53 protein-coding genes (1 of these 53 running past the window's edge) are annotated in these 56,132 nt (G+C 62.0%); 26 read left to right on the top strand and 27 right to left on the bottom strand.

Annotated features, from left to right (window positions below; genetic code table 11):
* Positions 1-371, top strand: partial view of a HupE/UreJ family protein gene (locus tag QA637_RS22970; protein ID WP_283067108.1) — the 3' portion only. Its footprint begins 226 nt before the window's first position; only the last 371 of its 597 coding nucleotides appear in the window; its start codon lies off the left edge, out of view; its stop codon occupies positions 369-371.
* A gap of 215 nt (positions 372-586) precedes the next feature.
* Here QA637_RS22970 and QA637_RS22965 read toward each other — a convergent pair whose 3' ends face one another.
* The 7 genes from QA637_RS22965 to QA637_RS22935 form a co-directional block, all read right to left on the bottom strand.
* Positions 587-886, bottom strand: coding sequence for a hypothetical protein (locus tag QA637_RS22965; RefSeq protein WP_283067106.1), 300 nt, complete (start codon positions 884-886; stop codon positions 587-589).
* A 96-nt stretch (positions 887-982) separates the two neighbouring features.
* Positions 983-1,918 (bottom strand): ABC transporter substrate-binding protein, encoded by a 936-nt coding sequence (locus QA637_RS22960; RefSeq protein ID WP_153437247.1) that lies wholly within the window; start codon positions 1,916-1,918, stop codon positions 983-985.
* Positions 1,919-2,159: 241 nt separating this feature from the next.
* A complete protein-coding gene (locus QA637_RS22955) occupies positions 2,160-3,125 on the bottom strand; it encodes a LysR family transcriptional regulator (protein ID WP_283067104.1) in 966 nt (321 codons plus the stop codon).
* A gap of 21 nt (positions 3,126-3,146) precedes the next feature.
* The gene (locus QA637_RS22950) at positions 3,147-4,148 is read right to left on the bottom strand and encodes an FAD-binding oxidoreductase (RefSeq protein ID WP_283067102.1); all 1,002 of its coding nucleotides are present in this window, start codon (positions 4,146-4,148) and stop codon (positions 3,147-3,149) included.
* Between the two features lie 2 nt (positions 4,149-4,150).
* Positions 4,151-4,990 (bottom strand): IclR family transcriptional regulator, encoded by an 840-nt coding sequence (locus QA637_RS22945; RefSeq protein ID WP_153437250.1) that lies wholly within the window; start codon positions 4,988-4,990, stop codon positions 4,151-4,153.
* An 83-nt stretch (positions 4,991-5,073) separates the two neighbouring features.
* Positions 5,074-5,595: a hypothetical protein gene (locus tag QA637_RS22940; RefSeq protein ID WP_283067099.1), complete on the bottom strand. Its 522-nt coding sequence runs from the start codon at positions 5,593-5,595 to the stop codon at positions 5,074-5,076.
* Positions 5,596-5,666: 71 nt separating this feature from the next.
* A complete protein-coding gene (locus QA637_RS22935) occupies positions 5,667-6,953 on the bottom strand; it encodes an aromatic ring-hydroxylating dioxygenase subunit alpha (protein ID WP_283067097.1) in 1,287 nt (428 codons plus the stop codon).
* Positions 6,954-7,174: 221 nt separating this feature from the next.
* On the opposite strand from QA637_RS22935, the gene QA637_RS22930 reads away from it, so the two are divergent.
* The 5 genes from QA637_RS22930 (at position 7,175) to QA637_RS22910 (ending at position 12,390) form a co-directional block, all read left to right on the top strand.
* Entirely contained in the window at positions 7,175-7,492 is a 318-nt protein-coding gene (locus tag QA637_RS22930; RefSeq protein ID WP_225109150.1) for a non-heme iron oxygenase ferredoxin subunit, read from the top strand.
* A gap of 97 nt (positions 7,493-7,589) precedes the next feature.
* On the top strand, positions 7,590-8,360 hold the full coding sequence (locus QA637_RS22925) for a class II aldolase/adducin family protein (protein ID WP_283067092.1): 771 nt from the start codon (positions 7,590-7,592) through the stop codon (positions 8,358-8,360).
* Between the two features lie 314 nt (positions 8,361-8,674).
* The gene (locus QA637_RS22920; RefSeq protein ID WP_283067090.1) at positions 8,675-9,424 is read left to right on the top strand and encodes an IclR family transcriptional regulator; all 750 of its coding nucleotides are present in this window, start codon (positions 8,675-8,677) and stop codon (positions 9,422-9,424) included.
* 207 nt (positions 9,425-9,631) lie between these two features.
* Positions 9,632-10,870 carry a cupin domain-containing protein gene (locus QA637_RS22915; RefSeq protein ID WP_283067088.1) on the top strand — a complete coding sequence of 413 codons (1,239 nt, stop codon included), beginning with the start codon at positions 9,632-9,634 and terminating at the stop codon, positions 10,868-10,870.
* An 11-nt stretch (positions 10,871-10,881) separates the two neighbouring features.
* Positions 10,882-12,390 (top strand): ethanolamine ammonia-lyase reactivating factor EutA, encoded by a 1,509-nt coding sequence (locus QA637_RS22910; protein ID WP_283067086.1) that lies wholly within the window; start codon positions 10,882-10,884, stop codon positions 12,388-12,390.
* Positions 12,391-12,454: 64 nt separating this feature from the next.
* Here QA637_RS22910 and QA637_RS22905 read toward each other — a convergent pair whose 3' ends face one another.
* Positions 12,455-14,068, bottom strand: a complete 1,614-nt coding sequence (locus tag QA637_RS22905; protein WP_283067084.1) for an FAD-dependent monooxygenase — start codon at positions 14,066-14,068, stop codon at positions 12,455-12,457.
* A gap of 253 nt (positions 14,069-14,321) precedes the next feature.
* Between QA637_RS22905 and QA637_RS22900 the strand changes: the two genes are divergently transcribed.
* The 6 genes from QA637_RS22900 to QA637_RS22875 all read left to right on the top strand — a co-directional run bounded on the left by QA637_RS22900 (position 14,322) and on the right by QA637_RS22875 (position 21,683).
* On the top strand, positions 14,322-15,311 hold the full coding sequence (locus tag QA637_RS22900; RefSeq protein WP_283067082.1) for an ABC transporter substrate-binding protein: 990 nt from the start codon (positions 14,322-14,324) through the stop codon (positions 15,309-15,311).
* Between the two features lie 85 nt (positions 15,312-15,396).
* On the top strand, positions 15,397-16,089 hold the full coding sequence (locus QA637_RS22895) for a class II aldolase/adducin family protein (RefSeq protein WP_153437260.1): 693 nt from the start codon (positions 15,397-15,399) through the stop codon (positions 16,087-16,089).
* A 40-nt stretch (positions 16,090-16,129) separates the two neighbouring features.
* A complete protein-coding gene (locus tag QA637_RS22890; protein ID WP_283067080.1) occupies positions 16,130-17,146 on the top strand; it encodes an amidohydrolase family protein in 1,017 nt (338 codons plus the stop codon).
* 248 nt (positions 17,147-17,394) lie between these two features.
* The gene (locus QA637_RS22885) at positions 17,395-18,477 is read left to right on the top strand and encodes a substrate-binding domain-containing protein (protein WP_153437262.1); all 1,083 of its coding nucleotides are present in this window, start codon (positions 17,395-17,397) and stop codon (positions 18,475-18,477) included.
* A 178-nt stretch (positions 18,478-18,655) separates the two neighbouring features.
* Entirely contained in the window at positions 18,656-20,908 is a 2,253-nt protein-coding gene (locus QA637_RS22880; protein WP_153437263.1) for an ABC transporter permease, read from the top strand.
* A complete protein-coding gene (locus tag QA637_RS22875) occupies positions 20,901-21,683 on the top strand; it encodes an ATP-binding cassette domain-containing protein (RefSeq protein WP_153437264.1) in 783 nt (260 codons plus the stop codon). Before QA637_RS22880 ends, QA637_RS22875 begins: the two co-directional genes overlap by 8 nt.
* A gap of 13 nt (positions 21,684-21,696) precedes the next feature.
* Here the strand turns inward: QA637_RS22875 and QA637_RS22870 are convergent, their stop codons facing one another.
* From QA637_RS22870 to QA637_RS22840, 7 genes are all read right to left on the bottom strand, one after another.
* Positions 21,697-22,701, bottom strand: a complete 1,005-nt coding sequence (locus QA637_RS22870; RefSeq protein ID WP_283067077.1) for a ScyD/ScyE family protein — start codon at positions 22,699-22,701, stop codon at positions 21,697-21,699.
* A complete protein-coding gene (locus QA637_RS22865; RefSeq protein WP_283067307.1) occupies positions 22,680-23,441 on the bottom strand; it encodes a formylglycine-generating enzyme family protein in 762 nt (253 codons plus the stop codon). The genes QA637_RS22870 and QA637_RS22865 overlap by 22 nt, the downstream gene beginning before the upstream one ends.
* Positions 23,434-24,495, bottom strand: coding sequence for an ABC transporter ATP-binding protein (locus QA637_RS22860; RefSeq protein WP_283067075.1), 1,062 nt, complete (start codon positions 24,493-24,495; stop codon positions 23,434-23,436). The genes QA637_RS22865 and QA637_RS22860 overlap by 8 nt, the downstream gene beginning before the upstream one ends.
* 3 nt (positions 24,496-24,498) lie before the next feature.
* The gene (locus QA637_RS22855; RefSeq protein WP_153437267.1) at positions 24,499-25,365 is read right to left on the bottom strand and encodes a carbohydrate ABC transporter permease; all 867 of its coding nucleotides are present in this window, start codon (positions 25,363-25,365) and stop codon (positions 24,499-24,501) included.
* Between the two features lie 5 nt (positions 25,366-25,370).
* Entirely contained in the window at positions 25,371-26,294 is a 924-nt protein-coding gene (locus QA637_RS22850; RefSeq protein ID WP_153437268.1) for a carbohydrate ABC transporter permease, read from the bottom strand.
* A gap of 80 nt (positions 26,295-26,374) precedes the next feature.
* The gene (locus QA637_RS22845) at positions 26,375-27,634 is read right to left on the bottom strand and encodes an ABC transporter substrate-binding protein (RefSeq protein WP_153437269.1); all 1,260 of its coding nucleotides are present in this window, start codon (positions 27,632-27,634) and stop codon (positions 26,375-26,377) included.
* 223 nt (positions 27,635-27,857) lie between these two features.
* Entirely contained in the window at positions 27,858-28,793 is a 936-nt protein-coding gene (locus tag QA637_RS22840) for a LysR family transcriptional regulator (RefSeq protein ID WP_153437270.1), read from the bottom strand.
* A gap of 111 nt (positions 28,794-28,904) precedes the next feature.
* Here QA637_RS22840 and QA637_RS22835 point away from each other — a divergent pair, with 111 nt between their 5' ends.
* From QA637_RS22835 to QA637_RS22820, 4 genes are read left to right on the top strand one after another with little or no spacing between them, the layout of a single operon-like run.
* Positions 28,905-29,987 (top strand): 4-oxalomesaconate tautomerase, encoded by a 1,083-nt coding sequence (locus QA637_RS22835; RefSeq protein ID WP_153437271.1) that lies wholly within the window; start codon positions 28,905-28,907, stop codon positions 29,985-29,987.
* Positions 29,988-30,034: 47 nt separating this feature from the next.
* Positions 30,035-31,036: an ABC transporter substrate-binding protein gene (locus QA637_RS22830; RefSeq protein ID WP_283067071.1), complete on the top strand. Its 1,002-nt coding sequence runs from the start codon at positions 30,035-30,037 to the stop codon at positions 31,034-31,036.
* 13 nt (positions 31,037-31,049) lie between these two features.
* Positions 31,050-31,880: an ABC transporter ATP-binding protein gene (locus QA637_RS22825; protein ID WP_428843162.1), complete on the top strand. Its 831-nt coding sequence runs from the start codon at positions 31,050-31,052 to the stop codon at positions 31,878-31,880.
* On the top strand, positions 31,864-32,637 hold the full coding sequence (locus QA637_RS22820) for an ABC transporter permease (RefSeq protein WP_283067070.1): 774 nt from the start codon (positions 31,864-31,866) through the stop codon (positions 32,635-32,637). Before QA637_RS22825 ends, QA637_RS22820 begins: the two co-directional genes overlap by 17 nt.
* A gap of 94 nt (positions 32,638-32,731) precedes the next feature.
* Here QA637_RS22820 and QA637_RS22815 read toward each other — a convergent pair whose 3' ends face one another.
* A complete protein-coding gene (locus QA637_RS22815) occupies positions 32,732-33,616 on the bottom strand; it encodes a DUF930 domain-containing protein (RefSeq protein WP_283067069.1) in 885 nt (294 codons plus the stop codon).
* Between the two features lie 320 nt (positions 33,617-33,936).
* On the opposite strand from QA637_RS22815, the gene QA637_RS22810 reads away from it, so the two are divergent.
* The 8 genes from QA637_RS22810 to QA637_RS22775 all read left to right on the top strand — a co-directional run bounded on the left by QA637_RS22810 (position 33,937) and on the right by QA637_RS22775 (position 42,849).
* A complete protein-coding gene (locus QA637_RS22810) occupies positions 33,937-34,854 on the top strand; it encodes an aldo/keto reductase (RefSeq protein ID WP_153437276.1) in 918 nt (305 codons plus the stop codon).
* Positions 34,855-34,901: 47 nt separating this feature from the next.
* Positions 34,902-35,582 carry a DUF6064 family protein gene (locus QA637_RS22805; protein WP_283067067.1) on the top strand — a complete coding sequence of 227 codons (681 nt, stop codon included), beginning with the start codon at positions 34,902-34,904 and terminating at the stop codon, positions 35,580-35,582.
* 111 nt (positions 35,583-35,693) lie between these two features.
* Positions 35,694-36,671, top strand: coding sequence for a LacI family DNA-binding transcriptional regulator (locus QA637_RS22800; protein ID WP_346283786.1), 978 nt, complete (start codon positions 35,694-35,696; stop codon positions 36,669-36,671).
* Positions 36,672-36,710: 39 nt separating this feature from the next.
* On the top strand, positions 36,711-37,949 hold the full coding sequence (locus tag QA637_RS22795) for an ABC transporter substrate-binding protein (protein WP_283067063.1): 1,239 nt from the start codon (positions 36,711-36,713) through the stop codon (positions 37,947-37,949).
* A gap of 66 nt (positions 37,950-38,015) precedes the next feature.
* Positions 38,016-38,933 carry a carbohydrate ABC transporter permease gene (locus QA637_RS22790; protein ID WP_153437280.1) on the top strand — a complete coding sequence of 306 codons (918 nt, stop codon included), beginning with the start codon at positions 38,016-38,018 and terminating at the stop codon, positions 38,931-38,933.
* 23 nt (positions 38,934-38,956) lie between these two features.
* On the top strand, positions 38,957-39,820 hold the full coding sequence (locus QA637_RS22785) for a carbohydrate ABC transporter permease (RefSeq protein ID WP_153437322.1): 864 nt from the start codon (positions 38,957-38,959) through the stop codon (positions 39,818-39,820).
* A gap of 22 nt (positions 39,821-39,842) precedes the next feature.
* Positions 39,843-41,771 (top strand): glycoside hydrolase family 127 protein, encoded by a 1,929-nt coding sequence (locus QA637_RS22780; protein WP_283067061.1) that lies wholly within the window; start codon positions 39,843-39,845, stop codon positions 41,769-41,771.
* A 4-nt stretch (positions 41,772-41,775) separates the two neighbouring features.
* Complete coding sequence (locus QA637_RS22775; protein ID WP_283067059.1) at positions 41,776-42,849, top strand: ABC transporter ATP-binding protein; 1,074 nt, start codon at positions 41,776-41,778, stop codon at positions 42,847-42,849.
* Between the two features lie 51 nt (positions 42,850-42,900).
* Here QA637_RS22775 and QA637_RS22770 read toward each other — a convergent pair whose 3' ends face one another.
* The 9 genes from QA637_RS22770 to QA637_RS22730 all read right to left on the bottom strand — a co-directional run bounded on the left by QA637_RS22770 (position 42,901) and on the right by QA637_RS22730 (position 52,290).
* Positions 42,901-43,794 carry an intradiol ring-cleavage dioxygenase gene (locus QA637_RS22770; protein ID WP_153437283.1) on the bottom strand — a complete coding sequence of 298 codons (894 nt, stop codon included), beginning with the start codon at positions 43,792-43,794 and terminating at the stop codon, positions 42,901-42,903.
* 8 nt (positions 43,795-43,802) lie between these two features.
* Entirely contained in the window at positions 43,803-45,557 is a 1,755-nt protein-coding gene (locus QA637_RS22765) for an FAD-dependent oxidoreductase (RefSeq protein ID WP_283067057.1), read from the bottom strand.
* Complete coding sequence (locus QA637_RS22760) at positions 45,550-46,635, bottom strand: branched-chain amino acid ABC transporter permease (RefSeq protein ID WP_153437285.1); 1,086 nt, start codon at positions 46,633-46,635, stop codon at positions 45,550-45,552. The genes QA637_RS22765 and QA637_RS22760 overlap by 8 nt, the downstream gene beginning before the upstream one ends.
* 9 nt (positions 46,636-46,644) lie before the next feature.
* Positions 46,645-47,508, bottom strand: coding sequence for a branched-chain amino acid ABC transporter permease (locus QA637_RS22755; RefSeq protein WP_283067056.1), 864 nt, complete (start codon positions 47,506-47,508; stop codon positions 46,645-46,647).
* The gene (locus QA637_RS22750) at positions 47,495-48,214 is read right to left on the bottom strand and encodes an ABC transporter ATP-binding protein (RefSeq protein ID WP_153437287.1); all 720 of its coding nucleotides are present in this window, start codon (positions 48,212-48,214) and stop codon (positions 47,495-47,497) included. The genes QA637_RS22755 and QA637_RS22750 overlap by 14 nt, the downstream gene beginning before the upstream one ends.
* Positions 48,214-48,933 (bottom strand): ABC transporter ATP-binding protein, encoded by a 720-nt coding sequence (locus QA637_RS22745; RefSeq protein WP_153437288.1) that lies wholly within the window; start codon positions 48,931-48,933, stop codon positions 48,214-48,216. Before QA637_RS22745 ends, QA637_RS22750 begins: the two co-directional genes overlap by 1 nt.
* A gap of 103 nt (positions 48,934-49,036) precedes the next feature.
* Positions 49,037-50,317 carry an ABC transporter substrate-binding protein gene (locus QA637_RS22740; protein ID WP_283067053.1) on the bottom strand — a complete coding sequence of 427 codons (1,281 nt, stop codon included), beginning with the start codon at positions 50,315-50,317 and terminating at the stop codon, positions 49,037-49,039.
* Positions 50,318-50,356: 39 nt separating this feature from the next.
* Positions 50,357-51,418: a maleylacetate reductase gene (locus QA637_RS22735; RefSeq protein WP_283067051.1), complete on the bottom strand. Its 1,062-nt coding sequence runs from the start codon at positions 51,416-51,418 to the stop codon at positions 50,357-50,359.
* The gene (locus tag QA637_RS22730) at positions 51,415-52,290 is read right to left on the bottom strand and encodes a dioxygenase family protein (protein ID WP_153437291.1); all 876 of its coding nucleotides are present in this window, start codon (positions 52,288-52,290) and stop codon (positions 51,415-51,417) included. The genes QA637_RS22735 and QA637_RS22730 overlap by 4 nt, the downstream gene beginning before the upstream one ends.
* Before the next feature lie 93 nt (positions 52,291-52,383).
* Between QA637_RS22730 and QA637_RS22725 the strand changes: the two genes are divergently transcribed.
* Both QA637_RS22725 and pepT read left to right on the top strand, forming a co-directional pair.
* On the top strand, positions 52,384-53,334 hold the full coding sequence (locus QA637_RS22725) for a LysR family transcriptional regulator (protein ID WP_153437292.1): 951 nt from the start codon (positions 52,384-52,386) through the stop codon (positions 53,332-53,334).
* A gap of 120 nt (positions 53,335-53,454) precedes the next feature.
* Entirely contained in the window at positions 53,455-54,687 is a 1,233-nt protein-coding gene (gene pepT, locus QA637_RS22720; RefSeq protein WP_283067048.1) for a peptidase T, read from the top strand.
* Positions 54,688-54,762: 75 nt separating this feature from the next.
* Here the strand turns inward: pepT and QA637_RS22715 are convergent, their stop codons facing one another.
* Both QA637_RS22715 and QA637_RS22710 read right to left on the bottom strand, forming a co-directional pair.
* A complete protein-coding gene (locus QA637_RS22715) occupies positions 54,763-55,095 on the bottom strand; it encodes a cupin domain-containing protein (RefSeq protein WP_153437294.1) in 333 nt (110 codons plus the stop codon).
* A gap of 10 nt (positions 55,096-55,105) precedes the next feature.
* On the bottom strand, positions 55,106-56,110 hold the full coding sequence (locus QA637_RS22710; protein WP_283067047.1) for a quinone oxidoreductase family protein: 1,005 nt from the start codon (positions 56,108-56,110) through the stop codon (positions 55,106-55,108).
* Positions 56,111-56,132 lie beyond the last annotated feature (22 nt).

The following is a 56,132-nucleotide window of genomic DNA, read 5'->3' as shown; positions in this document are numbered from 1 at the left end:
TGGCCGCAGGTGGCGCCCTGGGAATCGAAGGCATCGCCGTGCCGTTTGTCGAAATCGGCATCGCGGCGTCTGTAATCGTGCTTGGCCTTGCGGTCGCGCTTCGCTGGAACCCGCCGACGGCCGTTGCAATGGGCGTCGTCAGCCTCTTCGCAATCTTCCACGGTCATGCCCACGGCGCGGAAATGCCGATGGATGCTTCGGGCCTTCAATACGCGCTCGGCTTCATGGCTGCGACTGCATTGCTGCATGTCGCCGGCATCGGCTTGGGTTTCGTCCTTGGACGCGTCGGCGTCAAATCCCATGTCGCGACGCAGCTCGGTGGCAGCGCCATGGCCCTCGCCGGCCTAGGCATCATGACCGGCGTCCTCTAAGGACGGCTCCTGCAAAGGCAGGTCCTTATTAAGGCTACAAACAATAAACGGGCTGCTCGCGGAGCGGCCCGTCTTCATGTCTTCGGAACAATGTGTGCGGCGCTAATCGCTGGAATCACTTCCGCGCTGCAGCCGCTCATCTGCAGAGCACGGGCTGGTTCGCGAGCCGGTTCAGAAAGCAGCGCCAGCGATGCGTAGCTCCTCCGGTATTAGCGTTAGCGACGCCTGATGGTGCGGCCGAAGGCAGCATCATCGATACCGAGCGTGTTGAGCGCTGCTGCGGACGGGCGGCGGCGCTCTCTCGTCGCCATCGCGCACTCATGCGCCGCGCTGAACAGGCTCATGCCCTCCATAAACCCGCCGAACATGCTGCGAACCCATTCTGTATTGGCGGGACGACGTGCTGCGAGCGCTGTCATTTCGATCTTTTCTCCGTTGCATACGGATAAAATATAATCCTGCCGTGCAACTATAAGAAGACCAACGCCAACAGCCCTGCCATGCAGCCATTGCATGACAGGGTGGGCGTTTCCCAAGGTTCCCGCTAATGCCTTAAGCGGGTTCAACAAATCTGCGTTTGGCCGGTATCGCCAAACAAGATCCTCTCGGCCCTAGATGACGAAACTCTCCATCGTCTCCGGTGCGAAAATATCCTCCGCGCAAAGCTTCCGCTTCGACAACCCCTGCTCGTAGGAGTAGCGGAGAAACGTCTCAAGCGTCTCCCGATTTTCTTTGAAGCCGTAGCTCCAGTAATCGTCACCCATAAGCCGACGCGCCTCCTCGACATGTGCATTCAGCCAAGGCAGCATGACCTTCAGCGCCGCCGTCTCCTCGAGCTCGCGGTAGACGCGCGCCTGCGCCTCGGCAAAGGCCTTGTAGAGCGATTGCGCGATCCAGCGGTGCGCCTCGTAGACCTCCCGCCGGATGACGATCGTATGCATGATCGGAAAGATGCCGGTCCGCTTGAAATAAGCCCGCTCGATCTCGACGAAGTTCTCGAAGAGGCGCCGGACACGACCGGTCGGCCCCTCATAGGAAGAGGGCTTCCTGGCTGTGTAGAGCGCGTCGATCTCGCCGTCGCGCAACATGGCCGAAAGCGTCTGCGTCGGACCGATGCGGTTGACGCGGATATGGCCCGGCAGGTTGAGCGGGAGCTTTTCCGGCCGGTTCGGCTGCTCTTCCCCACCAGCGTAGTAGGTGACGTCATCGACCTTGACGCCATACTCGTCGGAAAGGATGCCGCGTATCCAGACCGGTGCGGTCATCTGGTACTCGGGCGTCCCGACACGTTTGCCGATTAGATCCTTCGGCTCGCGAATGCCCGAAGCGGCGTTCACGTAGATCGACGAATGCCTGAAATAGCGGGATGGGAAAACCGGAATCGCCACGAACGGACGCGTTTCCGCGAAACAAGACATGACGTAGGAGGAAAGCGACATCTCCGCGATGTCGAATTCCCGATGGCGCAGCATGCGAAAGAAAGTCTCTTCCACCGGCATGTTGAGATAGACGAGATCGATCCCGTCTGGTGCGACCGTTCTGTCCATGAGGGGGCGTGTCCGGTCGTAGTTCCAACAACCGAACGATAAGCGAAGCGACGAAGTCAGAATAGTCTCCCTAGCACTACCGGGGTCAGGAAAGCCTGGTTTGGCCGAGCGCAAGTCCGCGACTTACAAGCAAAAATCCTGGACGGCTCCTCCGCCGTGTCCCGCCTTTTTCACATCTCCAATCTGCGTCGATCATCGAATGCGAGGGCCGAAATGTCCAAGATAAAACCTATTGGCTTGCTCAAAGAGAATCCGCTTGCTCCATCGGAACCAGGCGATCGATCGGGTGCGCGTAAGACCCGACCTCGGCCATCAGCCGGTCGACCATCTTGTCGATGAACGCAAGGAAAGGCTTCTCATCCGCGACCCCCCTATGGGCCGGATGAGCGAGAAACAACGTCCGCTTGACACCGGGCCGGTCAACGCGCCGCCCGATGATCTGGCCCGTCTTGATCTCCTCCGCCACGATCCCATAGGGCATGATGCTTTGCGCAACGCCGTGCAGGACCAGCGCCTTGATCGCCTCGTTCGATTGAACCTGATAGGTGATCTTGACGTCGACGGAGAGGCGCGAGGCCGTTTCGTGCACCCGCCGCCAGATGATGTCGCGGTTCGAAACCAGGGCGAGATCGCCGGCGACCGCTTGCCGGAAGGAAATATCGCCGCCCTGCTCCCCGCCGTTTGCCGCCGACACATGAAGGAGGTCCTCCTCCATCAGCGCGACACGCCTGATACCCGGGTTTTCCTCTATGTCGTAAGCAAGCACATAGTCGAGTTCGCCGCGCTCGAGTGCATCGGCCAGCACGAAGCTCAATTCCTCCACGACATGGAGCGCGATGCCGGGAAGTTGCGCATTGGCGGCGACGAGCAGTTCCGTGCCGATCAGCTTGAGAATGCTCGGCGTTGCGCCAAACCTTATGCGCACCCGCTCGCCGCCGAGCGCGATCAGGTCTCGGCGCGTCTCCTCGAGCCGTTGCAGAATTTCAATCGAGCGCTCGTAAAGCAGCATGCCTGCGGGCGTTGCGCTCACGCCGCGCGAATGGCGGTCGAGCAACTGGATCTGCAGGGCGTCCTCGAGATTGCGGATCTGGATGCCAAGCGCGGTCTGGGCGAGATTGAGCTGCTCTGCCGCCCGCGTAATGTTGCCCACTTCGACGACCTTGACGAAGTAGGCAAGCTGGCGGAGCTTCATTGCATGTCCAAGCATTCTGATGCGCGCCTTTCACCGTCAGTAGAACTGGTCGAAATGAACCTGGGCCGGCGGAACGCCGAGGTCAATCAGCATCTTCTGGATCGCCTGACCCATCAGCGGAGGACCGGCAAAATAGACCTCGCATTCGGGAAGGCGATCGGAGAAGAGCTTTGCCGCCAGCTCGTGCACGAAGCCGCAATGGCCATCCCAGGCCTCGTCGTCACTGGAAACGATGGGATGGTAGTGGATATTGGAGCCGAAACCGGGAAGTTCGGCCAGTATGTCCTTGCCGCAGATGTCGCGAGCCGTCCGTCCGCCGTAGATGAAGTCGATCCGCCGTCCAGCCAGGAGCGGCGTCGCCGCGGCGGCGCGAGTAACCGATATCATCGGCGAAAGACCGGAACCGCCGGCAAGACAGATGATATCGCGGTCCGATTCGGCCCGCAGGTAGGCCATTCCGTAGGGACCGTCGACACCGATGCGATCGCCGACCGCAAGGTCGTCGAAGAGCTTGCCCGTCGCGGCCCCGTTCGGCACACGGCGGATCTGGAAATGCCATTCGCCCGCGTCGTTGTCCGTATTGGCCATAGAATAGGCGCGGTTACCCGTGACGCCGGGCAGATCGAGCAAGGCATATTGGCCGGCGAGAAAGCGGACCGGCCTGTCCAGCCGGAAGCGAAACTCGCGGATGTCGTGCGTGATGTCGCGCACTTCGATCAGTTCCGCCTGCTGCCGCACGGGCGGGAAGTGGCTTTCATACTGCGGCATCAGCCGGAGCTTTACGACACAATCCGTCAGCGGGCGAGCCTGGCAGCCGAGCCGGCGGCCGCGCTCCCGATCGCGATCGCTGAGACCGGGCGCATCGGGACGCAGTTCCTCGATCTCGCCTTCGAGAAGATCGAAACGGCAGTTGCCGCAGGAGCCGACATTGCATTCATAGGGAAAGCCGAGGCCCGCGCGCAAAGCCGAGCGCATGATCGTGTCGCCATCTCCGCAAGTCCATTGGACATCGCTTCCCTTGAGTGCAATTGCCGGCATGTTCAACTCCCTAGGTCGTATCTCTCTCGAAAGGCCGCCGTGTAACCGAGGCGGGATGAAATGGCGGCGACCGCTTCGAGAAGCGCAGGCGAAAAGCCTTCAAGCACCTCAAGGGACAGCCGCTGCAATGGACCTGCGATGCCAACGGCGCCAACGACGGCGCCGGTCGAATCGCGCACCGGGGCAGCAATGCCCCGGATTCCGGGTTCGCTTTCCTCGTCTTCGATGGCAAAGCCCCGCTGGCGGACCTCGGCCAGCATCTCCTTCAGGCGCACCGGATCGGTAACTGTCTTCGCCGTTCGCCGCTGCAGCGGCCCAGCCAGCATGCGCTCGACCGCCTGCTCCGGCGCAAAGGCGAAGATCGCGCGCCCGACGGCGCTGCAATGGGCGGGCTTGCGCGCACCGAGGTCGGACTTCATCGCCAGGGCCTGCGGGCTTTCCAGATCGTAGACGTGCATCACCTCTCCATCCGAGGGGACGCCCAGAATAATTGTTTCGCCCGTCAGCTTGCGCAGGTCGAACAGGTAGGGCCTCGCCTCGTTCGAAAGATCCATGCGCCGGCGGACAAGTGTACCGAGAGCGAAGAGCCCGACCCCAAGCCGATAGCGCTCCGTTTGCGGGTTCTGCTCGAGCAAGCCCTCGGTCACGAGCGTCACCGCCAGACGATGGACCGTGCTCTTTGCGACCTTCAGCCTTTGCGCCAGCGCACTGACGCCGATCTCGGCCTCATCCTCCGAGAAAGCCTTCAGGAGACGGATCGCCGTCGTGACCGATGAGAGGCGGTTGCGCTTGCCGGCGGGGCCTTTTCCTCCGCGCGCGGGTGGTTTGGTGGGTGCGTTCATGACGTGATTGTCCGTTTCATCGCGAGAGTTACGGCTCGTCCATAACACAGTTGTCATGGTCTCACATCACCACCCTGCTGATCTCAAACCCTGAGCGCGCTCAGCATTTCGCCGACATATTCGTCTCCGTTGGAGATCACGAGCATTGCCGCGAAAGGACGCATGGTCGTCAGCGTGCGCGCAAGATCTTCCGCCGAGACACTGTCGGCGTTGCGCACCAGGCCGGTTGTCAGCTTGTTGCGGACGAAGCAGGCATTGCCGATCACTTCAGCGGCATCCGCTGCAGTGCCGGCCGTCGTTATCATGACGATGATATCGGCATCGGCGATCTCGTCGGCGAGACTGACAGTCCTGCCTTCAAGGTCCTCCAAAACCGCGTCGACCGGCAGCATGTGGAGCGAATCGGTTGCGCCCTTTGCACCCACGTAGCGCAAAAAATGCGCCCCGCTCCACGACATGTCGGCAAGGGTGCTGAGCAGCGCCAAACTCGGCTCATCCAGGGCGATGACACGCGACTTGCGTGGGCTGGAATTCGGGTATTCGATACGGAAACGGGCTTCCTCCGCAGTGGCGAAGCGCGCACTTTCGCTCAGTCCGAGTTGCATGACATTTCTCCTCATTGATGCGGCAGCATCCCCGGCGCATCGCGCCGGGGCTCACCATGATGGCTGCAGCCTCAAACGCTGGTCGGCGCCTTGCCTTCGATCACGGTCAGCGCCTCTTCGGCGACATCGACATAGGACTTGTCGACGGGCAGCACGATCGCCGCCGAGCGGACGCGGTGATGCGCCGGATCGACGCCAGGGGGAACAACGCCCTTGTCGCGCAGGGCGCGGGCGGCCTTCAACAGACGATGGCGCGCCATGATGATGCCGTTGTCGGTCGACACCAGGTTTTCCTTGCTGCGATCGACGATCGGACCCATGCTTTCCTGCAGCGAGGCGTCCTGCATGGCGATGCCTTCGACGCCGGAATAGGTGATGCCCTTGCGCTGGGCCTCGCGGTCCATGAGATAATCATTGTCCTTGTTGGCGAGCGGCCGGTAGGTTCCGGGCACATAGGCGACGTGGATGCCTTTTCCGGCCTTCATCGCCCCGCGCTCCTCCGTCGTCAGCGCACGCACCGGGTGATAGTCGAAGCTCCAGGCCCAGCAGTTCTCGTCGTCGATCGGGATCCAGAAGTGCCCGTGAACCGGATGGTCGCCGCGCGGCGGCACCATCGTGAACGACGGCATGACCCACGGCGTGACGCGCCAGTAGTAGTGGCCTTCTTCGGCATTGCGCCGAGCGCCGATGAACAGACCACCCTCGTTGTCGGTCACCTCGAAGAAGGGTCTCGCATCGGACATGTTGTACTTGTTGCCGCGCGCGCCCTTGAAGAGCGGGTCGCTGTTGAGATTGCCGCTGTGGAGCCAGGACACGTGGCTGGAGTCGATGCCACCTTCCATGGCCTGCAGCCAGTTGCACTCCTGCCAGCGCTTCGACGTGAAGGTCTGTTCCGAGGGAACGAGCGCGAATTCCCATTCAGGATGCGGAGGCTGCTTTTCGGCCGGCCCCATATAGGTCCAGAGAATGTCGCCGATCTTGATCAGCGGATAGGACTTCAGCTTGATCTTGCCGCAATAACCGCTTTCCTTCGGCTCCGAAGGAACTTCGACGCACTGGCCGGTGTGGTCGTATTTCCAGCCATGGTAAGGGCAGCGCAGGCCGCCCTGCTCATTGCGGCCGAACCACAGTGAGACGCCGCGGTGGGCGCAGAATTCGTCGATTAGGCCGTAGCGGCCTTCGCTGTCGCGGAAGGCGAGCAGGCGTTCGCTCAGGAGCTTCACACGGACCGGCGCGCAGTCGTTGTCCGGCAGTTCCTCGGCGAGCAGCGCCGGGATCCAATAACAGCGAAACATGTCGCCCATCGGAGTGCCGGGGCCTGTCTGCGTTAGCAGATCGTTCTGTTCCTTCCTGAGCATTTCACTTCCTCCATGTTGCGGACCGCCTGCGCGGTGCGCGGATTTGCATCGCCTTTTTCCGACCGTCCCGCGGCTTTTCCGAATTTCGGGTTGACGTTCTCGACCGATCAGGTATTTTCTTCGTGTTCCTTTATACGGAACGCTGTTTCTTTTTAAGCAACGTACAATCTGATGACCGCCCCGTCAAGCGGGCCCGCAAAGCAACGAAGGAGGAGCCAGGAATGGCCGAGGCAAGCACCAGAATCAGGCTGTGTTCCACGAGTGACGTCGACTGGGACAGCGCGATACGGGTTGAGGAAGGCGACCTCACGCTCGCCGTCTTCAACGTCAATGGCGTGTTCTACGTTACCGACGACCTGTGCACGCACGGCCCGGGTTCGCTTTCCGAAGGCTATCTCGACGGCCACACGATCGAGTGCGACTTCCACAACGGCGCGTTCGACATCCGCACGGGCGAAGTGGTCACGCCGCCCTGCATGATTCCGATCAAGACCTACAAGGTCGTGATCGAGAACGAGAACGTGACGATCGAGGTCTGACGCGCCTCAGGCGCGGCCGGTGAGTGATGATCTGGCGCGCTTGCGGAAACGATAAAGTCGTATATTGTGGGATTTATTCAATCTCACGGAGGAACGCATGCAGGTTCATGGAAAAAGCGACAGCGCGGCGGCAGCGGACGCACCATCCGAGGCGTCCCTGCGGCTCAATGTGGCGATGAGCACACGTTTGCTCAACAGCCTGAAAATACTGGAGTATAGTGGCCATGTCAGCGCGCGCTTGCCGGGAGGCGTGACCTTCCTGATCCAGCCGCAGGAGAAGAGCCGTGCGGAAGTGTCTCCCGACGATCTCCTCGTCTGCGACCTTGACGGCAAGGTCGTGTCCGGCCCCTCGAGCGTCAAACCGCCTTCCGAGGTATTCCTTCATTGTGAGATTTATCGCGCAAGGGCGGACGTCAATTCGATCGCGCACTTCCACCACGACGTGACCAACGTCTTCACGCTGGTCGAGGACGTCCCGCTGCTGCCCTTCAAGAACCATGCGATCCGCTGGAAGAGCGGGATCCCGGTTCATCCGGATCCCGCCCATGTGGATGATGCCGAAAGGGGACGGGGCATCGTCGCGACCCTTGGACCGCACCACGCCATGCAGATCCGCGCGCACGGGCAGATCGTCACCGCCGAAACGGTGCGCGGCGTCTTCATCGATTCGGTTCATCTCGTCGAGAACGCCGAGGCCGCCTATCGCGCCGCTGCGATCGGCAAGGTGAAGCCGCTGACCGAAGCCGAAATCGAGTCCTTCTCCCATGGTTTCAGGCGTGGGCATCACATCCGCAAGCTCTGGAGCTATTACGCACGCGGCGCCATCCGGGACGGCATCTTCCCCGAAGCGTGGAACGCGGCCGCCTGAACCAGGCAGCAATTCAAAATGCTACAGCGTCCTTCGCGCGTCTCAAAAGACGCGCGGCGCTGTGGCCAAGAAACCTCAACGAGGCCGGGCGGCACGGCCTCTCAAATTGCCGCTTGATGGAAGCGATGGGCTGGCCCAAAATGCGCGCGAATCCCACATTGACGGACAGGTAATCTCCGGTCCGTCGCGCAGAACGAGCCACCCGCGCCGTTTAAGCTTCGAGTACAAGTATCGATGTCGTCATCAATCGGCCTGTCTCCGCGATCTTTCCTCTTTTCCGCTTCCCGTTCTGCTGACCTTCGGGAGTCCGTCGCGTGAACAGCCATGAGAAGATGCTCGGCATCCTCGATCTTTTCGACAGCGGCGAGGACGCCGTCGCCGTGACGTTCGATGAGATGCATGAACGGCTCGGCTATACCCGTTCGACGCTCTATCGCTATTTGAAAACGCTAACGGACGCGGGCCTTCTCACTTCGCTGCCCTCGGTCGGCTACATGCTCGGGCCGCGGATCGTCGAGCTCGATTACAAGATACGGACGGGCGACGTGCTCATCCGGGCGGCGCGGCCGGTGATGGAAGAGCTTGCCAGCGAGTTTCGCGGCATCGCCCTCCTCTGCCGCCGATACCGGTTCGACGTGCTTTGTGTCCACCAGGAAAGCGGCACGGATACGATCCACAGCAACTACGAGCGCGGACGCAGGCGGTCGCTCCTTCACGGCGCAGCATCGCTCGGAATCCTCGCCTATCTGCCCGACCATCAGTTGCGCAAGTTCTATGGCCTGGTACCGGAACAATTCGCCGCTGCCGGCCTTGGCACGACACTGAAGGAAGTCAAGGCCGCGCTAAGGGAACACCGGCAGCGAGGCTGGGTGAGCACGACTGGCGATGTGACCCCCGGGGTCACCGGTGTGGCGGCGCCCGTCTTCGACAGCCGTTCGGAAATTCTCGGCAGTCTCAGCCTGACTCTCCGGGACTCCCGCACCAACCCGAAAATGATCGAAGACGTCGCCGAGCGGGTCTTGTTCTGCGCCGGCATCATTTCCAAAACCGTCGCGCGCAGCTGAGAAGCGACGCAGTACGCGCCCTCTCTGCTTGCCAATGTCCGCGCAGACTTTCGATCGGATCGGAAAGGAGGCCTTTCCGAAAACGCACTACCGTCATTCCCTCCGTCTGTTAGCGTTTGGCTGAAACGGGCAATCCGGAGCAGACACGCTTCCCCGGCGCGAGCGCGGCTCGCCCTGCCCGACTGCGACAACCGAGAGGAGACAGGAATGCATCAGGACCCACTTGGCGGCGGCACCGGTACGCATTGGCACGAGCCCGCCGGCACCAAGAAGGCTGGCTTCGGCGAATTCAAGAAGCAGCCGACGCCCTATGACCAGTTCATGGAAGAGGAAGGCATTCCGGTCTTTCGCGATCTCGGTGTTTCGAGCGTGAAGAATCTGCCGTTGAAGCCGTGGAAGCGGACGGGCGGCAACGGCACTTATATCCAACTCTACGGCACTGAAACCAAATGGGGCTGCCACCTCGTTGAGATTCCCGCCGCCGGCGCGCTCAATCCCGAGAAGCACATGTATGAGGAAATCTACATCGTGGTCGAAGGACGCGGCTCCACCGAGGTCTGGCTCGAGGGCGAAGGCCGCAAGCATGTCTTCGAGTGGCAGGAGGGCTCCATGTTCTCCATCCCGATGAATGCCTGGCACCGCATCGTCAATGCCACCAACAGCCCGGCGCTGCTGCTCGGCGGCACCACGGCGCCGAACGTGCTCAACCAACTCCAGAACGTCGACGCAGTCTTCAACAACCCTTACGTCTTCCGCGACCGCTTTTCGGGCGCCGATGACTTCTACAAATATCGCGAAGAGATCGAGCCCGATCCTGTGCGTGGTCTCGCCATGCGGCGGACGAACTTCCTGCCGGACGCCGTCAACTGCGAACTGCCGCTCGATAACCGCCGCTCGCCCGGCTACCGCCGCGTCGAGCCTTTCATGACCAACAATACCTTCTATTACTGGATCGGTCAGCACGAGAACGGCCGCTATTCCAAGGCGCACGCCCACACCTCGGCGGCGATCCTGATCTGCCTGAAGGGCGAAGGCTATACCTATACCTGGCCGGAACAATACGGTGTCAACCCCTGGAAGGACGGCCACGCCGACAAGGTGCGTCGCCTCGACTACGGCCCGTTCGGCATGGTGACGGCGGCACCCGGCGGCGCCCGCTGGTACCACCAGCACTTCAGCGTCTCCAAGGAGCCCTTCCGGCTGATGGCCTGGTTCGGCCCGCACAACCCCGGCCGCGATCCGGGCGCACCTGGCGAAAAGCATACCGACTATACGGCGATTGACGTCAATGAGGGCGGCACCGCCATCCCCTACTGGATGGAAGATCCCTTCATCCGCAACGAATACGAGGCGCATCTCAAGCGGAACGGCGTGGATATCCGCATGAAGCCGGAATGGTACGAGAAGCCGGCCGACACGACCAAGAAGATGTCGACGGTCGTCTGATTGGCGAAGTGATGTCAGAGGAAGAAGAACAGGGCGGCCGAATATTCTTTTCGAATGTCGGCCGCAGCATGGAACTCGAAGACGAGATCCGGCTGACCAGTGTCGGTATCGACATTGGTTCGTCGACCTCTCACCTTGCCTTTTCGCGTATCGTGCTCGAGCGGCTCGATACGCGCTACATGGTGGTGGAGCGCACGCTGCTGCATCAGTCCGAGGTCTTGCTGACGCCTTATGCGGGCGACAACGAGATCGATGCGGAGGCACTCGGCGCGTTTATTGCCGAGCAATACGAGGCAGCCGGTCTCAGGCCGGACGCGATCGACACCGGTGCTCTCATCCTCACCGGCGTCGCGGTCCGCCGCCGCAACGCGCGCGCGATCGGCGAGATCTTCTCCGCCCAGACCGGAAAGTTCGTCGTCGTCAGCGCCGGAGATGGGCTGGAAACGACGCTCGCCGCCTTCGGCGCGGGCGCGGTTGCGCGTTCCGGCACACGCGAGCGGGTGCTGAACGTCGATATCGGCGGCGGCACGTCGAAGCTCGCGCTCTGCGAAAACGGCGCGATCCGGAATATCAGCGCCATCGATGTCGGCGCGCGCGTCATCGCCTTCGACGCCGATCGTCGCATCACGCGGATCGAAGAGGCAGGCTATTATTTTGCGCGTCGTGCGGGGGTCGCAGTCGACCTCGGCGCCATATTGACGGCCGAGGATGCTCAACGCATCGCAGCGTCGATGGTCGACGTGCTGTTCGAGGCCATGCAGGGGGGCGAGATGCGGCGGGAAACCGCTGACCTCCATCGATTGCCTCCTTTGCCGGCCGGTACCCCGCCCGACGTCGTGATGATCTCGGGCGGTGTTTCCGAATTCCTCTATGCGGATGCGGAACAGGATTTCAGCGACCTCGGTCCCCTTCTTGCCGTGGAACTTCGACAGCGCCTGGCGAACTGGTCTCCGCGGCTGGAGCGCCCCCAACAGGGCATCCGCGCAACCGTCGTCGGCGCCTCGCAATATACGGTGCAGGTGAGCGGCAGCACGATCTTCGTCGATCCGCTCGACATACTACCGGTGCGCAACGTGCCGGTCATCAAGCCGGCGCTCGCCTTCGGTGAAGAGATCGATGCGGCCGCCATCGCCGAAGCGGTGCGGGAGAGCCTGGCGCGGCTCGACCTCACAGACGGAGAGAGTGCGGTGGCCGTCTGCTACGAATGGGAAGGCTCGGCGAGCTATCGGCGCCTCGACGATTTCTGTCGGGGCATCGTCGAAGGCCTGGCGCCGATCCTTCAAGGCGGTCATCCGCTGATCCTCGTCGGTGAAGGCGATATCGGCGGCCTTGTCGGAATGCACTGCAAACTGGAGGCCGGCATCTCGAAACTCGTCTCCATCGACGGCATCAAGCTCGACGAGTTCGATTTCATCGACATCGGCGCAATGCTCGAAACGTCCGGCGCCGTACCGGTGGTGATCAAGTCGCTGGTCTTCCCGAGCCTCGGTCTCGGCCATGAAGCTTTCGACCGCGACTGAGCGCAGCAATCGACCGCTGTCTACGCCTGCCGCGAAGCCTCCGAGGCTTCGCGGCATTTGCCGTTCAGTGGCCTGTCACCATGGCCGCCAGTGCAGCCGCGTCCTCCGGCGCCTGGTTCCCACGCCAGACGACATGCATATCGGGGCGCACGAGGATGAGATTGTAACCATAGATATCGCGCGCCCTCTGCTCCGCAATATCGATCGTCCCGAACGGCACGCCACGAGCGCGAAAAGCCTTGCCGAGAGCGCCGTCGTCGGCGCCCGTGCCACCGAGCCTCAGCAACATATAGCCTTGGCCGATGCGGTCCTGCACCGGCTCGCCGTTGTCGAGCCAGAGATGCGGCAGCCGGGCGCCGGGCCAGGTGGTCGGATGGTACTCGCGGAAGAGGTGTTCCGGTCCTCCGGGCTCATCGGTGATGACAGGAGAGCCGACATAACGATAACCGAGCTCGGCGCCGATCATCTCGTTGGTCTTGCGCTGCTCGACGTCTGCGACACGCGCGAGATTGTCGCGTGTCGCCAGGCCCGCCGGCGTCGCGTCGCGGATGTCCGGCCGGTACTCAGAGCGCCACTTGCGTCGGCCGAGCGAGGCATAACGCGAGGCGCCGACATTCCGATCACCCACCTGCCGTCGTTCGATCTCGTAGGAGCGCAACAGGTTGGGTCCGCCCCAGCCCTGCAGCACCGCCGCAAGCTTCCAGCCGAGATCGACGGCGTCACCGACGCCGGTGTTCATGCCAAGGCCCCCGGTCGGTATCACGAGGTGTGCCGCGTCTCCCGCGAGGAAGACCCGTCCGGCGCCGTAGTGATCCGCCAGAAGCAGGTTCTGCTTCCATTGCCCGACATAGAGCATCGTATAGTCGACCGGCGTGCCGACGGCCTTTTCGAACTGCTCGGCCATATCCTCGTCACGTTCGACGACGGCATGCAGCGTCCAGTGTTTGGTCGAATCCTGCATGATAAGGAACGTCGCCTGCCCGTCGGCGACATGATAGTGCCGCCCGCGCCCGGGGCCTTCCCCGATCGGAATGCGGTCATAAAGCGTTTCGCTGTAATAGAGCGCCTGGCGCAGATGCAGAAGGTTCCCCTCGCCGCGCAGTTTGATGCCGAGCTGCTTGCGTACGGGGCTCCCGCCGCCGTCGCAACCGACCAGGTACTTGGCGCGGAAATGCTCGATCGCACCCGTCGCATCCGCGGTCCGGGCAGTCACGCCGCCTCCGTCCTGTTCGAGCGACAGGAATTCGCAGCCATAACGCACGGTGACGCTCGGCAGGCTCTCGGCGACCGATTTCAGCAGCGGCTCCAGCGTATATTGCGAAATGAGTTGATAGGCTTCGAGCGGCTGCGAGGCATCTGTGCTCCGCGCGATCTCCGCCAGGGACTCGGCAACCGACGGATAAGGCAACCGCAAGAGCGGCGGCTCGTTCATCGCAAGTACGACATAGACGTCCATCGGGATCGACGCGTCCAGGCCGGCCGCCCTGATCCGCTCGGAAAGCCCCATGCGCCGGAATATCTCCATTGTTCGCGCATTGCAGCGCTCCATCTTAGGCAGGAACTCCGGCGCCGCCTTCTTCTCGATCAGTGTGCAGCGCACGCCCCTTTGGCCGAGATCGATCGCAAGCGTCAGCCCGACAGGTCCGGCACCGACAATAAGGACATCCGTTTCGCGCATGCTAAGATTCCATCACCATTTGTTGACGACCCAACCGGATCTGGCGCACTCGCCCCGCTCATAGCCACGATGCCGGAAGCGCTGTTCGACAGGATGCGTGACTTGTACTTTCAGATTATTTCATCCGTCAAATGGAAAATCATAAGATCTCATATTACGAGAAATAGTGAGATTTTGCTGGACATTCCAATCGCGTTTGGCGCATGGTGCGTTCGCTGATGCCGCAGGGCTCGCATGAGGTGGGGAGGAACGGATGACGAAGAAGATCGAGCTGACGCTCGCCTGCGGCGATTACGAGATCGTGCGGGCACTGAAAGAGGGAGACGTACGGCCGGACGGGATCGAACTGACGATCCTGACCGAGATGGATTCGACGACGCGTCACTGGCGTTTTCTGAGGAACGGCGAATTCGACGTTGCCGAGGTGTCGCTGTCGTCCTACATCGCCGCGAAGACACGGGGTCTGCCCTTCGCGGCAATCCCGGTCTTCCTGCATCGCCGCTTCCGACACGGCTTCATCTTCACCAACACCCGAAGCGGAATCCGCGAACCGAAGGATCTGATCGGCCGCAAGGTCGGCGTGAAGAGCTATCTCGTCACCGCGACGCTCTGGCTGCGCGGAGTTCTCGAAAGCGAGTATGGCGTCCCGCACAAATCGATCGATTGGTATGCCGAACTCGACGAGGATGTCGATTTCATGCCGCCGGAAGGGCTCCGGCTTCACCGCCTGCCCGACGACAAGTCGGTCGAACAGATGCTGCTCGACGGCGAGATCGACGCGCTCCTCCATCCCGACCTGATCGAGCCCATCGTTAGGCGCGATCCCCGCGTCGGCCGGCTCTTCCCCGACTACAAGCGGGAGGAGATCGCCTATTACAAGCGGACCGGCATTTTCCCCATCATGCATGTTCTCGGCATTCGGCCCGAGATTGTCGAGCGCCATCCGTGGGTGCCGATCAATCTATATCAGGCGTTCAACGAGGCGAAACGCATCGCCATGCGGCGAATGGAAAACCCGCGCATCGTGCCGCTCGCCTGGTACCGCGAAGCCTGGGAGGAGCAGCAGGAAATTCTCGGCGACGATCCGTGGGCCTACGGGCTCGACGGCCAGAACCGCAAGACGCTCGAAACCGTTGTCGGCTATGCCCACGAACAGGGCCTGATCGATCGCAAGGTGCCGCTCTCCGAGCTTTTCCTCGACGTGTCTCAGGGTCGCAAGCGGGGGGACAAGCACCGTGTGTAGCGCCTGCGACCTGCAAGACCCGGGCGGAGCAGCCCTCCCGAGCGGTAATCCTTTCCTGAGCAATGAGCCATCGGAGCAAAAGACGATGCATGAGGACGTGAAACAGAGAATGGTCGAGGCCGGCAAGATCCTCGAACAGGCCGGACAGGGCGACTGGACGCGCGGCCATATCTCCGTGCGCGTGCCGGATGCGCCGGATCGCTTCTACATGAAGGCCTCGAAGATCGGCCTTGAGGAAATCACGCTCGACAACCTCATCACCGTCGGCCTCGACGGCGAGAAGATCGCCGGTGATCTCGGCCGCCACAACGAGGTCTACATCCATTCGGAGGTGCTGAAGGCGCGGTCCGACATCAATGCCGTGGTCCACACGCATGCGCCCTACGCCGTCAGCTTCTCCGCACTCGGCAAGCCATTGCAGGCGATCGGCCATGCCGGGTCGATCTTCTCGGAAGGGCTGCCCGTCTTTTCCGAGACGACCGAGCTGATCACCACGGCCGAACGCGGCCGCGCGGTTGCCGCGACACTCGGCGGCCACGGCGCCATGCTGCTCCAGAACCACGGCATCGTCACCGCCGCCGCCAGCATCGAACAGGCGATCTACCTAGCGCTTTCGCTCGAAACCGCCTGCATGATGCAGCTTTGGGTCGAGGCGGCGGGCGGCGCCAAGGCGCTCGGCAAGCCGGAGGATATCAAGGCGAAGCGCCGGCACATGTTCCGCGAAGAAATGTTCAAGGCCACTTTCGCCTATCTCGTCCGGCGCCTGAAGCGCGGCTGATCATCGGCACCCACCAGCAAATCGCACCAAGAGGAAGACGATGCACTACATCGATGCGTTCAATCACTTTTTCCCGAAAGCGCTGTGGCAAAGGATCCAACAGCTCGACGGGGCCGGCAAGGACATCGGCCGCAGGATGCAGGGCATCCCCTGTATCTACGACCTGGAGGCTCGCTTCCGCGTCATGGACGAGTTCAGGGACTATACGCAGATCCTTTCGCTCGGCATGCCGCCGCTCGAAGCCATGGGCGGTCCGGAACTGGCAACCGAGTTTGCCAAGCTCGGCAATGACGGCCTGGCGGAACTCGTCGAGAAGCACCCGGAGCGGTTCGCCGGCTTCGTCGCCGCACTCCCGATGAACGCTCCCGAAGCGGCCGTCAGGGAAGCCGAGCGCGCCTTCACCGAACTCGGCGCGAACGGCCTGCAGATCCACACCAACGTCAACGGCGCGCCGCTCGACGAGGAGCGCTTTTTTCCGATCTTCGAAGCCGCTGCCCGCCACGGCAAGCCTGTGCTGCTCCACCCGTCCCGGACCTCGTCCATGCCGGACTATGCGACGGAGGACAAATCGAAATACGAGATCTGGTGGACCTTCGGCTGGCCCTACGAGACCAGCGCTGCCATGGCCCGCCTCGTCTTTTCCGGCTTCATGGACCGGCTTCCGGCTCTCAAGGTTCTCGCCCATCACATGGGGGCAATGGTCCCCTATTTCGAAGGGCGTGTCGGTCCCGGCTGGGACCAGCTCGGCAAGCGGACCTCGGACGAGGACCTGTCGCTCGTGCTCAAGCGGCTGAAGAAGCGCCCGCTCGACTATTTCAAGGATTTCTATGCCGACACCGCAGTATTCGGCTCGCGCGCGGCGACGCTCTGCGGTCTCGAATTCTACGGCAGCGACCGCATCCTCTTTGCGTCCGACTCGCCATTCGATCCGGAAAAGGGCCCGGGCTATATCCGCGACACGCTGAGAATCCTGAACAGCCTCGACCTGCCCAAGGAGGATCTCGAAAAGATCTGCTTCCGCAATGCTCAGGCGCTGTTCGGGCTTTCCCCGCATTGAAGTTTGGGGGCAGTCGAGGCCGGCGATGGGTGCGCCCCGCCGGCGTCGACAGCGCAAGACGTTATCACCCGTACCGATCATCGAACGCGAACCGGCCTAATAAATACGACAATTTGGTGAGTTCACCATTTACTTCGACCGGAATGCGCAGAATATTAGCATCTTGGCAAATGGGAGGAAGCTTTTCGGACCCTCTCGTTACATCCGCCCGAACGGCTTCCGACCCTTGACCACAAGGGAGGACCAACATGAGGCGAGTTCTACTGTACGCGGCGTCGGTCGCGGCGTTATCTCTTTGCGCCCAAAACAGCTTTGCCCAATCCGGCAGCGTCGAAAAGGCAGTCGGCGGCTACAACTTCGATGAAGCGGCCAAGGAAGCGCCAGAAACGAAGAATTTCCATTCGGCCGACGGCCATCTGACTTTTGCCATCGTCACCCACACGGCCGGCAACGGCTTCTTCGATCCGGTCTATGTCGGGGCCAAGGTCGCCGGCAACATGATCGGCGCCAACATCCTGTTGCTCGGCTCCGAGTCGCCGGTGGACGATCCCGCCCGCGAAATCGAGATCCTGAACCAGATCGTGCAGGATCCGACGATCGACGGGATCATCATGACGACGCCGCAGGCCGGGGCCTATAACGACATCGTCAAGGCCGCCGAGGCCTCAGGCATTCCGGTCGCCACGACCAATTCCTTCGACGGCACGATCGTTAACCGCAGCAGCATCAGCCATACCGGCCAGGACGCTTCGGCTGCCGCGATCGGCGGTGAGGCGCTGGCCAAATGCGTGCTCGACAGCGGCGCCACGTCCGGGTCGATTCTGCTGCCGTCGTCGACCGCGATGGGCAATATCGAGGTCAACAACCGCGTTACCGCCGCCTTCAACGCAATCGTCAAGACGCTGAAGGATGCCGGCAAGCTCGACACCTTCAAGGTCGATGCCGGTCCGGAGAACGTCGGCATCGATACAAACCCGAACGATCCGGTCAACGCGCTTGTGTCGCTTTTCGAGTCGCGCGGTGACGTGGTCGGCGCCTTTACCGCCAACAACGTCTTCACACCGCCGCTGGTCAAGGCCGTTGAACAGAAGGGGTGGACAAACAAGTTCTGCGCCTTTGGTTTCGACCTTGGTCCGGCCCAGCAGGAAGGCATCGCTGCCGGCAACCTGACCGGCTCGCTCGGGCAGCAACCGTTCCTGCAGGGCTTCTGGCCGGTGATGCAGCTTTACCTGCAGATCGACCGTGGCATCTCGGCCGCCAATCTCGACACACGCGCCCAGCTCGTGACGAAGGATACGGTCGCGAAGGTCGGCAAGCGCTTCGAGAACTGAGGCTGCACTGCATGTTTCCTCATCCGAACTAAAGGTAAAAACATGCAGCGATTCAAAGTGCTACAGCCGCTTCTTTGCGCGTCTGATAAGGCGCGCGGCGCTGTAGGAGCATTTGTGCAATGGCGGGAGGGTGCGTCTCTCCCGCCTCCGTTGGCAAGGACCGACCGATAGGGACCCTATGGCGCTCACGACGACGACATCGCTCGGCCGTGCACCACCGCAGCTTTTCGGCGGCTGGGAAGTTGGTCTCCTGATCTTCCTCGCCCTGCTCTATTTCGGTGGGGCGCTTGTCAATCCGGCCTTCTTCGGGTCGACAGGGGCCCTTCACGCGCTTTTGCGTGACACGTCCCGCGTCGGGATCATCGCGGTCGGAATGACCTTCGTCATCGCCAACAAGGATCTCGACCTGTCAGTCGGCTCGACCTACGGGCTGATCGCCGTGATTTTTGCCCGGCTCTTCGCGCCGAGCTTTCTTGATCTCGATATCGCAACGTCGGTGATCCTCTGCGTGCTCCTCGGCACCCTGATCGGACTCGTCAACGGCACACTCGTCACGATCCTCAAGGTGCCGGCATTCATCGCCACATTGACGATGCTTTTCATCGGCCGCGGCTTCGTGCTGGCACTGACGCACGGCCAGGCGATCTATTACTCAGGCAAAGCAAAGGATTACCCGCTCTTCTTCCACCTCGGTGAGAGCAACGTCCTCGGCTTCAACAACCAGATCGTCATCTTCGCTGTTGTCGCCGTGGTCGGTGCGCTTGTGCTCGGCAAGACCCGCTGGGGCTACGAGACCTTCGCCACCGGCGGCAACGAACAGGCGGCGATCTATGCCGGCATCCCGACCAGTTGGGTGCGCATCCGGGCCTATCTGATCTCGTCGCTCTCGGCGACCCTTGCAGCACTGCTCTCGGCCGCTCAGGACAAGGGCGTGACGCCTCTCTACGGCGTTACCTGGGAGCTTACCGTCATCGCCTCCGTCATCATTGGCGGGGCGTCGATCCTTGGTGGGCGCGGCCGCGTGATCGGCTCCTGCCTCGGCACCGCCGTGGTCGTCCTGATCGACAAGGTGCTGCGCGAGGGCTGGTCGATCACGCGAACCGTCGTGATCGACGGCGAGAGCATCGCCGTCAATGCCCGATACACCTTGCCGGCGGGCGCTGTACTCGTGTTCCTCGGGCTCCTGCTCGTCATCGCCGTGCTGATCGAGCCTCATCTCATTCGTCGTCAGCTTGCTGGCCGGTTCTGGGCGTGGCTGCGCGGCCAGCCGCCGCCGCCGGCCTACGAGATCGGCGGCGTGGCATTGGAGGGCGTCCAGACCAAGGGAGCGATGGCGACCGACATTGAAGTGTCGGCGACGGCATTCGGCCGCTTCTTCGCCCGCCGCGATGCGCTCGCCATCATCCTGGCTGTCCTCCTGTGGCTGACGGGTGTTGCCTTGCGTCCCGACTACTGGTGGCACCTCTCCAACACTTTCGCGATCCTGCTCAATTATACCGAACTGGCACTGATCACAGTCGGGCTCGTCTATGTCATCGCCGCCGGCGACATCGACCTTTCGGTCGGCGCGGTGCTCGCGCTCGCCGGCAGTACCGCGGCCTATTTCCTGAAGGTGCTCGGCGCCGATCCCGTCACCGCCGTGACGATGGGTCTTCTAGCGGGTATGGCGGCCGGCCTCGTCAATGCCGTCGTCACCGTCGGCTTCAAGCTGCCGGCCTTCATCGCCACGCTCGGCATGTTCTACATCGCCCGCGGCCTCGCCGCCTGGTTCGTCGCCGGCCAGCAGTTGACGGGCTGGCCCGAGGGCTACAACCTGCTGGGCCGCAAGGTAAACGACATTCTCCTCCACATGCGGATCGTGCTGCCGGAAGGGTTGTTGCGCGCAATCGCCCAGGTCGTGAGCGTGCAAACGATCTGGATGCTCCTCGTCGCGCTCGTCGCCGGCGTCGTCCTTGCCTACACACCGTTCGGCCAGAAGGTTTATGCCACCGGCGGCAACATCCGCGCCGCCGCCTATGCCGGCATCAACACCAATCGGGTGCGCTTCCTTTCGCTTCTTCTGGCCGCTCTCTGCGCGACCATGGCCGGGATCATCAACGTCGCCTATTTCCGCAGCTTCAACCCGGTGGCCGGCCAGTTCCGTGAGCTCGATGCGATCGCCGCGGTCATCATCGGTGGCGGTTCGATCTTCGGGGGCTACGGCACGATGATCGGCGCGCTCGCCGGCGCGGCCGTGATCACGCTCGTGCGGGCGCTGTTGCAACTGAATGTGCAGGGCTTCAGCATGCCGCAGCATTGGATCAACGTCTTCATTGGCGGCATCCTGATCATCGCGGTGCTGGTCGACATCTGGGTCCGCCAGGCCAACCTGTTTGGCCGCTTGCGCGAGCGCATGGCGCGCCAGCGAGCGCCGGAGACCAGCCATGCCTGATACCCCCAGAAGTCCTCCGCTCGTAGAGATGCGCGGCATCGAAAAGGCCTTCGGTGCGGTGCAGGCGCTCCGCAGCGTCGATCTCGTGCTCTACCCGGGCGAAATCCTCGGCCTCGTCGGCGACAACTCGGCCGGCAAGTCGACGCTGATGAAGATCCTGACCGGCGCCTATCAACGTGACGCGGGCGAGATTCTCGTTGCCGGCGAGCAGGTCTATTTCAAGAGCCCGCATGAAAGCCGCGCGGCGGGCATCGAGATGATCTACCAGGACTTCGCCCTTTGCGGAAACATGGACGTCGGCCAGAATATCTTTCTCGGTCGCTGGCCGCGGCGTGGGCTCTTCGTCGACCGACGGCGCATGTATGCGGAAGCCGACAGCGTGTTAAAGCGCCTCAAGGTGGACGTGAACTCGGTCTATCAGAAGGTCGAGAGCCTGTCGGGTGGCCGCCAGCAATCGGTGGCGATCGCCCGAGCGATCTCGTTCGAGCCGCGCGTGGTGATCCTCGACGAACCGACAGCCAACCTCTCGGTGATGGCGACTGAGCGGCTGCTTGAGACGATGCTCGAACTGAAGCGGCAGGGCGTCGCCCAGATCATTATCTCCCACCGCCTCGTCGACATTTTCGCCGTCGGCGATCGCGTCATGGTGCTGAAGCGCGGCGAATATGTCGGCGACCGCTACATCAAGAACACCGATGAGCACGAGGTGCTGGAGATCATCGTTTCGGGGACGCGCGAGCAGGCGATCACGGCTGATCGGGCAAGAAACGCCTGAATGCTCATCGACGTCATGGCCTCGATTCCCGCGTCAGGAAATGGAGATTGCCGGCGAGTTCGGAGACGATAAGCCGCCGCTCGTCCCAGACAAGGACCGCCACCGGTCGTGTCAGGCCCTCGAGAACGGTCTGCCGGGTGCCCGTCGTCTTATCGAGTTTGAGCAATCGGCCGCTGCCCTTCAGAAAACCTTCCTTCTGCTCATAGCGGCCATGTTCGAGGACGAGCATGCCGCCATCCGTGTCGAAGGCGATCGCCACCGGCGCGTTCAGGTCCTCGACATCGACCCGCGGCGACGCTGCTCCGCCTGTCTCTGGAGCTGACACGACCTTTCCCGCGCCGTCGAGGAAGGGAAATCCACCGAACAGCGCGACATGAATGCGCCCGTCGCGAAGGGCGATGCCGGTCGGCACCGCATCGACTTCGTAGCTCTCGTCCGTGAACTCCGTCGGCGAAAGTTGCTGCAATGCCGTCGTTTCCTGCTTCAGGCGGCGAAAGGTCATGAGCGTTTGCTTGCGACCATCCGCCTGCATGCGTTCGACACTGTTTCGCGCCGAGTCGATGACGTAATAGGTTCCATTCGCGACGGCGAAGTCGAACGGATTCCAGAAATCGGCGCTGATTGCGCGGGTGTTGCCGTCGTCACCGATCGCCACGAGGGCATGGTCAAGCGGGCCTTCGCCGGCATCGACCGGCGTCCACCCCTGAGCCACGACAAGAGCATCGCCAACGCGCACGACGCGATAGGGGCCGGTCGGGTCGCCGATCACGTCGAGACCGTGAGGAAAAGCCGGACCGAAGGCCACGAGCTTGCCGTCGGCCTCGCGCCGCTGGAGCCGGCCACTGGCAAGATCGGTGACGAGCAGTGTCCCCCCGTCGCGCGAAAGGCCGGAAAAAGCCGCGCCTGGTTTGCTGAGTGTTTCCAGCCTATAGCCGGGGGCGACCACGGGATCGGCGGCGGCCCCGGCTGCGAGGAACAGAAGACCGGCCACCGTGATCAGGGTTCGGAGCGAACGCATCGAAAGCCGCCATTGGCTGCAAATCGGAATTCCGGATCATAGGCGAGGCGATAGGTCGTGGTAAGGTGGCTCGGATCGCTGTTCCAGGAGCCGCCGCGAAGTACGCGGTATTGCCCGGCGCTCTCTCCCGAGGCATTGCCCTCGTAAGGTGCGTAGATGTCGCTCGTCCATTCCCAGACATTGCCGACGAGATTGAGGACGCCTTCTTCGCTTGCGCCATCGGCAAAGGCGTCCGCCGGCGCCGTCATCGGATAGCCGTCGCGCGCGTCGCCGGAACAGCAGTCGTCGGTGCCAAAATTCGCCGGCACCACGTTACCATGCTCGCCCCACGGAAACGCCGCTCCGTTTGCCCCCCGCGCGGCTCTCTCATATTGCCGCTCCGACGGCAAAGATAGGCCGTAGTGACGGCAGAAGGCTGTCGCGTCTCCCCAACTCACGCCGACCACCGGCCTGTCATCCAGCCCGAGCGCGGGGTGATTGGCGTAGAAGGCCGAGCGATGACCGGTTTCCTCGACGAAGCGGCGATATTGGCGATTGGTGATCTCCGTGCGGTTGATGGCGAAGGCCTGTCCGTCGAGCACGCGGCGCGGCCGCTCGTTCTCGGGACCATCGTCGCGACCGAACACAAACGGACCGGCGGGAATGCCGATCAGCGGATTGCCGGCGATCGGTCCGGCATCGGCGGCAGCCGCGTGAGGTGTGAAAGCAAGGAGGAGTGCCGCGGCGCAAAGATCAGACATCGACACGGGCTTGTGTCTCCCCGTCGAACAGAAACACCCGATCCGCCGCGACCTTGACGCCGATCCGCTGGTCGATCTGGCCGGCAAAATTCTTGTCGGCCCGAAGCGTCATGAGTTTTGCGCCGAGCCGCAGGCTGACGAGGGTACTGTCGCCGGTGAGTTCGACAGAGTAGATCGGCGCAACCAGATTGACGTCGGGATCGTCGGCGCGAGCGGCATGGACGTCCTCCGCGCGGACGCCGAGAACGGCGCGCGCAAGGCTCACGCGGCCGAGCCCCCCGACCCTCAGACCAGCACTCACAAAAACGCCGTCCCGCACCTCCCCCGGGATGAGGTTCATCGAAGGCGAGCCGATAAAACCGGCAACGAAAAGCGTGCGCGGATCGTTGTAGATTTCCCTTGGCGTCCCAAGCTGCTCGATCACGCCCTTGTTCATCACTGCGACACGGTCGGCGAGCGTCATTGCCTCTATCTGGTCATGGGTGACATAGATCGTCGTGACCTTGAGCTCGTGCTGCAGATGCTTCAGTTCCGAGCGCATCTGCGTCCGGAGCTTGGCATCGAGATTGGAAAGCGGCTCGTCCATCAGGAAGACGCGCGGGGTGCGCACGATCGCGCGCGCAAGCGCCACGCGCTGTCGCTGGCCGCCGGAAAGCTCTCTAGGAAGACGGGACAACAGGCCGTCGAGCTCCACGCGCCGCGCCACCTCGACAATCCGCTGCTTGCTTTCGGCCGGCGGAACTTTGCGGATTTTCAGCGGATAGCCGATATTCTGCTCGACGGTCAGGTGCGGATAGAGCGCATAGGACTGGAACACCATCGCCACATCACGATACTTGGGCAGCACGCCGTTGATGCGGTCGGCGTCGATGTAGATGTCGCCCGACGTCGCCTCCTCGAGCCCCGCGACCATGCGCATGGTCGTCGTCTTGCCGCAGCCGGAAGGACCGAGCAGGACGAGGAACTCCCTGTCCCTGATCTCGAGGTTAAAATCCGTGATTGCAACGAACTCGCCGAACTTCTTCGAGACGTTCTTGAAGGTGACCGACGCCATGGCTCAACCCTTGACAGCCCCAAGGGAGAGCCCCCGGACAAGATGCTTTTGGACGATGAAGGCGAAGATGACGATCGGCACGCAGGCCATGAAACCGGCGGCGCTGATCTCGCCCCAATAGGTGTTGTACTGTGTCACCCGCCCGGCAATGCCGATCGGCAGCGTCTGCGACTGCTCGGTCAGTGTAATGATGAGGGACAGCAGGAACTCGTTCCATGAAATGATCAGGCAGAAGATGGCGGTCGCGGCAAGCCCCGGCCGGGCAAGCGGCAAGGCCACATGGAGGAAGGCGCCCCAGCGGGTGTCGCCGTCGACGACCGCGGCCTCCTCCAGTTCGACCGGGAGGTCCTGGAAATAGCTCTTCATCATCCAGGTCGCAAACGGCAGGTTGAAGGCGGTGTAGGCGATCACGAGCGCCGACTTCGTGTTCAGCATGTCGAAGTAGTTGAAGAACAGGTAGAGCGGAATGATGCTGACGATCGGCGGCATCATGCGTGTCGAAAGAATCCAGAACGAGATCTGCTTGCGCCACTGCCACGGATAATTGAACCGCGCCAGGGCATAACCCGCCATGGTGCCGAAAACCACCGAGACGATCGTCGTCCCGACCGCGACGAGGAAGCTGTTCAGCGCGTAGCGCAGGAAAGGACGCTGGATGAAGGCCTCGTTGTAATGCTTCAACGTCGGGTTGCGCGGCAGCCATTCCGGTGGCACGGCGAAAATGTCGATGTCGAACTTGAAGGAATTGGCGGCGATCCAATAGATCGGGAAGAGCGTCAGGATCAATGCGACCACGATCGCGAGATAGGCCGTGAGACGCGTGAGCACCTCTCTCGTACGGCTGCGTCTATGGAGGGTTCTCGTCGCCATCGTCTTCAATCCGCCAGCCGCATGCGTTTCATGAACCAGGTGCTGAGAACGATCGTCACGAACAGCACGAACAGCGATATCGCGGCCGCATAGCCGGGGTCGGCGAAACGGTAAGCGACCTGATAGATGTAAAGACTCAGCACCTTGGTGCGATCGGCCGGACCTCCACCGGTCAGGATGAAGACCAGGTCGAAGAGGCGCAGCGCATCCATGACCCGCAGCAGCAGCGCGATGGCGATCACCGGCTTCAGGAAGGGAAGCGTCAGGTCCCAGAACTGTCGCCAGGACGAAGCGCCGTCGAGCGCGGCCGCCTCGTAGGGCTCCACCGGCAGGCTCGCCAGGCCCGCGAGCATCAGGAGAAATATGAACGGAGTCCACTGCCAGACGTCGGCAACAATGATCGAGAACATCGCGAGGTTCACGTCGCCCGCCCATGCCTGCAAGGGAAGACCGAGGCGGTACATGATTTCGTTCAGTACGCCGAATTGCGGCTCGTAGATCAGCTTCCAGGTGATGGCGACCGCAATCGGCGGCAGCATCATCGGGATCATCAGCACGGTTTTCAGAAACGTCAGCCGGCGGATGAACTTGTCGAGTAGCAGGGCGAGGCCGAGGCCGAGCAGAAATTCGACCGTGACTGCCACCACGGTAAAGACGATGGTGTTGCGGAGCGCGACATGAAACTGCGCGTCCGAAAGCAGCCGTGCAAAATTGCCCGTACCGACGAACTCCCACGGCAGATCGGGGTTCGGGCTGATCCTGTGAACCGCCGCATAGAACATGTAGAGGCTCGGGAAGATCGTCAGCGCCAGCAATATCGAAACTGTCGGCGCAAGCATCAGGTAGCGCAGATGGCGCTCTGCCCACCGCTCCAGCCCGCCACCTGGTTGAGACTGTGCGGTCAATGTGCCGTCCGCGGATTTCAACATCCGTCTCTCCTGCAGACCTCTTATCGACCTCGAATCCCGACGCGAACGGGGCCCGAAAGCCCCGCTCGTGAGAACTCCGGCTATTTGAGGCCGGTGATCTGCTCGACCGCCGCCTGCGCGTTCTTCAGCGCCTCCTCCGGCGTGATGGTGCCGGCGACCGCCTTCGAGAGTTCGATCCCAAAGGCATTTTCGATCTCCGGCCATTTCGGATGGCGCGGACGCGGGGTCGAAGCCTGGATCGCCTCCATCAGCACCGGATAGTGCCGGAATTTCTCCTGCTTGGTCAGTTCAGGATCGGTGAAAACCGAGGCCCGGACGGGCGGATTGCCGCGCTCGGCGGAAATCTTGATCTGCTCGGGCGACGTTGCCCAAAGCATGAAGTCGAAGGCTTCCTGCTTGTTCTTCGATGCCGACATGATGCCCATGGTCCAATGGCCGATTTCCGAACTGCCCGGCTTCGTTCCGGCTGGAATAGCAGTATAGGAGATCTTGCCAACCATCTTCGACTGGCTCGGATCCTCAAAGGTCGCGACCCAGTTCGGCCAGTTGATCGACGAAGCGGAGGTCCCTGCGGCAAGCGCCGTGCCGACCTCGTTGGCGTTGTAGCTCTCGACCCCCTTCGGCGAGACATCGCGCAACGCCATGAACATCTTCATGGCGGCGGCACCTTCCGGCGTGTCGATCGTGACCTTGCTCCGATCGGCATTGAAGAGATCGGCGCCATAGGACCAGAAGATAGGCATGAAATCGGCAACGACCGGGTTGCCCTGCCCACCGCGGAAAACATAGCCGAAATAGCGGCCGCCGCCGTCTTCGGTCAGCTTTTTGCTCGCCTTCAGCACGTCGTCCCAGGTTTTCGGGGCGTCAACGCCGGCTTCCTTGTACTTGGCGGCGTCATAGAAGAACATCTGCGCATTTCCCACATAGGGCAGGCAGACATAGGGCCCGGAATTGTAGGGGTTGCGGCAGATCGCCAGCGACTTCGACAGGAAATCGTTGTCCGGTCCTTCCAGTCCGGCCTTCTTGAAGTAGGGCGTCAGGTCCTCCAGATGCCCGTTTTCGGCAAAAAACGGAATCCAAGGATCGTCCATCAGGATGATATCGAAGACCCCGGACTTGGTGGCGCCGGCATTGGCCCCTTGTTCGAAAACGTTGGCATAGGGCGCCTGGACGGTCTCCACCTTGGTGCCCTTCATCTTCGCGTAGTCTGCGGCCGCGGCTCTCAGGCCGTCGCCTTCGCTGCCGGATGGCACGAGGACCGTGATATCGGCCCATGCGGCACCGCTGATCGCGAGCGCGGACGCCGCGGCAGCCAAGGTGAGAAACAGTTTACGAACCATCATACACCTCCCATTCCGAGTTGTTATTCAGAGGCCGCTTTTTCGAAAGGGGGACCCCACCCTATCCGGCATGACGGAGACGCTGCTTCGAAGCGCGTTACGGCAGATTGAAAATTTCCGGCGCCTCCCTAAGCCGGAATTGCTCCCGAGTATAATTTTATCACACTGCGCGCTTTCCTCATAAGCACAACATTAGCGACAACTTAGATGACACCTTACGCAATTAGGAGGTCGCGGGGGGCCGATCTTCGGGTTGACGGCATTCGACTCTCCATGTCCCGATCAACATGTCGAGAAAGCGCTCGGCGGCGGGAGAGAGCGTCCCGCCCCGACGCCTAACGACGCCGATCGTTCGGGAAATTTCGGGAGTGCGGATCGGTCGGGTTACGAGGAAGGGGTGATCGCCCTGCGGCGTGGCCATTTGCGGTAGCACGGAAATACCGAGACCGGCTTCGACGAGCCCCAGCGAGGTCGAAAGATGCGTGACCTCGTAGAACCAGCGCAGCTTGATGTTGGATCGCGCAAGCGCGGCGTCGAGCAGCGTTCTGTTGCCGCTCGACCGGTGCACAGTGATCAGCCGGAACGGTTCCAGATCGCTCCAGCCAACCTCTTGCCTGCCGGCGAGTGGATGGTCCTTGCGTGCCGCGAGCACGAAGGGATCTTCCACCAGCCGATCGAAGATCAGGTCGGGGTCGGAGGTGCCCATGATGTTGATGCCGAATTCGACCTCGCCCCGCGCCACCGCCTGCAGGCCGTCGGTCGCCGGAAGGTCGAGAATTCGAAACCGGATGTTTGGATACTCGGCATTGAATTGCCTGATGACAGTGGGAAGAAAGTAGAAGGCCGCCGTCGGCAGGCACGCGATCGTCACCAGGCCGCTTCGTTGCACACCGACGTCCCTGACGGCAAAGAGCGACCCATCGAATTCCTCGAGCATGCGACGCACCAGCGGTATCAGCTCCGTTCCGAGTGCCGTCGGCGAGACATGCCGCGTCGTGCGCTCCAGCAGGGGCGCACCGATTGCCATCTCCAGCTTCTGGATGCGGCGGCTCAGGGCCGGTTGCGAAACATTGAGCGCCTCTGCCGCCCTGTGGAAGCCTTCCAGTTCCACCACGCTCAGAAATGCCCTCAGGTCGAGGATCTCGCAATTGATGCTCATATCGGATCAATACTCCAAAAATTTGCATTTCACATATCAATCGTGCTGCCGCTAAATGCAATAAAGCCGATCATTGATACGGCGTAAACATAAGTCTCGTGGATTTTGGCGATGAACGACCTGATTTCCGTACCCTGCGTCTTGATGAGAGGCGGCACCTCCAAAGGTCCGTTCTTTCTCGCGTCGGATCTGCCGGCGGACCAGGCCGAGCGGGACCAGATCCTGCTTTCGGTGATGGGCTCGGGCCATCCCCTGCAGATAGACGGCATCGGTGGCGGCAATCCGGTCACCAGCAAAGTCGCAATCATCGGTCCCCCCACCGTCCCCGGCGCCGACGTCGATTATCTTTTTGCGCAGGTGCGCGTCGATCAGCAGATGGTCGACACCTCGCCGAACTGCGGCAATATGCTCGCCGCCGTCGGCCCCTTCTCGATCGAAGCAGGATTAGTTTTAGCGCGAGGCGCAACGACCGTCGTCCGTATTCACAATGTGAACACCGGCAAGCTGATCGAGGCAGAGGTTCCGACGCCGGACGGCAGGGTCGCCTATCTTGGCGACGCATCGATCGACGGTGTCCCCGGCAAGGCCGCACCAATCGCGCTGACATTCATGGACGCGGCCGGAGCGCGGACCGGAAAATTGTTCCCGACCGGACAATCCCTCGAATACATCGACGGCATCGCGGTGACCTGCATCGACTGCGCCATGCCCATGGTCCTTTTTGATGCGGAGGCGATCGGCGCAACGGGAAACGAAACGGCCGCAGAACTCAATGCCGACAAGGCTGCGCTCGGCCGGATCGAAGCGTTAAGGATGGAGGCCGGCCGGCGCATGGGCATGGGCGACGTAAGCGATCAGGTCACCCCGAAGCCAGTGTTGGTCAGCAAGTCCAAGGGCAACGGCGACATCAATGTTCGGTACTTCATGCCGCACCAATGTCATCCCTCGCTTGCCACCACGGGCGCCGTCGGAATAGCCACGGCCTGCATCGCCAAGAACACCGTGGCTTCCCGGTTGACCGGCGTGCGCGCGCCACCGCTTGTACTGTCGATCGAACACCCAAGCGGCCACCTCGATGTGAAGCTGCAAGAGAGGGACGGAAAGATCGTCGCCGGCATCTTGCGAACCGCGCGACGCCTGTTCGAGGGGCAGGTTTTCGCGAAGCCTACCAAGCGCCTGTTTTGCGCGGCATAATTTGAAGTGGCTGCCGGGAGGGCGCCACGTAACCTGGAGGAACAATCATGCGTAAGCTCATGCTCGCCCTCGCGGCCACCGTTGCGTTTGCCGGATCCGCCTTTGCGGAACCGGTCCGCATCAGCGTCGGCTCGTACAATCTCAACAATCTTCCCTTTCCCGTCGCTCAGGGTCTCGGGCTTTACGAGCAGGAAGGTCTTGAGGTGACCGTCGAGAACTTTGCCTCCGGTGGCTCGAAAACGTTGCAGGCGCTGGTAGCCGGGTCGACCGACGTTGCTGTAGGCTTCTACGACCACACGATTCAGATGCAGTCACAGAACAAGGCCGTCGTCGGCTTCGTACAACTCGCGCGCAACTCCGGCCTTGTCCTTGCCGGCGGCAAGAATGCCACCTTTGACCCGGCAAAGCCGGAAACCATCAAGGGTGCGAAGATCGGCATCACTTCGCCCGGATCGTCCTCGGATTTCTTCGTTCGCTACTATCTGCAGCGTCACAATCTGTCGGCGGATGACGTTTCGCTGATCGGCGTCGGCTCCGGCTCTGCTGCCGTCGCCGCACTCGAACAGGGCAAGATCGATCTGCTCGTCAACTACGATCCGGCGGCGACCTTCATCGAAGCCAAGGGCGTCGGCAAGATCCTCGTCGATGCGCGCAGCGACAAGGGCGCCAAGGAAATCTACGGCGGGACCTATCCCACCTCCGTCCTCTACGCCACCCAAGACTACATCGACGAGAACCCCGAGACGATCCAGAAGGTCACGAATGCGACTGTCAAGGCGCTGGAGTGGATGAACAATCACTCGGCCGAGGAGATCGTCGAGAAGCTCCCGAAAGAATTCATTTCGGGCGATAGAGAAACCTACATAAAAGCCGTCGAGAACGCGAAGGCGATCTTCTCGACCGACGGCCGCTTCAACGACGAAGACGTCAAGACGCCGCTCGCCGTTCTCAAGAGCTTCAACGAGAAGGTCGCGGCGGCGGATATCGATCTATCGAAAACCTATACCGACGACTTCGTCGGCAAAGCGCCGCACGATGTCGCGAACTGATGAGGAGGAAGCCATGTCGTTGGCTGTCGTGAAACCCGTGCCGCATGCTGTCGGCGGGCAAACGCCCAAGGCGATGGTGTCGATCGATGCGGTCACCATGTCATTCGGCGCCTATGTCGCCGTTCAGGATGTCAATCTCACGGTTGCCGATGGCGAATTTCTCGCGATCGTCGGCCCGACCGGCTGCGGCAAAAGCACAATCCTCAACGCGATCGCCGGCCTCCTGAAGCCTGCGGCCGGTACGGTCTCGATCGACGGTGCGGCGGTCAAAGGCGTTCAGAACGCTATCGGATATCTCTTCCAGCAGGATGCGCTGCTTCCGTGGAAAACGGCGTTGGAGAACGTCGAGCTGGGTCCGATGTTCAAGGGCGTTGACGCTTCCGAACGTCGTCAGCGATCCATGGCCTGGCTCGCCAAGGTCGGTCTCAAGGGTTTCGAGCACCGCTATCCGCATCAGTTGTCGGGTGGCCAGCGCATACGCGTCCAGATGGCCCAGGCGCTGATTACCGGCCCAAAGGTCATTCTGATGGACGAACCGTTTTCGGCGCTTGATATCCACACGCGTCATCTGATGCAGAATGAACTCTTGCGCCTGTGGCAGGAGGAGCGGCGCGCCGTCGTGATGATCACACATGACCTCGAAGAGGCCATCGCGCTCGGTGACCGCGTCGTGGTTCTGGCAGCCGGGCCGCGCAGTCGCGTCATCGACAGCTTCACGGTCGACCTCGACCGGCCGCGCGAGGTGGCGGAAATCAAGCTCGATCCACGCTTCATGGATCTTTATCGCAACATCTGGGCGTCACTGCGCGGCGAAGTGGAGAAAAGCTATGAACGCCATGACTGAACGTTTGATCCAGCTCTGCCTCCTGACCGTCATTCTCGGCGGCTGGCAACTTGGCGTCGCTGCCGGTGTGATCGATGTCTTTTTCTTCCCGGCACCGGTAGACATCTTCAACCAGGTCATATCCTGGGTGACCGACACCGATTTCTATCGCCATGTGACGATCACGCTGACAGAGACCGTGCTCGGTTATCTCATCGGCACAGGCCTTGGCGTCGCTGCCGGCGTCTGGCTCGGACTTAGCCGCAGGACGGCTCGCATTCTCGATCCATTCATCAAGGGTCTGAACGCGATCCCGCGCGTCGTCCTCGCGCCGATCTTCGTGCTGTGGCTCGGTCTCGGCCTCTGGTCGAAGGTGGCACTCGCCGTAACGCTCGTCTTTTTCGTGACGTTCTTCAACGCCATGCAGGGCGTGCGTGAGGTGAACCCGGTCGTTCTGTCGAATGCCCGCATTCTCGGGGCAAAGCGGTCGGACCTTTTGCGCCACGTCTATTTTCCGGCCGCGGCAAGCTGGATCCTGTCCTCGCTGCGCACCTCCGTCGGCTTCGCGGTCGTTGGCGCCATCATAGGTGAGTATCTCGGCGCCTCTGCCGGTCTCGGCTACCTGATCGCTCAGGCCGAAGGAAACTTCGATGCAGTCGGCGTATTTGCCGGCATCATCATACTGGCAATCTTCGTGCTGATCATCGACAGCCTTCTCGACGTGGTCGAAAAAAGGCTGATCAAATGGCGGCCGAGCGCTGGCGAGCGTCCCGCCTGAAGCAAACTCCGTAAGCCGGAAACAGGGCCTCCCGAAACGGAGGCCCTGTTGCTTTCGCGCGAGTGTCCGACCGCGCCGTCACCTCCGCCCCACATCAATTCAGCGGCAGTCGGCGCGCATTCCACTCGCTTTTCGGCACTGCGCCACCGATGGCAAAACTGAAGGAAACCACCGATGTCGCCTCGGCGTCGACCTCGCATTTGAAGTCGACGTTGTACCAGTTCGCCTTGCTCCGGTAGGCGCTGCCTATGGCGGTAACCGCCGAAGTCGAAATAGTTCCGGCGCGGGCGAGCATATCCGGGAAAGTACCCGGCCTCTGGTTGCGGATCTGCTCCAGCGCCTCGATGCTGCAGATCTGCGCGACGCGTGCCTTGACGGGGAGCTTGCCAAGCGCCTGCTTGATGCGCGGGTTCGACAGCGCATTTGGCGAAAAGAGTTCTTTCGCCGGCACGAGCTCGTCGGATTTCTGTTCGACTTTGGCGCCTGCCGGCTCCGAGGACTGCTGTTTCTCCGCCGTTTCCGGCAGTGGCTTTTGCGCGGGAACCGGCACGCTTTCAAGGGACGCCGCTTCCGCCTCGCCCTCTTGGGTCGCCGCATCCGGTTGCGGTGTCGCCAGCACCGGCGGCGCCGGTTTGGGCTCAGGCATTTCGCGCGCGGTCTCTGTCGCCGGTGCCGTCGGCCTCGGCTGTTCGACGACTTTCGGAACGTCCTGTGCGTCACTCGGGCCTTGCGGCGGCCGCTGCGCTTCCTTTACTTCGGCGCGCACTGACGCGGATTCGAAGACCTGCGGCTGCGCGGCGGATGGGGTGGCGGTTGATTTCGCAGGCTCCGTCTGCGGCTTTTCTGCCGGCTTCGGGGACGGCGGCGGAACCAGTTCGACGTTGACGCTCTGCTCTTTCGCCGGTTCCGGCGTTGCTTCGGGCAGCTGGAAAAGCAACAGGAACGCGACGGTCAGATGCAGGGCAACCGACGTCGGCATGCCCCATCCGATCTCTCTCTTCGGCGCGTTGGCGAACTGTTGCATTGCTCAAAAGACAGCGGGCTGCACGGGCGGAGGCCAGAGCGCAGGACGAGGCAGTTTCTCATCCCGTTCCAGCCTGTAACGGTCATCGTCAAATAAGGACTCGCGTGGCCGTGAACAAGCGGAAAGTCCCGACGCGCCTCCCACGCTCCGGCCGACGGTCTCTCATCACGACTTCGTGGCTTCGGGCCTCGGCCGTCGCGGTTCATGATCTCGCCGGATGTCACGCGTACAGTTTCGCCTCTGTCAATTGCCCAGCGCGGAAAGGAGGTGCTTCGATGAGGTTCACACGGCGAAGCGTCCTTCAGGGACTTGCATTGGCTGCATCATTGCCGGCGATGGGTCACTCGTCGCACGCCGAGCCTGCCGGCGCGATCCGCAAGGTGATCCCGTCGAGTGGCGAGGAAATACCGGCGATCGGACTCGGAACCTGGATCACCTTCAACGTCGGCGATGATCCGCTGCTGAAGGACGAGTGCGCCGCCGTGATGGCTGCCTTCTTCGAGGGCGGCGGACGCATGATCGATTCCTCTCCCATGTACGGGTCCTCGCAACCGACCATCGGCTACGGTCTTAAGAAGCTCGGATATCCCGATCGCCTGTTTTCGGCCGAGAAGGTCTGGATTTCCGATCCGGCAAGCGGGGCGGAACAGATCGAAGCCTCTCGCGCCCATTGGGGCGTTGAGAAATTTGATCTCATGCAGGTCCACAATCTCGTTTCCTGGGAAGATCATCTGCCGATGCTGTTCGAGATGAAGGCAAAGGCGCAGCTGCGTTATGTCGGCATCAGCAGCTCGGAAGGACGCCGACATCGGGAAATCGAACGCATCATGGCGAGCGAGCCCATCGATTTCGTGCAGGTCACCTACAACATCCTCGATCGTGAGGCGGAGGAGCGCATCCTGCCCCTGGCGCGGGAGAAAGGCATCGCGGTCATCGTCAACCGACCGTTCCGCCAGGGCAGCTTGATCCGGCAGCTCGACGACGAACCCTTGCCCGAATGGGTTGGCGAGACCGGGGCGCGGAGTTGGGCGCAGTTCCTGCTCAAGTTCATCATCTCGCATCCGGCCGTCACCTGCGCCATACCGGCGACGACCCGCGTCGACCATGTGCGCGAGAATCTCGAAGCCGGCGGCGGCGTGCTGCCTGACGAGACGATGCGGCGGCGCATGGTCGACTATGTGGAGGCGTTGTGACCGCCGCCCTCCAGTGCCCCCGAACGGACGAGCCGTGAGGTCGATGGATGTCGGAATGGTGGACCTACACCCCTGCCGATTTCCTGATGTTTTCGCCACGCGTCTATGTTCGCCTCATCGAGCGCTACAATCAGGACTTCTGGCCGCTTCACCTCGTTTTCGTGGCCGGCATGCTGGCGATCATGGTTCTCGTGCTCAGGGAGGTGCGCTTGGCAAAGGTCGCGCTTCTGCCGGCCTTGGCCGTGGCCTGGATCTTTTGCGGATGGCAGTTCCTCTGGCTTCGCTATGCAACCATAAACTGGGGCGCGAGCTATACAGCGATGGCGTTCTTTGTTCAGGCGGGGCTCCTGGCACTTCTCAGCCTTGATCCGAACCATTGCGTCGCCGTGAGCCGATGGCGCCGCTACGGCGGGTCGGTTCTTGCCCTGTTCGCGCTCCTGGTTCACCCGCTTCTCGCCCCGTTGTCGACGCGTTCGCTGGCCGCCGCCGAAATCTTCGGCATGATGCCCGATCCGACCGCGATCTCGACGCTTGGCGCGGTGCTGGCGATCAGAGGACGACGTCTCTTGCTGCTTCTGCCGATCCCGCTCCTGTGGTGCGGGTTCAGCGGCCTGACCCTCACGGCGATGGAGGATCGCGGCGCAATCGTCCCGATTGCCTCCATCGTCCTTGTCTCAGTTTTGCTGCTGATCCCTGACCGATGCCGAACCTCGCCCAAAGAGCGATGAGAAAACCTTTTTCCTGTTGACAGACTGCGTGAGAAAAGGTTTTCTCTAGTTTAACTACGGGAGGGTGCTGCACTGGACAATCCGGCCAACAGACGCGTGACCATTCATGACGTGGCTGCGGCAGCAGGCGTCAGTATTTCAACGGCTTCGAAGGCGCTGAACAATACTGGCCGCATGGGCCCCGAAACGCGCGAGAGGGTGAAGCGGATCGCGGGCGAAATCGGCTTCAGGCCGAACGCGCTTGCGCGCGGATTGCTCAGCAAGCGCAGCTTCACGATCGGGCTCCTGACGAACGACACCTACGGCCGTTTTACCTTGCCGGTCATGGCGGGAATTTCGGAAGCATTGGTCGATCACGGTGTCTCGGTATTCCTGTGCGCCATCGAAGACGATCCGGCGCTGGGGCAGATCCATGTCCAGGCCATGCTCGACAAGCAGGTCGACGGCATCATCGCCTCCGGCAAGCGCCTGGACCGACGTTTGCCGGTCGATCTGTCGAGCCTGCCGGTCCCGGTCGTCTATGCCTTTACCGAAGGAACCGAAAACAGCGTGACGCTGCGCTCGGATGATGCGCAGGGCGCGCGTCTTGCGGTCGAATGGCTGGCAAAGCTCGGACGCCGCCGGATCGCGCATATCACCGGGCCGGAGGATTTCTTCTCGGTCCGGGAGCGCGCCAGCGCCTACCGGGACGTTGCCGGCGATGTCGAGCCCGTCCTTTACGGCATCTGGGCGGAAAGCTGGGGTCATGAGGCCGTCGGGTCGATCTGGGCTCGGCCCGGCGAAAAGCCGGATGCCATCTTCTGCGGCAACGACCAGATCGCCCGTGGCGTGGTGGACGCCTTGCGCGAGCGCGGCGTCAGGGTCCCGGAAGATGTGTCGGTGGTCGGCTTCGACAACTGGGAGATCGTCGCGGCACAAACCAGACCGCCGCTGACGTCCGTCGACATGGATTTGAAAGAGCTTGGCCGCGAGGCCGGCCTGACCGTGCTCGCGCTCGCAGAGGGGCACCGCGTCGAGCCGGGCGTGAGGAAATTGCCGTGCCGGTTGGTTGTCCGGCAATCGTGCGGGGGCGCGAGCCCCACGGAATAACGAAACGGCGCGAGGAGGCGCCACAACGGGAGGAGTGCCATGATCAAGCGTCTATTGGCAGCAACGAGCATCATTACCTTGTGTCTGGCGTCCGGCGCGTCGGCCGCCGAGAAGATCGAAATGTGGGTTCGTTCCGGCATCGGCGAATCCTTCAAGAAGGTCGTCGAGGCCTACAATGCCAGCCACGAGAACCAGGTCGCCATGACGGAGGTGCCGTTCTCCGAACTGGTGCAGAAATATGCGACCGCGATCGCGGGCGGGCAGGCCCCCGACGCGCTTTCGCTCGACCTCATCTACACTCCGGCCTTTGCCGCCGCCGGCCAGCTCGAGGACCTGACCGATTGGGCGAAGGCCCTGCCCTACTTCAATTCGCTCTCACCGTCGCACGTCAAGCTCGGTACCTACCAGGACCGCATCTACGGCCTGCCGCTTTCGGTCGAGACTTCGATCTTTGCCTGGAACAAGGACCTTTACAAGAAGGCCGGCCTCGACCCGGAAAAGGCGCCGACCAGTTGGGAGGAGATCGAAGCCAATGCCGAAAAGATCCGCGCGCTCGGTGACGATATCTATGGCTTCTACTTCTCCGGCGGCGGCTGCGGCGGCTGCATGATCTTCACCTTCACCCCGCTCGTCTGGGGTTCGGGTGCCGACATTCTCTCCGCCGACGGCAAGACGGCGACGCTCGATACCCCGGAAATGCGTAAAGCCGTCGATATCTATCGCTCTATGGTCAAGAAGGACCTGGTGCCGGCGAGTTCGGCCAGCGACAACGGCGTAAACTTTCTGACTTTCACGAACGGCAAGATCGGCCAGCAAAGCATCGGTGCCTTTGCCATCGGCACGCTGGTGACCGAAAACCCCGACATCAACTTCGGCGTGACGCTGATCCCCGGCGTCAACGGCGGAACCTCGTCCTTTGCCGGCGGCGATAACTTCGTCATCACCAAGGGCACGAAGAAGATCGACGCGGTGAAGGAATTCCTCGAATACACCTATTCGATGGACGGCCAGAAGGTGATGGCGAAATACGGCAGCCTGCCGACCCGCGGCGATATCGCCGACAAGGTGCTTGAGGGTCTCGATCCGCGCATGCAGGTGGGCATCAAGGCGATCGAAGTCGCCAAGACACCCTACACGCTGCAATTCAACGATCTGATCAACAGCGCCAACGGCCCTTGGGCGACGTTCACCAATGCGGCAATCTATGGCGACGATGTCGACGGGGCATTCTCGAACGCCCAGTCGGAAATGCAGTCGATCATCGATACTGGCCAGTGATTGCAGGCTAGAACCGGGGCCGAAGGCAATCCTCCGGCCCCTCTCTTGAACAGGCGGAGAATCGCGATGGCCGGCCCTGGCCCAGGAAAAGCATTGCCCGTGCGCAGGAGACGGCGCCGCTCGCAGTGGCGCGGGCTTCTTTATATCGCCCCGGCGATGGCCCTCGTCATCGTCTTCTTCGTCATGCCGGTGCTGTTTACCGGGTGGATGAGCCTGCACAACTGGCCGCTGCTCGGTTCGCCGCGCTGGATCGGCTTCAACAACTATTTCCGCATGGCGAACGACGCGCGCTTCGTCTCGGCGCTGCGCTTCACCACCTACTACACCGTGATCGTGACGATCGCGATCTTCGCCGTCGCCTTCCCGCTGGCGATCTTCGTCGAGAAACACCGTCGCTTCGTCGGCGCCTACCGCACCATCATCTTCCTGCCTGTCGTCGTCGGTCTCGCGTCGGCGTCGTTGCTCTGGGTTTGGCTCGCGAATGTCGACAGCGGCTTCATTGGTCCTGCCCTGAAGGCGCTCGGGCTCGTTGAAAAGAGTCCCAATCTGCTTGCGACTTTCGATAGCGCCTTCTTCACGATCATCGTCATGGTCGTCTGGAAGATCGCCGGCTTCACGATGATCATCCTGCTCACGGGCCTACAAGCGATTCCATCAGAACTGACCGAAGCCGCCCGCATCGACGGCGCCGGTCGGTGGCAGCGGTTCCGTTATCTCACCTTGCCATTGATGCGCCGGACGATTGCGCTGGCGCTGATCATTTCGGTGACAGGCTCGATTCTCGCCTTCGACCAGTTCTACATCATGACGAGCGGCGGGCCGCAGAACCGGATGATCTCCGTTGTCTACTACATCTTCAACCAGTCCTTCGTGTCCTTCAATCTCGGCTACGGCGCGGCTCTCTCGATCGCGCTCTTGGCTATCCTCGTGGTTATCAGCGTCGTGCAATTGCGGCTGCTTCGCGTCGGGGAGGATCGTCCTTGACCTTTTCCAAGATGAACCCCTCCATGAGCCTCTCCAGCCGGCGCCGGGCGCGCAAGGCGTTCCAGGCAGAATCCACCTATCACGCAACGGGTGTGGCGATCGCGCTCTTCTTCCTGGCGCCCTTCGCCATCACCCTGCTCGCGTCGTTCCGACACGGAACGGAGGCCCGTCTGCCGCCATTGCCGCCGTGGCCGGCGAACGGCATCAGCCTCGACTCCTATCGCTCGCTCGACACCTTCGGCGCCGGTGTCTGGCAGCACACGTTCAATTCACTGCTCGTGTCGCTCGCAACCGTCGCCTTGACCGTCGCCGTCAGCGTCCTCGCCGGCTACGGCTTCTCGCGCTACCGCTTTCCGTTGAAGAACGTGCTGTTCGTCTTGATCATCGCCACGCTGATGATCCCGTTTCAGTCGATCCTCACGCCGCTCTTCATCATCCTCGCCAGGCTCGGGCTCAACAATTCGCTGTTCGGGCTGACGCTCGTCTATGTGACGCTGCAGCTTCCCTTCTCGGTCTTCATGATGCGCAATGCCTTCGATGCGGTGCCGAAGGAGATCGAGGAGGCGGCCCGTATCGATGGTGCCCGCGACCTCAAGCTGCTCTTTCGGGTGCTGATGCCGCTGGTGCTGCCGGGCATCGCGACCGTCGCGATCTTCGCTTTCCTCAATGCCTGGAACGAATTCCTGGCAGCCCTCGTGCTCTTGTCGAGCAACGAGAAATATACGCTCCCGGTGCTGATGATGGCGGTGCGCGCCGGTCGTCTCGGCGCCGTCAACTGGGGCGCGGTTCAGGCCGGCGTCGCCGTCATGACCCTGCCCTGCCTCGTCGTCTTCCTGCTTCTGCAACGCTACTACATGCGCGGGCTGATGGCCGGCGCCGTCAAATGAACTCCAGCAAACGGATGAAGTCATGAACAAACCTCGACACGATCGCCAGTTCCGCCCCCTCCCTGTTCCGAGCGTTGAAGTGCACGGGCTTTTCGGCGATCGCCAGGACGCGATCTGCGAATCCACCGCCGAAGTCCTGCTCGACCGCTGCGTCGAGGCTGGGATGCTCAGGGCGATCGACGTCGACCAGCCGAGCCCCGGCATCGTCATCCCGCTGCAGGCCTGGTCGGGCTCGACGCAGATGTTCTGGGACAGTGACCTCGGAAAATCGATCGAGACGATTGCCTATTCGCTCTACCGCAAGCCCAACGCCAGGCTCGAGGCACGGGTCGATGCGATCGTCGACATGTATGAAAAGCTGCAGGACAAGGACGGTTACCTGAACGCCTGGTTCCAGAGGGTGCAGCCCGGCCGGCGCTGGACCAATCTTCGCGATCATCACGAGCTCTACTGTGCCGGTCACCTGATCGAGGGAGCCGTCGCCTACTATCAGGCTACGGGAAAGCGCAAGCTGCTCGACGTCATGTGCCGCTTTGCTGACTATATGATCAAGGTCTTCGGCCATGGCGAAGGGCAGTTGCCGGGCTACTGCGGCCATGAAGAAATCGAGCTCGCGCTCGTAAAGCTTGCCCGCGTCACGGGCGAGAAGAAATATCTCGATCTCGCCAAGTTCTTCATCGACGAGCGCGGCAGAGAGCCTCATTTCTTCACCGAGGAAGCGATCCGCGACGGCCGCGATCCGAGGCAGTTCATCCAGAAGACCTACGAATACAATCAGGCGCATCTGCCGGTCAGAGAGCAGAAGAAGGTCGTCGGCCATGCCGTGCGCGCCATGTATCTCTACTCCGGCATGGCGGACATCGCGACCGAATACAACGACGACACCCTCACCTCGGCGCTCGAAACCCTTTGGGACGACCTGACGACCAAGCAGATGTATGTCACCGGCGGCATCGGGCCGGCGGCTTCGAACGAAGGCTTCACGGAGTATTACGACCTTCCGAACGAGAGCGCCTATGCAGAGACCTGCGCCTCAGTCGGTCTCGTCTTTTGGGCAAGCCGTATGCTCGGACGCGGCCCGAACAGGCGCTATGCGGACATCATGGAGCAAGCGCTCTACAATGGCGCCATGGCCGGTCTTTCGCTCGACGGGAAGACATTCTTCTACGAGAACCCGCTTGAAAGCGCGGGCAAGCATCATCGCTGGGTCTGGCACCATTGCCCCTGCTGCCCGCCGAACATCTCGCGGCTGCTCGCCTCCATTGGCTCCTACATGTACGCCGTCGCTGACGACGAAATCGCCGTCCATCTTTACGGCGAGAGCAAGGGACACTTCGAAGTCGGCGGTGTGAAGGTCGAGTTGGCGCAGAAGACGCGCTATCCCTGGGACGGTGCCATCCGCTTCGACGTCACGACGCAGGATCCGGTGCGGTTCTCGCTGTCGCTGCGCATTCCCGAATGGGCGCAAGGCACAGCATTGAAACTGAACGGCGAGGCGATCGATCTTTCGGAGGTAACGATCGACGGCTACGCTCGCATCGAGCGCGAATGGCGAAGCGGCGACCGCGTGGAGCTCGATATCCCGCTGACGCCGCGCACGCTCTGGGCCAATCCGCAGGTGCGGCAGGACACTGGCCGCGTCGCGCTCATGCGCGGGCCTCTCGTCTATTGCGCAGAGGCAACCGACAACGGCGCGGGCTTGAACGGGATCGTGCTTGGTTCCGATGTCTCGAAGGCAAAGACTGCAGAAATCGCTGAGCTGCGCGGGGCAGTCGCGCTCGACATTCCCGTCGCCCGTGACAACGCGGATGACTGGGGACCCACGCTCTATCGCACGACGCCGCCGAAGGTGAACCAGGCGACCGCCCGCTTCGTTCCCTACCATCTATGGGACAACCGCACGCCCGGCGAAATGCTCGTCTGGCTGCGCGCCGGTGAAGTCGGGCGGTGACGGCATGAATGAAACCGGAGTTGTATTGACGGATATTCGCAAGAACTTCGGCAGCCTTGAGGTCATCCATGGCATCGACCTCAGGATTGCCGAAGGCTCTTTCGTCGTCTTCGTCGGCCCGTCCGGCTGTGGCAAGTCGACGTTGCTGCGCATGATTGCGGGCCTCGAGGAGGTCACCGATGGCGAGATCGAGATCAAGGGTCGCAACGTCACCGATCTCGATCCCTCCGACCGCGGCATCGCGATGGTCTTTCAATCCTATGCCCTCTACCCGCACATGAGTGTGCGCGAAAATCTCGCCTTCGGCCTCAAGATGGCGCGCACCGAAACGGTGGAGATCGATGCGCGCGTGAAAGCCGCCTCCGCAATCCTGAAGATCGACCACCTGCTCGACCGTCGCCCAGGCCAGCTTTCTGGCGGCCAGCGCCAGCGCGTCGCGATCGGACGGGCGATCGTGCGCAAACCCGATGTCTTTCTGTTCGATGAACCGCTTTCCAACCTCGATGCGGAGTTGCGCGTTTCGATGCGCATCGAGATCGCCAGACTTCATCGCGAGCTCGGCAATACGATGATCTATGTCACCCACGATCAGACCGAGGCGATGACGCTCGCCGACAAGATCGTCGTGTTGCGTGACGGCCGCATCGAGCAGGCAGGAACGCCGCGCGAGGTCTACGAAAATCCCGCCAATATCTTCGTTGCGGGCTTCATCGGTTCGCCGCGTATGAACCTGCTCGACGCCGTCTGGTTGGGCAATGGACGCGTCCGCGTCGCGGGCAGCGAGATGTCGGTGCCCGTCGCCGGCGAGGGCTTGCAGATCGGAGAAAAGGTTTCCTTCGGAGCGAGGCCGGAGCACCTTTTCGTGACCGACGGCGGAGAGGAACACATTCCTGCAAAAGTCGATTTTGCCGAATATCTCGGCGGCACCCAGTATCTCTATTGCCAGCTTGCCGATGGCCAGCCGCTCATTGCCGAATATCGCTCGGGACCGGAAATCAATGCCGGCAGCACGATAGCCCTTTCGGTCGACGACAATCAGCGGCGGCTGTTCGCGGCGGACGGGCGGCGACTGAGCTGATCCGGGATACTGCTGGAGCGGCAGGCCGGTATCCAAGGCTTGCCGCCTCCCTCACCTTCCTCTTTCGCCGACGCGCGCCAAGACGAAGTCGTGCTCCACCTCCCAGAAGTCGCCTTCGAAGTCATATTCCTTCGCACGCACCGGGTCGTGCGTCCGCTTGAACTCAGCGAGCAGGCTTTCCTTCACGCCGAAGACCGCGTCGGAACTGATGTAGGGGTCGTCCGGATCGAAGATGTGCGTGATCAGTGTCTCGAAGCCACCGGCCTTGATGATGTAGTGCAGATGGGCCGGACGGTTGGGATGGCGGCCGAGATGGTCGAGCATCTGACCCACCGGCCCGTCGTTCGGGATCGGATAGTATTTCGGCTTCACCGCGCGAAACCAGTAGCGCCCGTCGAGCCCGGTCCGGAACACCCCGCGCAAGTTGAAGTCCGGCTGGATACCTTGCTGCTGGACGTCGTAGAAGCCCTCGTCGTTCGCCTGCCAGACATCGAGCACGGCGTCGGCGATCGGGTTGCCGCTGGTATCGAGAATCCGCCCCTGGATGAACAGGTCCTCGCCCTTTTGGTCGAGGCAGATATTGGCGCCCATCTCAAGTTCCGGAGCTCCCTTGACGTGGAAGGGGCCGAGCACGGTGCTTTCGGAGGCGCCGGAAGGCTTGCGGTTGTTGATGGCATCCACGAGCATCGAGACGCCGAGCGTGTCCGACAGCAGGATGAACTCCTGCCGCCACTCGTTGCACATCTGCCCCGTTCTGGTCAGGAACAGGATCGCTTGCAGCCACTCCTCCTGCGTCGGCTCGATTTCCTTCACGGCCTCGTGCAGCTTGCGGATGACGACTTCCATCACCTGCTTCAGCCGCGCGTCCTTGGCGTTCTTGTTGCGGCCCGTCACGACCTCGATGGAATTCTCTTCGGTGAAAAAACCTCGTTCATGCGCTTCCATAGTGGTCCTCACTTGTCGAGTATCGCCGTCATCACGCGATAGAGTTCGGCGACGGGATCCGCAGCGATGACGTCGCTGCGCCAACAGACGTGATGATCCGGGCGCACCAGTACGATGCCGCTGTCACGCACCTCGCGCGCGTTCGCCCAGTCGCCGGAAAAATCCTGCCAATGCTGGCGCGGCCCGATCACGTGGGCGGCGATCTCGATGCCGAGCTCGCGGCCGACCGCGCGGGCGGCCTCGATCCAGCCCTCCCCGCCGATGCCAGTCAGAACCGTGAATTTGCCGTGGCCGGTCAAATCCAGGGTCGAGGCCTTGGTCCCGTCGCCGGAGAAAACCCATGCATGCGGCAGCCGCGCCCCCGGCCATGTCGTCGGTTGATAATGCAGTTCCGCATCCTTGGTGAAGGCGGGCTCGGCCTGCCCATCGGTAACGATCGCATCGGAACGGTAACGCTGGTTCATCTCGACACCGTGAGCATCGAACTCATAGACCTTGTCGGCGATCGATTTGCGGATCGCTGCGCGCTGCTCTTCCGCGGCCGCTGTGTTGTTACAGCGGGCATCCATGTTCTGCTGCATCTTCACCGGGTCAATGGAGTCAAGCAGGCCGAGCGCCTTGAAGATCGGGCCGAATTCCTCGATCGACTTGTTGGCCCGGGTGACGATCTGCTTGGCAACCGGCGCACGCTCTGCGCCGTAGCTGTCGAGCAGCTTCGAGCCGGCCTTGCCCTTGAGCACGAAGGCAAGCTTCCAGGCAAGATTGAATGCATCCTGAATGGACGTGTTGGAGCCAAGCCCGTTCGAGGGCGGATGGCGATGGGCCGCATCCCCCATGCAGAATACGCGGCCGTTGGACATGGTCGTCGCATACATGTTGTTGACCGTCCAAGTGGAGACCTGTTTGATCCGCGGCTCCAGATCCGGTACCCCGACAAGATCGCGCACCACCTTCTTGGCATGCGCCTCGTCTACCTCCGGCGGCGGCTGGTTGATGTCGTAGCCCCAGACGATCAGCCATTCGTGCCAGGGCTGAACCATGCGCACGAGACCCATGCCGATGCCGCCGACATCGGCGCCCGGCTGAAGCACCCAATAGAGCACCGAAGGTCGATGCGCGACATAGCGCGAGAGATCGGCTTCGAACAGGATATTCATCGAACCCGCGACGCCCATCTTGCCCTCGAAGGTAAGCCCCGCATGCTCGGCGACCTTCGAATTGCCGCCATCGGCGCCGATCAGATATTTCGAGCGGATCGTGAACTCCTTGCCGGTCAAGCGGTCGACGCACGTGGTCGTGACGCCGTCGGCATCCTGCTGATGGCTTATGTATTCCGTAGACATCCGGGCCTGCGTGCCACGTGAGCAGGCGGTCTTGAACAGGAGCGGCTCCATGAAGGTCTGCGGCAGGTCGTTCATGTGGCTTGGGGAGGACAGCTGGTGCTCGGCGCGGCTCAGCGGGTGTTTGCCCCAGCTCTTCATGCGGCCGATCTCTTCGCCCGCAAGCGACGTACAGAACACGTTCTCGCCCATCAGGTCCTGCTCGGCGGCGAACATATAGGCCTCATCCTCGACGTCACGGCCAAGATCGCGCAGAACCTCCATCGTGCGCTGATTGGTGATGTGCGCGCGTGGCGTATTGGCGAGCCACCGGTAGCGATTGATCACCACGTTTTCAATGCCATAGGTCGAAAGCAGCGCGGCCGTGGCCGATCCCGCAGGCCCGGTGCCGATGATGAGTACGTCCGTAGTGATGTCAGCCATGAGGCCCTCCCTTATGCGCTCGATTGAGTGATCCGCCCCGCAAAAGGCGGCGAACCGGAAAAAGCTGGATACCGGTGCGGTCCGAGAAGAGGCCCCAGAGACCGCGCGGCGCGAAAAGCATGACGAGAATGCCGATCAGGCCCAGCATCAGGAGATACCAAGAGCCGTAGCCGGCAAGGAGATTCTGCAGGAAAAAGAAGAGAATGACCCCGACGATCGGCCCCTCGACCGTGCCGATGCCGCCGATCACGACGATGAAGATCACATAGGCCGTCCAGTCGATCACCGAGAAGGCCGCGTCCGGCGAGATGCGCGCCTTCTGTACGTAGATCAGCGCGCCGGCGATGCCGGTCATGAACGAGGCGGCGAGATAGACGAGCGCCTTCATTCGTCGCGCATTCACGCCAACCGCCCGCGCCGCCTGCTCGTTGTCGCGCACCGCCGCCAGGCCAAGCCCCTGCTTGCTGCGCAACAGCCCGTAGACGAAGCCGATGGTCGACACCAACAGGATCAGCGCGATCCAATAGGTCAGCGCATCGCTGGACGCAGACGCCTTCATGCCGAAGACGTCGCGCATCAAACCGACACCGATCATCTCACGGGTCGCCTCTCGCGGCAGCGACGTTCCGGTCCCGCCGCCGAGCGCTTTCCACTGCGCCAGCAGCAGGCGGACGACCTCGGCGATCACCCAGGTCCCGATCGCGAAATACGGCCCCTGAAGCCGGAAGGTGAAGAAGGCGGTCGGGATCGCGAGCAGCATCGAAAGCACGCCTGCAGTCAAGATGGCAATGAGTGGATCAACACCGAACAGGATGACGCAGGCGAACATCGCATAGGCGCCGAAGCCGACGAAGGCCTGCTGGCCGACAGAAATCAACCCGGCGTAACCCGCGAGCAAATTCCAGTTCTGCGCGAGCACAAGCATCGTCAGGATGAAGAACAGATCCTGGACGACACCGCGCGATACGAGGAACGGGACCGCAAAGGCGAGCAGCAACGCGGCACCCGCGGCAAGAGCGAAGGCTGCCGACGTCTTGTTTCGGGTTTCGACCTGCCAGGATGGAATGACGAGCGACATCGATGCACCTCAATCCACGGCGCGCGGGAAAAGGCCGCGCGGTTTGAAAAGGAGAACCAGGAGAAAGGCGAGATGCCCGGTGAGGATCTGCCATTCGGGGTTGATTGCAGCGCCGACCGTCTGCGCGATTCCCAGAATGACGCCACCGGCAAGCGTGCCCCAGAGCGAGCCAAGTCCGCCGATGATGACAGCCTCGAAGGCGTAGATCAGCCGCGCCGGTCCTGACGTCGGTTCGAAATTGGCGCGCGTGCCGAGATAAAGGGCTGCAATAGTCACGACCACCATCGCCAGGCCGGTTGCAAGCGCGAACATCCTTTGCGGGCGGATGCCCATCAGGCCTGCAGTTACCGGATCGTCCGAGGTGGCGCGAAAGGCGCGGCCGACGGCAGTGCGATAGATCAGCTGGTTGAGGCAGACGATAACGGCAACCGCAGAAAGAAAGGTCATCAGCGGCATGATGCCGGCATTGACGGGGCCAAGCGCGATCGATGCCGATTCGAGGCTGCCGGTCGAGACGCGGCGGCTATCGGCGGAAAAACCTTCGAGCAGTCCATTCTGGATCACGATCGACAGGCCGAAGGTCACGAGCAATGGCGGCAGGATGTCCTTGCCGAGCGCGCGATTGAGCAGGAAATATTGCAGCGCCCAACCGGCAGCAAACATCAGCGGGGCAGCAATGAGCGCGGCGACGAAGGGGCTGACGCCGAGCGCGGTGACAAGCGCAAGAATGACGAAAGCGGCGAGCACGATCAGGTCGCCATGGGCGAGGTTCACAAGCCGCATGATTCCGAAAACGAGGCTCAAGCCGGCAGCGAAAAGCGCGTAGAGCCCGCCGAGCAGCACGCCTTGAAGAATGGTATCAAGCCAGTTCATGGCGCTCCGCTCCGAAGTAAGCCTTGTGGATCTCATCATGGCCAAGCTCCGACGCGCGGCCGGAGAGCGTGATCCGTCCCTCCATCATGCAGTAGACGCGGCCAGCAACTTTCAGCGCCTGGCCGATGTCCTGCTCGACGATGACTATGGAGGCGCCGCTTGCGCGAATGCGCGGAAAGGCGGCATAGATAGCGCGCACGACTGCCGGCGCGAGACCGAGGCTGATCTCGTCGCAAAGCAGCACGCTCGGATTCGACATGAGCGCCCGACAGATCGCCACCATTTGTTGCTGGCCGCCGGAGAGGGCCATCGCCGGGCTCTTGCGCCGCTCTTTCAGAACCGGAAAGAGCGCATAGAGGCTGTCCAGCGTCCACTCGCCCTGCGCCCTGCGGCCGTATGCGCCGACAAGCAGATTTTCCTCGACGGTCAGCGACGGAAAGAGCTTGCGCCCTTCGGGCACCATGGCGATACCGCGGGCAAGAACGTCGGGCGCCGGCAAGGCGCCGATCGGCGCATCGTTATGGAGAATTGAACCCGGGTCATTGGCAAGGACACCAGATATCGAACGCATCAACGTCGTCTTGCCGGCGCCGTTCGCGCCGATAATGGCGATCGTCTCGCCGGCATCGACGGTGATGTCGACGCCAAAAAGCGCCTGGAAATCGCCGTAGAAGGCCTTGAGCCCCTTGGTTTCGATCAGCGCCATCAGATCTCGATCCCCAGGTAGATTTCGCGCACCTCGCGCGAGGCCATGATTTCATCCGGCTTGCCGATGCCGATCACCCTGCCGAAATGCAGCACCAGCAGGCGCTCGACGACGGAGTTCAGCGCATGCAGCACATGTTCGATCCAGATCACCGCGACGCCTTTGGCATGGATGGAGCGGATGGTGGCGACCAGCGAGCGGCATTCGCCTTCGGTCAACCCGCCGGCGATCTCGTCGAGAAGCAGGAGCTTCGGTTCGGTGGCGAGCGCTCGGGCGAGTTCCAGCCGCTTGCGCTGCAAGAGCGTCAAGCCGCCTGCCAGGGCGTTGGCCTTGTCGATCAACCCGGTGTCGACAAGGATTTCCGCGCAGCGGTCGGAAACTTCCGCTTCCCGTCGCCGCGTGCCGAAGGAACCGGCGACAAGCAGGTTTTCGAAAACGGTCAGTTGCTCGAACGGCTGCGGTATCTGGAATGTCCGCCCCATTCCCGAGAGGCAGCGCGCCATCGGCGGCAGACGGGTCACGTCCGCCCCACAGAAATGGATCGTTCCGCTGTCCGGCGCGATGTTGCCGGTGATGAGGTTGAAGAGCGTCGATTTTCCCGCGCCGTTCGGCCCGATTATCCCCAGCGCTTCCCCCTCGCCGACCGCAAGGGAGATCTGCTCGGCGACCGTCAGAGCGCCGAACTTCTTCGACACCTCTTCCAGTTTGAGAATGGCCATTCACGTTCCTCCCGTGAACAAGTACCCTCCCGCCGTCCCACGCGGCGGCAGGGCGTTATCCCGTCTCGATCGATATCGATTCAAAAGGGTCAGCGGCTTCGGATCAGGCGATCGGCTCCATCTTGCCGCCGACGGGAATGTTCGGGGCGGTCTTGTTGTCCGTGATCACAAGGTCGTAGCCGCCGCCGTCCTTGAGCCGCCACTGGCCGCCGACGAGCGGCGTCTTGGCAACGTTCTTCGCCGCGAAGGGCGGCAGGTCTTTTCCGTCCCAGGCGATCGGCCCGACAAGGGTGTCGAGCCTCGTGACGGCGATCGCTTCGGCGACCGCATCGCCGTCGCTCGGGTCGGCCGTCCGCTTCATCACGTCGACTGCCAGCTCGAAAAGCGCATGGGCGAAGCCGATCGGCTGCGTCCAGGGCCGGTTCGTCGTCTTGGTAAAACTTGCGGCGACCTCGGCCGAACTCTCGCCGGTCAACGACGATTTGAACGGATGACTGGGTGTCCACCAGACTTCCGACGAAAGATTGTGTCCGGCGTTGCCGAGCGCTTCGACCGCCTGCGGGAACAGGAGCGCCTTGCCGATCGAGGCGATCTTCGGCGCGAAACCCTGCTGCTTGGCCTGGTTCCAGAAGGTCGTGAAATCCGGCGGGATGACGACGCCGGTGACGATCTCGCACTGGCCTGACTTGAAGGCGTTGATCTGCGCCGAGAAGTCGTCCGTCATGTTCTGGTAGCGGCCGGGGTCGGTGAGCGCGTAGCCCATCTTGTCCAGAACGGGCGGGAAGCCGACCGTCTTGTCGCCCCAGGCGTTGCCGTCGCCGTCATTCGGGAAAAGGCCGGCCACTTGCCTGTTGGTCTCGATTTGCGCCCACATGTTGGTGAAGACGGCAATGACGTCCTCGAGACCCCAGAAGAAGTGATAGGCATAGTCGAAAGGCTTCCAGGAAGCCGGGTCGCCCGGATTGCCTTGCTGGCCGATGAACCATGGCTGCCAGGGAGCAACCGTCGAAATGCAGGGCATTTCCTCCGCCTCGCAGGTGGTCGCGACCGGATTGGTCGTTTCCGGCGTGGAGGCCACCAGCACGAGGTTGACCTCGTCGGAAACGATCAGTTCCTTGGCAACTTCCGCCGCCCGGTTTGGATTCGACTGGCTGTCCTTGACGACGACCTCGTAGTTGAGGCCCACCGACTTGGTCGCCGCCAGGAAGCTGTCGATGACGAATTTGTCGGCTTCGCCGAAGGCGGCGAGCGGCCCGGTCTGCGGGCTGACATAGCCGAGCTTGATCGGCGCGTTCTGCGCGATCGCCGGCATCGCGAGGCCGGACGTGACGGCAAACGCCCCCGTCGCCGCCGTCGTCTTCAAAAAATCACGCCTGGTAAACATGCTTCCTCCTCCCATTTCCCTCTCCTCCCAAAGAGTGTTTCAGCGTGCCGGCCGATTGCCCTCCCAGGCATCCTGCAGCAGGTCACGGATGGATCGCCGATCGACCGGCCGCGGATTCCAATAGGGATTTTCCGTGGCGATCTCCGCGGCGCGATCGAGATCGGGCTCGCTCAAACCCAGGTCCTTCAGCGCCAGCGGCGCGCCGGCTTCCTTGGCGAAGTCCCAAAGGCCGCCGCCGACCGAGCCGCCAAAGATCTCTGCGACCGGAGCCAGCAGTTCCGGAACCGCGGTGGCGTTGTAGCCGGCGGTATGCGGCAGCATAATCGCGTGCGTTTCGGCATGCGGCGTATCGAAGGTGCCGCCGAGCGTGTGACAAATCTTGTGGTGCAGTGCCATGCCGACGGTGCCGAGCACCGCTCCGCAAAGCCAGGCGCCGTAAAGCGCATCGGCCCGCACGCCGATGTTCCGGGGAGACTCGGCTATTTTCGGCAGGCTCGTCTTGAAGGCATGAAGGCCCTCGACTGCCATCAGGGTCGAGATCGGGTTTCGGTCCTGCGCGTAGAGCGCCTCGACCGCATGCGCCATCGCATTCAGGCCGCTGTTGATGCTCATGCCGAGCGGGAGCCCCAGCGTAAGCGCCGGGTCGTAGATCACGACTTCGGGCAGGATGCTCGGATGACGTACGGTGGTCTTGCGGCCGCCCTCGGTCTGGCCGAGGATCGGCGTCACCTCCGAGCCCGCATAGGTCGTCGGTATGACGATCTGCGGCAGGTCAATGCGATAGGCGATCGCCTTGCCGAGACCGGTGGTCGAGCCGCCGCCGAGTGAAACGACGCAATCGGCGCCGGTTCTCGCAACGACCTCCATCGCCTTTTCGGTCACGTCGACCGGCGTGTGCATGACGGCGCCCGCAAAGATCCCGGCAGAAAGCGGCCCAAGGCGTTTTGCCAGAACTTCGGCGTCGGCTTGCTGCTGCGACGTCGAGAGCACGAGCGCCTTCTTGCAGCCGATTTTCTCCACCCACTCGCCGGCCAGTGCACTTTTGCCTTCGCCGAAGATGATGTGGGCAGGGCTGCCGCTATAGACGAAATCGCGATTCATGTGTCCGCTCCTTGCCTCGCGCGCGCCATTACGAAGGTGAAGTCGAGCCGCCAGGCCGGCGCGCCCTTCCCTTCCAGCGGCTTGAACTCGCGAACAAGCGCTTCCTTGACCCCGAAGATCGCGTCCTCGCCGAGATGCGGATCGCCGGCGTCGTAGACATGAGTCGTGATCGTTTCGAAGCCGGGCGCCTTGACGATGAAGTGAAGGTGGGCGGGGCGACACAGGGGATAACCCGCCTGCCGCAAAAGCTTGCCGACCGGACCGTCATCCGGAACGCGATAGCCGGATGGCTTGACCGTCCGATACCGAAACGCCCCTTCCTCGTCCGTCCTGAAAATGCCGCGCAGGTTGAATTCCGGCTGAAGATCGGGCTGCTGGTTCTCGTAAAAACCTTCGGCATTGGCTTGCCAGGTGATGACTTCTGCGCCCGCGATCGGATGGCCATCCAGATCCCGGACGAATCCGAACACCTCGAGCCTTTCTCCAATGCCGTCCAAAGAAATGTTGCTGCCCGAGGGCAACTCGGGCGCATCGGCGCGAAAGAACGGTCCGCGAACCGTATTCGGCGTCGCGCCCCTCGGCCGACGCGAATTGATTTCCTCGACAAGGGCCGAGGCGCCGATGAGGTCGGAAAGCAGCACCCATTCCTGGCGGCGTTCGTCCGAGACATGCCCCACGTCAGTCAGGAAGGCTATGACATTGCGCCAATCCGCAGGTGTCGGCCGCAGCTCCTTGATGAGCTGATGAAGATGGGTGACGACCGCTGCCAATACCTGCGGCAACGGCTTGTCGTTCGATAGCGGAAGTCGTTGTGCGAAGATCTCGGACGAGTTGGCCTCGCTGAAATTCAACGCCAGTGGCCTCGACGACATACTCTCCTCCAAGACATCGGCTGGTAGGAGAAAGCTAATCCAGGACCGGGAATGCGTTGATGATTTTATTTCGACCTAGTATAACTGATTGTTATGAAGTTCGATGAACGCCATCTGATCCAGCTCGCCGCGGTCGTGAAGGCTGGCGGCGTGACCGAGGGGGCGGCCTTGCTCGGGCTGTCGCAGCCAGCGGTCTCCCGAACGCTTTCCATGCTGGAGAGACGCGTCGGCGAACCGCTCTTCATCAAGGGGCGCAGACCGCTACAGCCGACGCCGCTCGGGCGCGCTTTGGCCGACCATGGCCAGATCATGCTGTCGGCGTCACGCAAGGCATCCGATACGGTTGAGAGCTTCCGCGTCGGCCACAGCGGCGTCGTGCGCCTCGGAGGCACGCCCTTTTTCATGGACGGACTGATTGCCAGCATGATCGCGGAATTCCAGAATCTTTATCCCGATGTCCGCGTCGATCAGACCTACGGCTACTTTCCCGACCTTCGCGCGGCACTCAAGGCGGACCAGATCGATCTCGCCATCTGCCCCATCGATATTCTCGACGAAGGATCGGGGCTCGAGTTCCAACAGATATTGCCGGGGCGCAACGTGGTCGCATGCCGGGTGACGCATCCGCTGTTGATGAAGCGGAAGCCGCAACCGGCCCACTTGCTCGAGTTTCCATGGATCGCGCCGCCGCCCGGCAGCCCGCTGCTTGCCGACCTGCGCAGCATGCTTCTCTCGTTCGGTGCGACCGAGATCAAGATTCGCTATTCAGGCGGTTCATTGATGAGCGTCGTCAACTACATGAAGGCGGCGGACGCGCTGACGATCCTGCCCCACAGCGTCGTCTTTGCGCTGAGGAACCAGAAATCCATTACTGCGCTGCCGATCTCAATCCCGCATCCAGAGCGGGCACTCGGACTGCTCAAACGCTCGGACGCCCCGCGCACGCCGGCCGTGGACCAGTTCGCCCGGCACGTGCGCACCGGATTCGAAAACCTCAAGCATCTCATCAAGCGTCATGAGCAATCCGTCATTTGGGGTGCATGATGGTTACCTCTCAACGGCAGAGGCCCGGGACAAGAATCCGGCCCGGGCAAAAAATGCATTCACGCGAAGAACGGCAAAGGTTATAGCGGTCCCAAGTTGACGAACAGATTGGACCTCTCCATGACCGACACTGTTATCGATCGCTTCCTCCGTTACGTGGTCATCGACACCCAATCGGATCCCAAGTCGACGACGCAGCCATCCACCGAAAAGCAGAAGAATCTTGCCCGGATATTGGTCGAGGAATTGCTGGCGATCGGGCTTGCCGATGCGCATCTCGATGAGCACGGCTACGTCTATGCCACGATCCCATCGAATGTCGACAAGCCGGTGCCCGTAGTCTGCTTCTGCTCGCATATGGACACGGCGCCCGATTTCACCGGCACCAATGTCAAGCCGCAAGTCGTGCGAAACTACGCCGGCGGCGATATCCAGCTTTCAGGCGATCCGCAACAGGTCATCCGCGTCAGCGACAATCCCGAGCTCGGCAACCAGATCGGCAACGACATCATTACCACTGACGGCACGACGCTGCTCGGCGCCGACGACAAGGCCGGGCTCGCGGAGATCATGACGGCGGCGCAAGTCCTTGTTGACAATCCGGACATCAAGCACGGCACGATCAAGCTTCTCTTCACGCCTGACGAGGAAGTCGGCCGTGGCGTCGACAAGGTCGACCTGAAGAAGCTCGGAGCCGAGTTCGGCTATACCGTGGACGGCGAAACGGCTGGCCATATCGAGGACGAAACCTTCTCGGCCGACGGCGTCGAAATCACCATTCAGGGTGTCGCGATCCATCCAGGCTTCGCCAAGGGCAAGATGGAAAACGCCATCAAGATCGCCGGCGCCATCATCGACCGCTTGCCGAAGGACATTGCGCCAGAGGCGACGTCGGACCGAGACGGCTTCATCCATCCGATCGGCGTCACCGGCTCGATGGAAAAGGCCACGCTTGCCTTCATTGTCCGCGACTTCGATGAAGGCGGCCTTGCCGTGAAGGAAAAGATGCTCGAGGACATCGTGAAAGGCGTCATGGCGGAGTTTCCCCGTTCGAGTTACGCGTTCGAGGTGAAGGAGCAGTACCGCAACATGAAGGCGATCCTCGATCGCCATCCGCAGATCGTCGAGAATGCCGTGGAGGCAATCCGCCGCGCCGGCATGACACCGGTACGCGGCAGCATCCGCGGCGGCACCGACGGTTCGAGGCTCTCCTATATGGGCCTGCCTTGCGCCAACATCTTCGCCGGCGGCCATGCCTTCCATTCGCCGCTCGAATGGATCAGCCGGCAGGACATGGAGAAAAGCGTCGAGACGCTCGTCGAGCTGGCCAAGATCTGGGAAGAGCGCGCCTGACCCTTCCTGCATCTGCGCTGCCATGTGACGGGAGAAAGCAGCCGGCATCTCGGGCCGGCCGCTGATCGAGCTTTTTCACGTAGGCATCGCCAGCAGCACCGATGCGGGGGCATTGGTTCGGTTCGACAGCGCGCGCGCCTCGCCCGGCGCAAGCCGGCAGCTGTCGAGATAACCCAGCGTCACCGTCTCGTCCTGCGTCTCGATCGTTACCTCGCCGGCAAGGACGATGTAGATCTTCTCGACGGAGGCATCCTTCAGCGATGTGTGCGCCCCGGGGAGAAGGTGCGACAGACCGATCCAGATCGTATCGGTAGCGGTCGCTTCCTTCCCCTGAAGACGAAGGCAGCGCATATCGTAATGCTCTGCCGCCTCGTAGGGCTTCGCCTCCCGGTAGAGTGTTACCTGCATCCGCAAAACCTCACGGCTTCAGGAGGACGCGATCCGGCGTGCCGCGCAGCACTGAGGCATACGCCTTGGCCGCGTCGGCAAGGCCGTAGACGGTGGCCGGGTTGATCGGGAAAGGTTTCAGCAGCCCCTCCTCGAATTTCGGTTTCAGCCGATCGAAGATGCGCGCGCCATCGACCGATGAGAGCGCCAAGGTATCGATGCCGATATATCTGTGGCGGCCGCGGAAGAAGTTGAAGATGTCGAACGGCACGGCCCTATCGAATGTCGAGATGAAGATCTGCCGGGCCTGTTTCGCCATGGCCTTGTTGGCGATCTCGAAATAGGGACTGCCGACCGTGTTGAAGACGATATCCGCCCCGTGGCCACCGGTCTTTTCCCGAACGATCGCCGCCACGTCGTCACAGCTGCTGTTCAGCATCTCGACCGGACCGTTGGTGTGGCCGAGCAATGGCTGGTCGTTGTATTCGACGGCGAAGACCTTGGCACCGGCCATGGTCGCAAGCTGGATCGCTGCCTGTCCGACCTTCCCGTTGCCGCCGCACACGAGGACGACGTCAGTCGGCTGGACGCCACCGGCCTCGCGCAGGCCCTCATAGGCGGTGATGAACGGAACGCCGATCGATCCCGCCTCTTCCATCGTGAAATTCTTCGGCTTCTCGCGGACCGCCTTCTGGTCGAGCACCATCCATTTGGCATGGCTGCCGTCCTGGCTGATCCCGAGTTCGCCGCCGCCGCCCCAGATCTCCAATCCGATCATCGATTTCGGGCCTTCCCGCACGATGCCACCGAAGTCGCGCCCGGGAATGCGCGGCCAGACCGCATGCGGCATGTGGCCGAGCGAGGCCTTGACATCGCTGGGGTTGACGCCTGCCGCCACGATCTCCACCAGCACCTGTCCCGGTCCGGGTCGCGGCACGCTGACATCGACGACGTCGATCAGCAGATTGTCGAGGTCGGCGGAGGCTTGCGAGACGCGCAGCGCTTTCGCGACCTTCGTATCAGTCAGCATATTCATGGCATTCCCCTTTTCATGGATG

Origin of the sequence: Sinorhizobium terangae, assembly GCF_029714365.1 — a bacterium.
In the GTDB taxonomy this organism is placed as follows: Bacteria; Pseudomonadota; Alphaproteobacteria; order Rhizobiales; family Rhizobiaceae; genus Sinorhizobium; species Sinorhizobium terangae.
This window is presented reverse-complemented; position numbering and strand designations above follow the sequence as displayed.

What these genes read in the sequence shown, in the direction of transcription:
- QA637_RS22965 (WP_283067106.1), bottom strand. Translation starts at nt 886, where the DNA reads ATGCAATGGCTGCATGGCAGGGCTGTTGGCGTTGGTCTTCTTATAGTT.
- QA637_RS22960 (WP_153437247.1), bottom strand. Translation starts at nt 1,918, where the DNA reads ATGGACAGAACGGTCGCACCAGACGGGATCGATCTCGTCTATCTCAAC.
- QA637_RS22955 (WP_283067104.1), bottom strand. Translation starts at nt 3,125, where the DNA reads ATGCTTGGACATGCAATGAAGCTCCGCCAGCTTGCCTACTTCGTCAAG.
- QA637_RS22950 (WP_283067102.1), bottom strand. Translation starts at nt 4,148, where the DNA reads ATGCCGGCAATTGCACTCAAGGGAAGCGATGTCCAATGGACTTGCGGA.
- QA637_RS22945 (WP_153437250.1), bottom strand. Translation starts at nt 4,990, where the DNA reads ATGAACGCACCCACCAAACCACCCGCGCGCGGAGGAAAAGGCCCCGCC.
- QA637_RS22940 (WP_283067099.1), bottom strand. Translation starts at nt 5,595, where the DNA reads ATGCAACTCGGACTGAGCGAAAGTGCGCGCTTCGCCACTGCGGAGGAA.
- QA637_RS22935 (WP_283067097.1), bottom strand. Translation starts at nt 6,953, where the DNA reads ATGCTCAGGAAGGAACAGAACGATCTGCTAACGCAGACAGGCCCCGGC.
- QA637_RS22930 (WP_225109150.1), top strand. Translation starts at nt 7,175, where the DNA reads ATGGCCGAGGCAAGCACCAGAATCAGGCTGTGTTCCACGAGTGACGTC.
- QA637_RS22925 (WP_283067092.1), top strand. Translation starts at nt 7,590, where the DNA reads ATGCAGGTTCATGGAAAAAGCGACAGCGCGGCGGCAGCGGACGCACCA.
- QA637_RS22915 (WP_283067088.1), top strand. Translation starts at nt 9,632, where the DNA reads ATGCATCAGGACCCACTTGGCGGCGGCACCGGTACGCATTGGCACGAG.
- QA637_RS22910 (WP_283067086.1), top strand. Translation starts at nt 10,882, where the DNA reads ATGTCAGAGGAAGAAGAACAGGGCGGCCGAATATTCTTTTCGAATGTC.
- QA637_RS22905 (WP_283067084.1), bottom strand. Translation starts at nt 14,068, where the DNA reads ATGCGCGAAACGGATGTCCTTATTGTCGGTGCCGGACCTGTCGGGCTG.
- QA637_RS22900 (WP_283067082.1), top strand. Translation starts at nt 14,322, where the DNA reads ATGACGAAGAAGATCGAGCTGACGCTCGCCTGCGGCGATTACGAGATC.
- QA637_RS22895 (WP_153437260.1), top strand. Translation starts at nt 15,397, where the DNA reads ATGCATGAGGACGTGAAACAGAGAATGGTCGAGGCCGGCAAGATCCTC.
- QA637_RS22890 (WP_283067080.1), top strand. Translation starts at nt 16,130, where the DNA reads ATGCACTACATCGATGCGTTCAATCACTTTTTCCCGAAAGCGCTGTGG.
- QA637_RS22885 (WP_153437262.1), top strand. Translation starts at nt 17,395, where the DNA reads ATGAGGCGAGTTCTACTGTACGCGGCGTCGGTCGCGGCGTTATCTCTT.
- QA637_RS22880 (WP_153437263.1), top strand. Translation starts at nt 18,656, where the DNA reads ATGGCGCTCACGACGACGACATCGCTCGGCCGTGCACCACCGCAGCTT.
- QA637_RS22875 (WP_153437264.1), top strand. Translation starts at nt 20,901, where the DNA reads ATGCCTGATACCCCCAGAAGTCCTCCGCTCGTAGAGATGCGCGGCATC.
- QA637_RS22870 (WP_283067077.1), bottom strand. Translation starts at nt 22,701, where the DNA reads ATGCGTTCGCTCCGAACCCTGATCACGGTGGCCGGTCTTCTGTTCCTC.
- QA637_RS22865 (WP_283067307.1), bottom strand. Translation starts at nt 23,441, where the DNA reads ATGTCTGATCTTTGCGCCGCGGCACTCCTCCTTGCTTTCACACCTCAC.
- QA637_RS22860 (WP_283067075.1), bottom strand. Translation starts at nt 24,495, where the DNA reads ATGGCGTCGGTCACCTTCAAGAACGTCTCGAAGAAGTTCGGCGAGTTC.
- QA637_RS22855 (WP_153437267.1), bottom strand. Translation starts at nt 25,365, where the DNA reads ATGGCGACGAGAACCCTCCATAGACGCAGCCGTACGAGAGAGGTGCTC.
- QA637_RS22850 (WP_153437268.1), bottom strand. Translation starts at nt 26,294, where the DNA reads ATGTTGAAATCCGCGGACGGCACATTGACCGCACAGTCTCAACCAGGT.
- QA637_RS22845 (WP_153437269.1), bottom strand. Translation starts at nt 27,634, where the DNA reads ATGGTTCGTAAACTGTTTCTCACCTTGGCTGCCGCGGCGTCCGCGCTC.
- QA637_RS22840 (WP_153437270.1), bottom strand. Translation starts at nt 28,793, where the DNA reads ATGAGCATCAATTGCGAGATCCTCGACCTGAGGGCATTTCTGAGCGTG.
- QA637_RS22835 (WP_153437271.1), top strand. Translation starts at nt 28,905, where the DNA reads ATGAACGACCTGATTTCCGTACCCTGCGTCTTGATGAGAGGCGGCACC.
- QA637_RS22830 (WP_283067071.1), top strand. Translation starts at nt 30,035, where the DNA reads ATGCGTAAGCTCATGCTCGCCCTCGCGGCCACCGTTGCGTTTGCCGGA.
- QA637_RS22825 (WP_428843162.1), top strand. Translation starts at nt 31,050, where the DNA reads ATGTCGTTGGCTGTCGTGAAACCCGTGCCGCATGCTGTCGGCGGGCAA.
- QA637_RS22820 (WP_283067070.1), top strand. Translation starts at nt 31,864, where the DNA reads ATGAACGCCATGACTGAACGTTTGATCCAGCTCTGCCTCCTGACCGTC.
- QA637_RS22815 (WP_283067069.1), bottom strand. Translation starts at nt 33,616, where the DNA reads ATGCCGACGTCGGTTGCCCTGCATCTGACCGTCGCGTTCCTGTTGCTT.
- QA637_RS22810 (WP_153437276.1), top strand. Translation starts at nt 33,937, where the DNA reads ATGAGGTTCACACGGCGAAGCGTCCTTCAGGGACTTGCATTGGCTGCA.
- QA637_RS22805 (WP_283067067.1), top strand. Translation starts at nt 34,902, where the DNA reads ATGTCGGAATGGTGGACCTACACCCCTGCCGATTTCCTGATGTTTTCG.
- QA637_RS22795 (WP_283067063.1), top strand. Translation starts at nt 36,711, where the DNA reads ATGATCAAGCGTCTATTGGCAGCAACGAGCATCATTACCTTGTGTCTG.
- QA637_RS22790 (WP_153437280.1), top strand. Translation starts at nt 38,016, where the DNA reads ATGGCCGGCCCTGGCCCAGGAAAAGCATTGCCCGTGCGCAGGAGACGG.
- QA637_RS22785 (WP_153437322.1), top strand. Translation starts at nt 38,957, where the DNA reads ATGAGCCTCTCCAGCCGGCGCCGGGCGCGCAAGGCGTTCCAGGCAGAA.
- QA637_RS22780 (WP_283067061.1), top strand. Translation starts at nt 39,843, where the DNA reads ATGAACAAACCTCGACACGATCGCCAGTTCCGCCCCCTCCCTGTTCCG.
- QA637_RS22775 (WP_283067059.1), top strand. Translation starts at nt 41,776, where the DNA reads ATGAATGAAACCGGAGTTGTATTGACGGATATTCGCAAGAACTTCGGC.
- QA637_RS22770 (WP_153437283.1), bottom strand. Translation starts at nt 43,794, where the DNA reads ATGGAAGCGCATGAACGAGGTTTTTTCACCGAAGAGAATTCCATCGAG.
- QA637_RS22765 (WP_283067057.1), bottom strand. Translation starts at nt 45,557, where the DNA reads ATGGCTGACATCACTACGGACGTACTCATCATCGGCACCGGGCCTGCG.
- QA637_RS22760 (WP_153437285.1), bottom strand. Translation starts at nt 46,635, where the DNA reads ATGTCGCTCGTCATTCCATCCTGGCAGGTCGAAACCCGAAACAAGACG.
- QA637_RS22755 (WP_283067056.1), bottom strand. Translation starts at nt 47,508, where the DNA reads ATGAACTGGCTTGATACCATTCTTCAAGGCGTGCTGCTCGGCGGGCTC.
- QA637_RS22750 (WP_153437287.1), bottom strand. Translation starts at nt 48,214, where the DNA reads ATGGCGCTGATCGAAACCAAGGGGCTCAAGGCCTTCTACGGCGATTTC.
- QA637_RS22745 (WP_153437288.1), bottom strand. Translation starts at nt 48,933, where the DNA reads ATGGCCATTCTCAAACTGGAAGAGGTGTCGAAGAAGTTCGGCGCTCTG.
- QA637_RS22740 (WP_283067053.1), bottom strand. Translation starts at nt 50,317, where the DNA reads ATGTTTACCAGGCGTGATTTTTTGAAGACGACGGCGGCGACGGGGGCG.
- QA637_RS22735 (WP_283067051.1), bottom strand. Translation starts at nt 51,418, where the DNA reads ATGAATCGCGATTTCGTCTATAGCGGCAGCCCTGCCCACATCATCTTC.
- QA637_RS22730 (WP_153437291.1), bottom strand. Translation starts at nt 52,290, where the DNA reads ATGTCGTCGAGGCCACTGGCGTTGAATTTCAGCGAGGCCAACTCGTCC.
- QA637_RS22725 (WP_153437292.1), top strand. Translation starts at nt 52,384, where the DNA reads ATGAAGTTCGATGAACGCCATCTGATCCAGCTCGCCGCGGTCGTGAAG.
- pepT (WP_283067048.1), top strand. Translation starts at nt 53,455, where the DNA reads ATGACCGACACTGTTATCGATCGCTTCCTCCGTTACGTGGTCATCGAC.
- QA637_RS22715 (WP_153437294.1), bottom strand. Translation starts at nt 55,095, where the DNA reads ATGCAGGTAACACTCTACCGGGAGGCGAAGCCCTACGAGGCGGCAGAG.
- QA637_RS22710 (WP_283067047.1), bottom strand. Translation starts at nt 56,110, where the DNA reads ATGAATATGCTGACTGATACGAAGGTCGCGAAAGCGCTGCGCGTCTCG.